This window comes from Actinomadura sp. NPDC000600 (genome assembly GCF_040492135.1).
Taxonomy (GTDB): domain Bacteria; phylum Actinomycetota; class Actinomycetes; order Streptosporangiales; family Streptosporangiaceae; genus Spirillospora.
In genome coordinates, this window is the sequence record NZ_JBEUPD010000018.1 from 57672 (window position 1) to 112787 (window position 55116).

At 71.3% G+C, this 55116-nt stretch carries 58 protein-coding genes and 2 tRNA genes (2 of these 60 running past the window's edge); 21 read left to right on the forward strand and 39 right to left on the reverse strand.

The genetic code is table 11. The features are described 5' to 3' along the window. The 3 genes from ABWI07_RS25025 to ABWI07_RS25035 all read right to left on the reverse strand — a co-directional run. Positions 1-441, reverse strand: the start of a protein-coding gene (locus ABWI07_RS25025; RefSeq protein ID WP_353819985.1) for a M64 family metallopeptidase. 1353 nt of this gene lie to the left of the window's left edge; 441 of the gene's 1794 nt are visible here — the first part of the coding sequence; it begins with the start codon at positions 439-441; the stop codon falls past the left edge of the window. A 123-nt stretch (positions 442-564) separates the two neighbouring features. Further along, positions 565-1356, reverse strand: coding sequence for an SDR family NAD(P)-dependent oxidoreductase (locus ABWI07_RS25030; protein WP_149262753.1), 792 nt, complete (start codon positions 1354-1356; stop codon positions 565-567). A 17-nt stretch (positions 1357-1373) separates the two neighbouring features. Next, on the reverse strand, positions 1374-1583 hold the full coding sequence (locus ABWI07_RS25035; protein ID WP_149262752.1) for a hypothetical protein: 210 nt from the start codon (positions 1581-1583) through the stop codon (positions 1374-1376). A gap of 218 nt (positions 1584-1801) precedes the next feature. Here ABWI07_RS25035 and ABWI07_RS25040 point away from each other — a divergent pair, with 218 nt between their 5' ends. Both ABWI07_RS25040 and ABWI07_RS25045 read left to right on the forward strand, forming a co-directional pair. Continuing rightward, entirely contained in the window at positions 1802-1921 is a 120-nt protein-coding gene (locus ABWI07_RS25040; protein ID WP_021592723.1) for a DLW-39 family protein, read from the forward strand. 22 nt (positions 1922-1943) lie between these two features. Next, the gene (locus ABWI07_RS25045; RefSeq protein ID WP_200842237.1) at positions 1944-2648 is read left to right on the forward strand and encodes an HAD family hydrolase; all 705 of its coding nucleotides are present in this window, start codon (positions 1944-1946) and stop codon (positions 2646-2648) included. Between the two features lie 15 nt (positions 2649-2663). Here ABWI07_RS25045 and ABWI07_RS25050 read toward each other — a convergent pair whose 3' ends face one another. Beyond that, positions 2664-3599 carry an LLM class flavin-dependent oxidoreductase gene (locus ABWI07_RS25050; protein WP_353819986.1) on the reverse strand — a complete coding sequence of 312 codons (936 nt, stop codon included), beginning with the start codon at positions 3597-3599 and terminating at the stop codon, positions 2664-2666. A 343-nt stretch (positions 3600-3942) separates the two neighbouring features. Between ABWI07_RS25050 and ABWI07_RS25055 the strand changes: the two genes are divergently transcribed. Beyond that, positions 3943-4018, forward strand: a tRNA-Ala gene (locus ABWI07_RS25055). Positions 4019-4074: 56 nt separating this feature from the next. On the opposite strand, the gene ABWI07_RS25060 is transcribed toward ABWI07_RS25055, so the two are convergent. Together ABWI07_RS25060 and ABWI07_RS25065 are read right to left on the reverse strand one after the other, a co-directional pair. Beyond that, entirely contained in the window at positions 4075-4422 is a 348-nt protein-coding gene (locus ABWI07_RS25060; RefSeq protein ID WP_353819987.1) for a tyrosine-type recombinase/integrase, read from the reverse strand. A gap of 102 nt (positions 4423-4524) precedes the next feature. Beyond that, positions 4525-5121, reverse strand: coding sequence for a hypothetical protein (locus ABWI07_RS25065; protein ID WP_353819988.1), 597 nt, complete (start codon positions 5119-5121; stop codon positions 4525-4527). Between the two features lie 191 nt (positions 5122-5312). On the opposite strand from ABWI07_RS25065, the gene ABWI07_RS25070 reads away from it, so the two are divergent. Together ABWI07_RS25070 and ABWI07_RS25075 are read left to right on the forward strand one after the other, a co-directional pair. Further along, entirely contained in the window at positions 5313-5681 is a 369-nt protein-coding gene (locus tag ABWI07_RS25070) for a hypothetical protein (protein WP_149262749.1), read from the forward strand. A 261-nt stretch (positions 5682-5942) separates the two neighbouring features. Then, positions 5943-6281, forward strand: coding sequence for a hypothetical protein (locus ABWI07_RS25075; RefSeq protein WP_353819989.1), 339 nt, complete (start codon positions 5943-5945; stop codon positions 6279-6281). Between the two features lie 540 nt (positions 6282-6821). On the opposite strand, the gene ABWI07_RS25080 is transcribed toward ABWI07_RS25075, so the two are convergent. Then, positions 6822-7244, reverse strand: coding sequence for a DUF6896 domain-containing protein (locus ABWI07_RS25080; protein ID WP_353819990.1), 423 nt, complete (start codon positions 7242-7244; stop codon positions 6822-6824). Positions 7245-7592: 348 nt separating this feature from the next. On the opposite strand from ABWI07_RS25080, the gene ABWI07_RS25085 reads away from it, so the two are divergent. Then, positions 7593-8222, forward strand: a complete 630-nt coding sequence (locus ABWI07_RS25085) for an RNA polymerase sigma factor (protein WP_353819991.1) — start codon at positions 7593-7595, stop codon at positions 8220-8222. 2 nt (positions 8223-8224) lie between these two features. Further along, complete coding sequence (locus ABWI07_RS25090; protein WP_353819992.1) at positions 8225-9463, forward strand: hypothetical protein; 1239 nt, start codon at positions 8225-8227, stop codon at positions 9461-9463. Positions 9464-10109: 646 nt separating this feature from the next. On the opposite strand, the gene ABWI07_RS25095 is transcribed toward ABWI07_RS25090, so the two are convergent. Next, positions 10110-10724 (reverse strand): TetR/AcrR family transcriptional regulator, encoded by a 615-nt coding sequence (locus ABWI07_RS25095; RefSeq protein WP_353819993.1) that lies wholly within the window; start codon positions 10722-10724, stop codon positions 10110-10112. 137 nt (positions 10725-10861) lie between these two features. Between ABWI07_RS25095 and ABWI07_RS25100 the strand changes: the two genes are divergently transcribed. After that, positions 10862-11164, forward strand: coding sequence for a hypothetical protein (locus tag ABWI07_RS25100; protein WP_149262742.1), 303 nt, complete (start codon positions 10862-10864; stop codon positions 11162-11164). A 43-nt stretch (positions 11165-11207) separates the two neighbouring features. On the opposite strand, the gene ABWI07_RS25105 is transcribed toward ABWI07_RS25100, so the two are convergent. Continuing rightward, the gene (locus ABWI07_RS25105) at positions 11208-11594 is read right to left on the reverse strand and encodes a VOC family protein (RefSeq protein WP_149262741.1); all 387 of its coding nucleotides are present in this window, start codon (positions 11592-11594) and stop codon (positions 11208-11210) included. 149 nt (positions 11595-11743) lie between these two features. Here ABWI07_RS25105 and ABWI07_RS25110 point away from each other — a divergent pair, with 149 nt between their 5' ends. Continuing rightward, positions 11744-12217, forward strand: coding sequence for a hypothetical protein (locus tag ABWI07_RS25110; RefSeq protein ID WP_149262740.1), 474 nt, complete (start codon positions 11744-11746; stop codon positions 12215-12217). Here the strand turns inward: ABWI07_RS25110 and ABWI07_RS25115 are convergent, their stop codons facing one another. Continuing rightward, positions 12218-13252, reverse strand: coding sequence for a glycoside hydrolase family 113 protein (locus ABWI07_RS25115; RefSeq protein WP_353819994.1), 1035 nt, complete (start codon positions 13250-13252; stop codon positions 12218-12220). A gap of 115 nt (positions 13253-13367) precedes the next feature. On the opposite strand from ABWI07_RS25115, the gene ABWI07_RS25120 reads away from it, so the two are divergent. Then, positions 13368-13982, forward strand: coding sequence for a TetR/AcrR family transcriptional regulator (locus ABWI07_RS25120; protein ID WP_149262738.1), 615 nt, complete (start codon positions 13368-13370; stop codon positions 13980-13982). On the opposite strand, the gene ABWI07_RS25125 is transcribed toward ABWI07_RS25120, so the two are convergent. Beyond that, the gene (locus tag ABWI07_RS25125) at positions 13963-14109 is read right to left on the reverse strand and encodes a hypothetical protein (protein WP_160161097.1); all 147 of its coding nucleotides are present in this window, start codon (positions 14107-14109) and stop codon (positions 13963-13965) included. The genes ABWI07_RS25120 and ABWI07_RS25125 overlap by 20 nt on opposite strands. A 21-nt stretch (positions 14110-14130) precedes the next feature. Continuing rightward, positions 14131-15171, reverse strand: coding sequence for a LacI family DNA-binding transcriptional regulator (locus ABWI07_RS25130; RefSeq protein ID WP_353819995.1), 1041 nt, complete (start codon positions 15169-15171; stop codon positions 14131-14133). A gap of 161 nt (positions 15172-15332) precedes the next feature. Between ABWI07_RS25130 and ABWI07_RS25135 the strand changes: the two genes are divergently transcribed. Then, positions 15333-16688 (forward strand): amidase, encoded by a 1356-nt coding sequence (locus ABWI07_RS25135; protein WP_235037192.1) that lies wholly within the window; start codon positions 15333-15335, stop codon positions 16686-16688. 152 nt (positions 16689-16840) lie between these two features. Here the strand turns inward: ABWI07_RS25135 and ABWI07_RS25140 are convergent, their stop codons facing one another. The 16 genes from ABWI07_RS25140 to ABWI07_RS25215 form a co-directional block, all read right to left on the reverse strand. Beyond that, a complete protein-coding gene (locus tag ABWI07_RS25140; RefSeq protein WP_160161096.1) occupies positions 16841-16999 on the reverse strand; it encodes a hypothetical protein in 159 nt (52 codons plus the stop codon). Positions 17000-17113: 114 nt separating this feature from the next. After that, complete coding sequence (gene cydC / locus ABWI07_RS25145; RefSeq protein WP_353819996.1) at positions 17114-18856, reverse strand: thiol reductant ABC exporter subunit CydC; 1743 nt, start codon at positions 18854-18856, stop codon at positions 17114-17116. 91 nt (positions 18857-18947) lie between these two features. Next, positions 18948-20603, reverse strand: coding sequence for a thiol reductant ABC exporter subunit CydD (gene cydD / locus ABWI07_RS25150; RefSeq protein ID WP_353819997.1), 1656 nt, complete (start codon positions 20601-20603; stop codon positions 18948-18950). After that, the gene (gene cydB, locus ABWI07_RS25155) at positions 20600-21607 is read right to left on the reverse strand and encodes a cytochrome d ubiquinol oxidase subunit II (RefSeq protein WP_353819998.1); all 1008 of its coding nucleotides are present in this window, start codon (positions 21605-21607) and stop codon (positions 20600-20602) included. The genes cydD and cydB overlap by 4 nt, the downstream gene beginning before the upstream one ends. Before the next feature lie 9 nt (positions 21608-21616). Beyond that, positions 21617-23035, reverse strand: a complete 1419-nt coding sequence (locus ABWI07_RS25160; protein WP_149262734.1) for a cytochrome ubiquinol oxidase subunit I — start codon at positions 23033-23035, stop codon at positions 21617-21619. A gap of 201 nt (positions 23036-23236) precedes the next feature. Next, positions 23237-24115 carry a S1 family peptidase gene (locus ABWI07_RS25165; protein WP_353819999.1) on the reverse strand — a complete coding sequence of 293 codons (879 nt, stop codon included), beginning with the start codon at positions 24113-24115 and terminating at the stop codon, positions 23237-23239. Positions 24116-24257: 142 nt separating this feature from the next. Further along, positions 24258-25541 (reverse strand): hypothetical protein, encoded by a 1284-nt coding sequence (locus ABWI07_RS25170; protein WP_353820000.1) that lies wholly within the window; start codon positions 25539-25541, stop codon positions 24258-24260. After that, positions 25541-26806 carry an ATP-grasp domain-containing protein gene (locus ABWI07_RS25175; RefSeq protein WP_353820001.1) on the reverse strand — a complete coding sequence of 422 codons (1266 nt, stop codon included), beginning with the start codon at positions 26804-26806 and terminating at the stop codon, positions 25541-25543. Before ABWI07_RS25175 ends, ABWI07_RS25170 begins: the two co-directional genes overlap by 1 nt. 92 nt (positions 26807-26898) lie before the next feature. Beyond that, positions 26899-28155, reverse strand: a complete 1257-nt coding sequence (locus ABWI07_RS25180) for an MFS transporter (protein ID WP_149262730.1) — start codon at positions 28153-28155, stop codon at positions 26899-26901. Further along, positions 28152-29420, reverse strand: coding sequence for an ATP-grasp domain-containing protein (locus tag ABWI07_RS25185; protein ID WP_353820002.1), 1269 nt, complete (start codon positions 29418-29420; stop codon positions 28152-28154). The genes ABWI07_RS25180 and ABWI07_RS25185 overlap by 4 nt, the downstream gene beginning before the upstream one ends. A 21-nt stretch (positions 29421-29441) precedes the next feature. Beyond that, positions 29442-30572, reverse strand: coding sequence for a hypothetical protein (locus ABWI07_RS25190; RefSeq protein WP_353820003.1), 1131 nt, complete (start codon positions 30570-30572; stop codon positions 29442-29444). Then, the gene (locus ABWI07_RS25195; RefSeq protein ID WP_353820004.1) at positions 30565-32067 is read right to left on the reverse strand and encodes an iron-containing redox enzyme family protein; all 1503 of its coding nucleotides are present in this window, start codon (positions 32065-32067) and stop codon (positions 30565-30567) included. The genes ABWI07_RS25190 and ABWI07_RS25195 overlap by 8 nt, the downstream gene beginning before the upstream one ends. Then, positions 32064-33149: a 50S ribosomal protein L11 methyltransferase gene (locus tag ABWI07_RS25200; RefSeq protein WP_353820005.1), complete on the reverse strand. Its 1086-nt coding sequence runs from the start codon at positions 33147-33149 to the stop codon at positions 32064-32066. The genes ABWI07_RS25195 and ABWI07_RS25200 overlap by 4 nt, the downstream gene beginning before the upstream one ends. Next, the gene (locus ABWI07_RS25205; RefSeq protein WP_160161095.1) at positions 33146-33508 is read right to left on the reverse strand and encodes a Rieske 2Fe-2S domain-containing protein; all 363 of its coding nucleotides are present in this window, start codon (positions 33506-33508) and stop codon (positions 33146-33148) included. The genes ABWI07_RS25200 and ABWI07_RS25205 overlap by 4 nt, the downstream gene beginning before the upstream one ends. 134 nt (positions 33509-33642) lie before the next feature. Next, complete coding sequence (locus ABWI07_RS25210) at positions 33643-35040, reverse strand: iron-containing redox enzyme family protein (protein WP_160161094.1); 1398 nt, start codon at positions 35038-35040, stop codon at positions 33643-33645. A gap of 667 nt (positions 35041-35707) precedes the next feature. Continuing rightward, positions 35708-36691, reverse strand: coding sequence for a helix-turn-helix domain-containing protein (locus tag ABWI07_RS25215; RefSeq protein ID WP_149262723.1), 984 nt, complete (start codon positions 36689-36691; stop codon positions 35708-35710). A 112-nt stretch (positions 36692-36803) separates the two neighbouring features. On the opposite strand from ABWI07_RS25215, the gene ABWI07_RS25220 reads away from it, so the two are divergent. Both ABWI07_RS25220 and ABWI07_RS25225 read left to right on the forward strand, forming a co-directional pair. Continuing rightward, a complete protein-coding gene (locus tag ABWI07_RS25220) occupies positions 36804-37283 on the forward strand; it encodes a rhodanese-like domain-containing protein (RefSeq protein ID WP_149262722.1) in 480 nt (159 codons plus the stop codon). A gap of 200 nt (positions 37284-37483) precedes the next feature. Beyond that, positions 37484-38938: a DEAD/DEAH box helicase gene (locus tag ABWI07_RS25225; protein ID WP_149262721.1), complete on the forward strand. Its 1455-nt coding sequence runs from the start codon at positions 37484-37486 to the stop codon at positions 38936-38938. Positions 38939-39013: 75 nt separating this feature from the next. On the opposite strand, the gene ABWI07_RS25230 is transcribed toward ABWI07_RS25225, so the two are convergent. Beyond that, a complete protein-coding gene (locus ABWI07_RS25230) occupies positions 39014-39823 on the reverse strand; it encodes an acyltransferase (RefSeq protein ID WP_149262720.1) in 810 nt (269 codons plus the stop codon). A gap of 90 nt (positions 39824-39913) precedes the next feature. Next, a complete protein-coding gene (locus ABWI07_RS25235) occupies positions 39914-40387 on the reverse strand; it encodes a hypothetical protein (RefSeq protein ID WP_353820007.1) in 474 nt (157 codons plus the stop codon). Positions 40388-40558: 171 nt separating this feature from the next. Here ABWI07_RS25235 and ABWI07_RS25240 point away from each other — a divergent pair, with 171 nt between their 5' ends. Beyond that, complete coding sequence (locus ABWI07_RS25240) at positions 40559-41083, forward strand: peptidylprolyl isomerase (RefSeq protein ID WP_149262718.1); 525 nt, start codon at positions 40559-40561, stop codon at positions 41081-41083. Positions 41084-41149: 66 nt separating this feature from the next. Then, the gene (locus ABWI07_RS25245; protein ID WP_149262717.1) at positions 41150-42046 is read left to right on the forward strand and encodes a rhomboid family intramembrane serine protease; all 897 of its coding nucleotides are present in this window, start codon (positions 41150-41152) and stop codon (positions 42044-42046) included. Between the two features lie 142 nt (positions 42047-42188). Here the strand turns inward: ABWI07_RS25245 and ABWI07_RS25250 are convergent, their stop codons facing one another. Beyond that, positions 42189-42446 (reverse strand): cell division protein CrgA, encoded by a 258-nt coding sequence (locus tag ABWI07_RS25250; protein WP_149262716.1) that lies wholly within the window; start codon positions 42444-42446, stop codon positions 42189-42191. An 81-nt stretch (positions 42447-42527) separates the two neighbouring features. Here ABWI07_RS25250 and ABWI07_RS25255 point away from each other — a divergent pair, with 81 nt between their 5' ends. The 4 genes from ABWI07_RS25255 to ABWI07_RS25270 are packed head-to-tail and all read left to right on the forward strand — an operon-like array spanning position 42528 to position 44757. Further along, the gene (locus ABWI07_RS25255; protein WP_149262715.1) at positions 42528-43283 is read left to right on the forward strand and encodes a DUF881 domain-containing protein; all 756 of its coding nucleotides are present in this window, start codon (positions 42528-42530) and stop codon (positions 43281-43283) included. Positions 43284-43306: 23 nt separating this feature from the next. Next, positions 43307-43951 (forward strand): class E sortase, encoded by a 645-nt coding sequence (locus tag ABWI07_RS25260; RefSeq protein ID WP_235037191.1) that lies wholly within the window; start codon positions 43307-43309, stop codon positions 43949-43951. A gap of 8 nt (positions 43952-43959) precedes the next feature. Continuing rightward, positions 43960-44148 (forward strand): hypothetical protein, encoded by a 189-nt coding sequence (locus ABWI07_RS25265; RefSeq protein WP_149262714.1) that lies wholly within the window; start codon positions 43960-43962, stop codon positions 44146-44148. A 6-nt stretch (positions 44149-44154) separates the two neighbouring features. After that, positions 44155-44757, forward strand: coding sequence for an anthranilate synthase component II (locus tag ABWI07_RS25270; protein WP_353820009.1), 603 nt, complete (start codon positions 44155-44157; stop codon positions 44755-44757). A gap of 223 nt (positions 44758-44980) precedes the next feature. Here ABWI07_RS25270 and pknB read toward each other — a convergent pair whose 3' ends face one another. From pknB to ABWI07_RS25305, 7 genes are read right to left on the reverse strand one after another with little or no spacing between them, the layout of a single operon-like run. Then, positions 44981-46798: a Stk1 family PASTA domain-containing Ser/Thr kinase gene (gene pknB / locus ABWI07_RS25275; RefSeq protein ID WP_149262712.1), complete on the reverse strand. Its 1818-nt coding sequence runs from the start codon at positions 46796-46798 to the stop codon at positions 44981-44983. A gap of 22 nt (positions 46799-46820) precedes the next feature. Continuing rightward, positions 46821-48266, reverse strand: a complete 1446-nt coding sequence (locus ABWI07_RS25280; RefSeq protein ID WP_353820010.1) for a serine/threonine-protein kinase — start codon at positions 48264-48266, stop codon at positions 46821-46823. Further along, positions 48263-49738 (reverse strand): peptidoglycan D,D-transpeptidase FtsI family protein, encoded by a 1476-nt coding sequence (locus ABWI07_RS25285; RefSeq protein WP_235037190.1) that lies wholly within the window; start codon positions 49736-49738, stop codon positions 48263-48265. Before ABWI07_RS25285 ends, ABWI07_RS25280 begins: the two co-directional genes overlap by 4 nt. Positions 49739-49754: 16 nt before the next feature. After that, positions 49755-51341, reverse strand: coding sequence for an FtsW/RodA/SpoVE family cell cycle protein (locus ABWI07_RS25290; protein WP_353820011.1), 1587 nt, complete (start codon positions 51339-51341; stop codon positions 49755-49757). Further along, positions 51342-52928, reverse strand: a complete 1587-nt coding sequence (locus tag ABWI07_RS25295; protein WP_149262708.1) for a Stp1/IreP family PP2C-type Ser/Thr phosphatase — start codon at positions 52926-52928, stop codon at positions 51342-51344. It abuts the gene before it with no gap. Then, positions 52925-53422 (reverse strand): FHA domain-containing protein FhaB/FipA, encoded by a 498-nt coding sequence (locus ABWI07_RS25300; protein WP_149262707.1) that lies wholly within the window; start codon positions 53420-53422, stop codon positions 52925-52927. The genes ABWI07_RS25295 and ABWI07_RS25300 overlap by 4 nt, the downstream gene beginning before the upstream one ends. Positions 53423-53433: 11 nt before the next feature. Beyond that, entirely contained in the window at positions 53434-54189 is a 756-nt protein-coding gene (locus ABWI07_RS25305) for an FHA domain-containing protein (protein ID WP_067627928.1), read from the reverse strand. A 128-nt stretch (positions 54190-54317) separates the two neighbouring features. Here ABWI07_RS25305 and ABWI07_RS25310 point away from each other — a divergent pair. Together ABWI07_RS25310 and ABWI07_RS25315 are read left to right on the forward strand one after the other, a co-directional pair. Beyond that, a tRNA-Leu gene (locus tag ABWI07_RS25310) sits at positions 54318-54400 on the forward strand. A 201-nt stretch (positions 54401-54601) separates the two neighbouring features. Next, complete coding sequence (locus ABWI07_RS25315) at positions 54602-54919, forward strand: hypothetical protein (RefSeq protein ID WP_502912851.1); 318 nt, start codon at positions 54602-54604, stop codon at positions 54917-54919. A gap of 59 nt (positions 54920-54978) precedes the next feature. Here the strand turns inward: ABWI07_RS25315 and ABWI07_RS25320 are convergent, their stop codons facing one another. Continuing rightward, positions 54979-55116, reverse strand: the 3' end of a protein-coding gene (locus ABWI07_RS25320; protein ID WP_353820012.1) for a hypothetical protein. 579 nt of this gene lie beyond the right edge of the window; the window shows 138 of its 717 coding nt (coding positions 580-717); the start codon falls outside the window, past its right edge; its stop codon occupies positions 54979-54981.

The following is a 55116-nucleotide window of genomic DNA, read 5'->3' on the forward strand; positions in this document are numbered from 1 at the left end:
GAGATCCGCGTACGTCTTGGCGGCCGCGGAGTCCATGACGAGAAGGCGCTGAATGCCGTCATCCCGGCAGCCGCTCCAGAAGGCCATGCTCAACGGCGTCTTGCGGCGCGGTGAGGACAGCGCCGGGTCGCAGCTCACACCGGATTCGCCGGACGGAATCTCCACCGCGTACACGTTGATGTAGCTGCGGTACGACTTGAACGGCTCGATCGTCCACAGGTCGTTGAGGTGCTCGGCGAGGTGGGCGCGGAACTTCGGCATGTCCGCCGCCGTGTAGCCGTCGCCCATCACGACCAGGTTGAAGCGCTTCGCGGGGTCCCCGGTGACCTGCACCGGCACCACGGTCGCGTCCGCGGGTTCCGCCGCCCGCGCGGGCACCGCCACCAGCGACAGGACGGTCGCGGCCGCCGTCCCGATCACGATCTTCCTGCCCGTCCGCATGCGCAGACCTCCTCGCGCGGGGGCGCGTGCGGCAGGGCGGGGTACGGCCCGGGCGCTGCGCCGGCTCTTCCCGCTGATCAAGCGGGCCCGCCCGGATTATCGCCGGAAGATGCTGATTTGTCGCTAGCGCTTGTCGCGCTGGCCGTCCGCGAGGCCCTGCGAGATCCGGTGCCCGCCCGCGCGCCGCTGCACCGCCGCCGACAGGACGGGCGCGACCCCGCCGATCAGCGCCCCGATCCGCAGCCCCAGCGGCGCCACGTCGATCTCCGCGAGGTCGCGCTCGACGGCCCGGACGGTCGCGCGCGCCACGTCCCGCGGCGACCGCGTCCCGACCCCTCGGGGCAGCGACACTCCGGCCTCGGCGAACATGCCCGCGTCGCGGATGAAGCCGGGGAAGACGGTCGAGACGCCGACGCCATGCGGGCGCAGGTCCTCGCGCAGCGCCAGGGCGAATCCCCGCATACCGAACTTCGTCGCGTTGTAGAGGGACGCGTGCCCGGACGCCGCCTTGCCCGACAGCGACGACACGAAGACCAGGTGCCCCCGGCCACGATCGGCCATCTGCGCGGCGGCGAGCTTCGCCATCACGATCGGCGCCCGAAGGTTCACGTCCAGCGCCCGGTCGATCTGCGCGATCGAGTACTCCGAGAGCAGCCCGGACGCCGGCAGCGCCGCGTTCGCCACCAGCACGTCCACCCGGCCCGCCTCGTCCAGAAGCCCCTCGGCCGTCGCGCGATCGGCCAGGTCGGCGACGATGGCCCGGCAGCCGAGCCGCTCGGCCAGCGGTTCCAGGACCTCCGCCCGGCGCCCCGTCAGCACCAGCCGGGCGCCCCGATCGGCCAGCGCCTTCGCCAGCGCCTGGCCGATCCCGCCGGTCGCGCCGGTCACCAGGACGTTCGCTCCGCGCAGATCCATGCCGAGATGATGGCGGATCACATCCCGATGCGCCACAGCAGCAGGATGATCGACGAGAGCACCAGCCCGGCGGTGCCGAGCGGCACGTCGCCTAACGCGATCACGGCGGCGCACGCTGTGGCGGTCAGCCCTGCGACCAGCACCAGCCCGCGGCCCCCGGACGGCCGCTCGTCCTGCGCGTCCGACTCCAACTCGCGCTCCCAGCGCCCGAAGTCGTCCTCTGCCATCGGCACTCCCGAAGGTCGTCCACCCGGATTATGCGGCCGTTCCGGCGTTCGGACGAGAGGCGGAATGCGGGCCTTCGTCAAAGACTGCGTCCGGTGAGGGGGCTTCGGTGCTGATCGCGTGGCAACGGTTGCTAGGCTGCGGAGAGCCTGGGGGAAGCAGACACTGATGAGCCGTTCCCGGGCTCTGACTTGATAGTCGAAGGTGAAGGGGTCCCACCGTGAAGAAGCTGCTCGTCCTCGCCGTCGTCGCACTCGGTGGCTTCGCCGTCTGGCGCAAGCTCCAGCAGGACCGCGCCGAGCTGGACCTGTGGACCGAGGCCACGTCGTCCGACAACTGATCCACCGGCGACAGGCCCCGGCGTGAGCGAAGCAGAGCCGATCACACTCGCCTGCCTCGATCTCGCCGGGACCACCGTCGCGGACGGCGACACCGTCGAGGCCGCCTTCGCCGAGGCGATCGCCACTCTGGGGATCGTCTCCGGCACGGCGTCCTACGGCCGTGCCCTCGCCCGCTTCCGCGACACGCGCGGCGGGTCGAAGATCGGCGTTTTCCGCTCGCTCTTCGACGAACCCCGCGCCCAGGCCGCGCACCTGGCGTTCGAGCACTCCTACCAGCAGCTCATCGACCGGCGCGGCCTCACACCCGTCCCCGGCGCCGACGACGCCCTCGCCCGGCTGCGCGGCGCCGGCGTCCGCGTGTGCCTGCTCACCGGCTTCGGCCGCGGCACGCAGGCCCGCATCCTCGACGCCCTCGGCTGGTGGGACCGCGCCGACCTGACCCTCTGCCCCGAGGACGTCCCGCGCGACCGCCCGTGGCCCGACCTCGTCCTGACCGCGGCCCTCCGCCTCGGCGTGGACGACGTCCGCCACATCGCCGTCTGCGGCGACACCGCCGCCGACATGCTCTCCGGCCGCCGCTCCGGCGCCTCCATCGTCGCCGGCGTCCTCACCGGCGCCCACGACCACGACCGCCTCCTCGCCGCGGGCGCCACCCACGTCCTCCCCTCCATCACCACCCTCCCAGACCTGGTCCTCCACACCCCGGCCACCGTCGATCACGGATAGCCGCCCGGGAGGGCCTCAGCTCAGCGCCGGACGCACGGTTTTGGCGAGCAGTTCCATCTGGACGAGCTGGGAGTCGAGGGACGGCGCCGCGATGCGGCAGACGAGTTGGCTCGCGCCTGCCGCGGTGTAGCGGGAAAGCGTGGCGGCCACGCGCTCAACTGGGCCGGCGACCACCGCCTGGATGGTCCGCACCGTCTCGTAAGGCAGGCCGTACGTTGATCGGCAGTACGAGTCGAGCCGCCGTTCCACGCCGTCCACATCCTCCGTGATCAGCACCGTCACGAACAACGCCGGACTGATCGCGTCATCGGGGCGCCCCGCCGATGCCGCCGCTCGCCGAACCGCCGCGAGGCCCGCCCGGTAGTCCGCGGGATCGGGCGGATAGGGCAGCCACCCGTCATAGAGCCGTCCGGTACGGTCCAGCGCCGACGGACTTGCACCACCCAGCCAGATCGGCGGGCCGCCCGGCCGGTAGGAGGGTGTGGATTCAGGCAGGTCGTCGAAGCGCAGCACCTTGCCGTGAAAGGCACGCTCACCCGACCACAGCGCCCGCCACAACGCCACCGTGTCGTCCAACCGCCCGAACCGGCGCTCCCACGGCACCTCGGACACCGCATACTCGATCTCCGACCGGCCCGGAAAGCCCGCCCCCACCGTGACGATCAGGCGCCCGCCGGACAGGTGATCGATAGAGGCGATCTCCTGAGCCGCCATGACCGGACGACGGAACGCGGGCAGCAGCGCGGCCGTCCCCAGCGTGACGCGCTCGGTCGCCGACGAGAGGGCGGCGAGCATCGCCAGCGGCTCGATCCGCGGCCCGAGCAGAGTGTCGTTGGCCCACACCGAGTCGAAACCGAACCGCTCGGCCTGGACGCCGAAGTCGACCAACCGCCGAGCGTCGTCCCACTGATCCTGACCGGTGGGAAGCAAGATCCCAAGTCCCGTGTTCATGGGGAAGGATCGTCGCCCCCATCAGGAATGACGACAACTCCCTAAAAGGAATGAACCGGCCGAGTGTGAAGCCGCAGACCGACCTCCCACGACACACAGGTGCGACGCAGCCCCACCTCACTCCCATGGACGACGGTCACAAGCCTCCAACCGCGCCCGAGTTCATCCCCGCCGACGCAGCCCGGCATCGCTGCCGGCGAGCCGCCCCACGACCCCGCCAGCAAGATTGAGATGCCGAGCCCCGTCGGCCACCGGCCCGGACAGCCCATGTTCCTCCCACGGTGTACGATCGTCACCGGTCGCGCCCGTGCGGCGTCACCGCAGGTCAACCAACAGGAAACCAGGGGCCTTAGCTCAGTTGGTAGAGCACCGGCTTTGCAAGCCGGGTGTCAGGGGTTCGAATCCCCTAGGCTCCACCAGCCAAAACGCCCCCGCCCAGACCACGGGCGGGGGCGTTCGGGCCATTGGCGGGCCATTAGGCCACCGGAACGAGCGTCCCGGCCTCACCGTCGTCGTCCTGGCCCTCGTCCGACGCGCGAGCAGCCGTGATCCTGTCGTTGAGCGCATCGGCGATCGCCATGCCGGCCTCAGAGGTCGCGTGCTGATAGATCATCGCCGCCCGCACGCTGTCATGTCCCATCCGGTCCATGAGGTCACGCAGACTCGCTCCGCTCTGCGCCGCAAGGGCGTTGCCCGTGTGCCGCAGGTCATGAAAGTGCAGGCCCGGAGCACCGATAGCCGCCACCGCATCGGCCCACCGCGACGCCCGCCGGAAGTTGCCCCGTCGCAGGACACCACCCTTCGTCGCCCCAGTGAAGACCAAGGCCGCCGGGTCGGAGGCGGTGCGCTGGCCTGACCGTTACCGGGTGACGGCGCGCAAGTAAAGCCGGCGGCTCTCAGATCCGGCACATGGCCGCGATGTTGGTTACACGAAGTCGCTCCAGAAGGGGACGAGAGGCGGCGGCTCCCAGTCCTCACTGATATTCCAGCTGCCGAATTCCTGATCGATGTAGTCGGCGAGGTCCGTGCCGTAGAAGATGATGTCGGTCTGGTGGACTGATAGGACAGGATGCCCATAGGTGCCGTGACCTGCAGGAAGAAAGCGATGTCCTCGAATCGGTACGAGCTTCGGCGCCTGTTCGAAGTAGGGCCGGGCCATCTCGACAGCGCACTTGGGGTCGGTCGGGCGCTTGCCCCAGACAGGACGCCAGACGCCGTTCATTTCGATGTCGAAGAGTGCGTCCTCGATCGGCCGGGCGAGTTGCTCGCGCAGATCATTTGGATCACCATTGCGCCAGTCAGGCCAAAGATTTTTCCGTGCTTGCCCCGAATCTGGCGGCGCATTGAGTGGAAGTCCGGCGGCGAGGAATGCGCGATGATCGTCGGCGAACTCGAACCCGTAGGTCTGCTCGATGCGATCGAACTCGGCATCGGTCAATCCCGCAGAGATCGCGACGCGTCCCAACCGAGCGAGACGGCGGGCGGCCTCATGGCCGAGTTGGGAGGCCTCTGTGCTGATCACTGCGGGAGCCTACCGCCTACGGGGTCACTACGCGTTGGCCGACGGCCACCCTTAATGAGACCGGTCCGCCGCTGAGAACAGGTCCCGTTGGGGCCGGGGAAAGAGCAGCGGCTCTGCCGCACGACCAGGGGATTCTGCTGCGAACCAATCCCCTTCGCGTCCCTGCGTTCGATATCTGGCAGAGTCCGGCCATGCGAGCACACTGGTACTTCTGGCACCGCGCCGACCCTGAGATAGACCGCGACCTTGTTCAGGAAATGCTCGGTGAGCATGACGGCTGGGAGAACTGCCTCCTACCGGATCCCTCCGTGATCGACCTGCGGCAGGCTGTTCTGGCTCGCTGGCCGGACCTTGCCGACGAGGTGTACCCCCTGAACCCGGGGGACTTTCCGGCCGGTTTCGAGCCGGATCCTGACGCGCCACCGGACCTCCTGGAGAGAGTCGTCGAGGTGGTCCTCTTCGACAACCGTATGGAGCGCGAGGGTGAACTCGTCCAAATGGCCAAGAGTCGCGGCCTCTCCTGCTTCGAGCAGAACACAGGGCGCACTGTGGTGCCGTAGCCAGGCAGGGCCCTCCGGAGCTGCGCAACCGGTATCCACACCGTGGCACTACGGCTGGTCGCCAAGGGGGCGACAGCGGTCGCCTTTGAGTTCGGTCTTGGCCATCGCGTTCAAGGGCAGTGTCGCGCCGCTGCTCAGCCGTGCAACGGCCAGCCTCTGACAAACGGCGAATGCGGTCACGGGTTTGCGCCGCAGTGCAGCGTCGCGCTGATTTCTGCCGGTCCCGTTAGGCGCGACGAGGTCAAGGAGTACCGTCCGCATATGACCTCAGCGGCGCCGCGTCTGGTGACCGTCATGCGGGGCTTGGCCGCCGACCTCGTCGAGATGCTCCGTTCCGACCGTGCGGGCGGAGCCGTCATCGAGCAACTCGGGACGCTGCCGTGCACGGGGCGATGCCCGTACAGTCCTGAGTGCCGGAATATCCTCACAGCACCCCTCGGCTCGCCGGCCGGCTACCTCGTGACGCTGGAGCGTCGAGGAGATCCCGCCGTGTGGCTCTCCTTCGACTCGCCTCCCTCCGTCGGAAACCTCACCAGCGTCGAAGTTCTGGACGATTCCCTCTTGAGCGCGGCGGCCCGTCGAGAAGTCAATGCTGTATGAGGATCGTCCGCAGCAGCCCGTACGCCTTTGCGGGCACGCTCGCCGAAACACTGGATACGAGGGGCGGTCGCCTGGTCGCGCTGCGCCACCCTGTCATTGATCGAAGGAACTGTCGCGCTTCACGCCCGCCTTATGGAGCGCGGCCTGGGCACGAAACCGTATGCGATCGCACTGACGCCGCTCCTCATCGGAAGCGGTATCAGTGCACACGCAGCGAGTGCCCAACAACTCCAGGTCCTCCGGACTCAACCACAGGGCGACCCGACCCCGGTTCGCCTCATATTCGGGATCAGTCGGCTCTGGCGGTCTCGGCATGCCGCGAGCCTAGAACACCCTGACGCACAGAAGCGCCTTCGTCGGGAGCACCCAGGTTCCGGGAAGGGGGCGTGTCCATGATGGTTGCCGAGGGAGAAGTACGGGATCAGGCGGGATGGTGAGCTTGCGCGCAGGCGTGGACGCGGAAGGCCAGCGGTGGGGGCCGTGCGATTGGGCCACCGGGTCAAGCGTGCCGGCCGCCGCGCCTGTTCTTTCTGGCCGTGGTCAGTGGGCCCGCACCGCCGTGTACCAGGCGTCGTGCGTGGTCGGGAGGGACGCGACCGCACCTTCGTCGGCCAGTTGTTCCAGTGCCGCGGCCAGTTCCCGTTCGGTCACCGAGTTCTCGCCGGTCGACTCGGCGAACCGCCGGACGCGCCAGGCGTTGAACTGCAGCGTCGGCGGTTCCGGCCCCAGGTCGACATCGATTTGAGTTCCGTCTGGAGCCGTGATCAGGCAGCCCGCACCGTGCACGGAATAGCGCAGCCCATCAGGGAGCTCACGTTCGCGAGGAACGCGCCGCTGGTTCGCAGCCGTGACCAACGACCAGATGTCATCCCCACCCGTGTCATCTCTGGTTGCCCGGGTCACGGCAGCCGTCAGCTCCGCCATATTTCGGACGAACGCCAGCACTATGTCCCGCGAAGCCATAGCGACATGCTCCCCAAAGCTGCCACTTCAGAGCAACGCATTTGCTTCCCGCCCGGTGAGGCGATCCGTCTTCGGTCTCTGCCTTGCACGGCAGTGCGGAACGCGGACGGCGGATGTGCCACGGGGGCATGCGGTCGGTGCACGGCTGGTCGGTGGCGGTTCGGTGAAACGCGGTGGGTGAGAAGGGGTGGGGCGGGTTTGGGCGAGAGAGGGTATGACGAACGTTCATCGCTGGACGAGGGCGGTCGCGGGTGGCGGTCCTCCGGGCAGTAGTTCGCGTCAGTCGGCCGGTCCTCGGCCCGCGCCATCATCTGCCGTTCGAGGGCGGGTACGAGAGCGGAGCGGCCGGTGACAGATGGAGTGAGCGCCGCCGAAGCCGTTCCGGAGGTGCGCGAGGACGCGGACGCGGAGGTCATCGCTGCGTCCCAGCGCGAGCCGGATCGGTTCACCGAGATCTTCGACCGCTACTACCCCGAGATCCACCGCTATGTGGACCGGCGGCTGGGTGCGGACGCCGCCGACGACATCGCGTCCGAGACCTTCCTGGTCGCCTTCCGCAAGCGGGCCCGTTACGACTCCGGGCAGGGGCCGGCGCGGGCGTGGTTGTACGGCATCGCCACGCGGTTGGTGAGCCGGCACCGCCGGGGTGAGGTCCGGCGGTACCGCGCACTGGCCCGCGCCGCCGACCGCGGTGCGGGTGCCGCGACGCACGAAAGCCACGAGGAGCGGGTGGCCTCCCAGGCGACGGCGGCCGGAGTCGGCGGCCGGCTGGGGGCGGCGCTGGCCTCGCTCTCCCCCGGTGACCGTGACGTGCTGCTGCTGGTGGCGCTGGCAGACCTCACCTACCCGGAGGTCGCCCAGGCCTTGGGGGTCAAGTACGGCACCGTCTGCTCGCGGCTCAGCAGGGCCCGCAAGAAGGTGAGCGCCGCCCTGGGCGGCGCCGATCCCACCCGGCACACCGACCGCGAAGGAGCATGACCATGGACATCGTGAATGGCCCCGTTCCGGGCGGGCGGGCGCCGGTGGACGAGTTGACGGCCGTCCAGGAGTTCCTGGCCGAGGAGCGGCCGGCCGCGGCGAGCACCGTGACGGAGGCCAGGCGGCGCCTGGAGCGGGAGGCCGCCGCGAAGCGCGGGTTCGGTTCGCGGCTGCGGCCGGACGCCGTGAGGCCGGGCAGGCGGCGGATCGTCATGGCGGTGCTCGGCGCGGCGACCGCGGTCTCGGTCGCCGCGGGCGGCTACCACGCCTGGGTGACGCGCCCGCTCTATCACCCCGAGCCGCTGGCCGCGCAGAGCGGTCCCGCCTCCGACTTCCTGCTCGCCGCCGCGGACGCCAAGGCCAGGCACATCACCGACGGGCGGATCTGGTACGTGCGGAAGGTCCGGGGCCTCGCCATGACGATCTCTTCCATCAAGAAGCCCGGTACCGCCTACCAGATCGTGGTCACGCGCAACGACTACAGCGTCGTGTCGAAGGACGGCAAGGTCGACGACGGCTGGAACGAGGAAGGCCAGAACGACCTCGACGACGGCCTGGACCCCCACCGGGTCAAGTCCGACGACGTCAGGCCGGCCGGGCCCCGCGACAGGGCCGCCTGGGAGCGGGACGGCCGGCCCGACCAGCAGGATCTGGTCTTCGCAGAGAAGATCAAGGGCGACGAGCTGGTGATCCCGCGGCGAGGTCCCGAGGGGAGGGAGGGCGGTGAGCTGGACTTCGGTCCGGAGGAAGCCCGCGCCCTGCCGGCCGACCCCGAGGAGTTGCGCGCGGAACTGCTGAACTACGCGACCAGGTTCGACCACAGGCGCCTTCGGAACCCCGACCTCTATCTCTTCGTCCACGCGCCGCAGTTGCTGATCGACGATCCGGTCAGCGACCGAGTCCGGATCGCGACCTACCGGATCCTGGCCGCGCTGAAAGGCGTTCGCGTCGTCACCGCGACCGACCCGGCCGGCCGCACCGGACGCGCGGTCGCCATGCGGGAGACCACCCGCGAGCACGGCGTCATCGAGTGGCAGCTGTTCATCGACCCCGCGACCGGGCGGCTGACCGCCAGCCAGGGCATCGTCATCAGCCCGGGCACGGCCAACGCGGCGCTGCGGCCGGGCACCGCCGAGTTCTCCGAGATCGTCGAGCAGGCGGAGTGGACGGACAAGCCCGCCGACCAGCTGCGGCCGAAGTGGTGGAACGACACCCCTCGTCAGGCACCGAACCGGGACTGAACGTCCCACGGCCCCCGGCGCCCACCTCACCGTGGGCGCCGTCGGCGTCCGGGCCGGGGGCCGCCAGACGCCAGCGTGCCGAACTCGGGGGTCACCTCGGCCTTCGCGTCGAGTGCCGCGGTCGGCCCTTCAAGGTTCTGGCTGCCTGGCCGATTCGACGAGTGCGCCGTCCCGTTCGGGTGCGCGGGCTTGCGGAGGCGTTGGGCCTTGCGGTCAGACGCTCGCAACAGCGGATTTGCCCAGGGGCAGTGTGAATGCTGGGCCGGGAGACGTGGGATTCCAGCCGCGGGCCAATCCCGTGCGGATCGCCTCGGCCACCGTCCGAGGAAGGACTGCGCCCGACGGGAGAGCCACCCAGTTGCTCGGATGTGCGCAGGGCATCTCGACGACCAGCAGTGCGCGGGGTGACTCCGTGGTCTCCGCGACGAAGGTCAGTGGGGACCAGCCCAGCCCCTGGCAGTACGTGGGACGACCGCGCACTTTCCAGCGATACTCGACCCCGTCCACCACGATGCGCCGGGAGCCTTTCCGTGCCAGAGTCACGGGACCTCCACTCGTTTCGTGTTCGCTCTGATCAACTTACGCCGCCAAAGGTTGCATCGAGGTGGATAGAGGTGCTCTCAGTCCGGGGAGGCGGCTTGGTCGCTCAGGTCAGTAGGGTGCGCTCGGCGGTGGTGGTGAGGGTTGTCGCCGTCTCCTCGACGGAGAGGGCGCGGCCGGTGTGCAGCAGGTCGAAGCTGTCGAAGCCGGTCAGTAGCCACAGGACGTCGGTGGCCCGGTCCGTGTCGACGTCCGGGCGGAGCAGCTTTTGATCGGCCAGGTGCCGGGCGAGTTCGGCCATGCCGCCGGCGCGGCCTTGTTCCATTCGCTGGATCGCACCGCCGACCGCGTTGGCGTCGAGCATGGCCATTGATTGCAGGACGCGCAGCACGTCGCGGTGGGCCGCGTACATCTCGACCACTCCCCGGATGCTGCCGCGCAGCGCTTCCCGCGCGTCGGGGTGGGCGGAGGCCTGGAGCATGCGGCCGAATCCGCCGCGCTGGAGCAGGTCGGCGCCGACGGCGTCGAACAGCCCGGCGCGCGAGCCGAAGACCAGGTACACGGTCGGACGCGCCACGCGTGCCATGCGGGCGATGCGGTCGATGCTGATCGGCTCCGAAGGCGCCTCGCGCAGCCGCTGGTAGACCGCGTCGAGGATGCGGCGCCGGGTCTCCTGCGCCGCCTCCGCGCGCACGCGCTGCTCGTACTTGCGGGTGGCCATGGCCCCTCACCCTAGCAATTGGCTTGACGGCCTGTATTTTGGAATACATGCTGTCGTCTGAACTTGAGTGCGGGAGTCCCCGCCGCCGTCCGGGGCGGTGGGACGGCGGCCGCTGACGCCCAGGTGAGGAGGCGGCGATGCAGGTGATGATCCGCTGGAAGATCAAGCCGGAGCAGGTGGAGCGCGAACTGGAACTGCTGCGGGAGGTGTACGCGGAACTTCGGGCGGTCCGCCCGGACGGCCTCCGCTACGCGACCTTTCGGCTCGACGACGAGGTGACTTTCATGGACATCGTCGAACTGGACGACGGTCCCGAGGTCCTGCGGCGAATCGAGGCGTTCCAGCGGTATCGCTCGACCCTCGATGAGCGGTGCGACGAGGCCCCGGCGATGACGGCGCTGCACCAGGTGGACTGCTACGGATTCAACGCTGGGTCGTAGCCGTCCTGCCCTTCCCAAACGAGTACCGACGGCAGAGTATCCGTCAGGCTGAACCGGACGGTGCCCGGCTCAGGTCCACGATGCAGAAGGGGTTGCCGTCCGGGTCGGCGAGGACGACGAAGTCGGGGTTCGGGGGGTAGAGATCCCAATCGAGCCTGCTCGCGCCGAGGCCGATCAGCCTCTCGACCTCGGCCTCCTGCTCGGCGGTGGTGTCCACCAGCAGGTCGAGATGGAGACGGGGATGGGGCTCGACGGGCGATTCGCTGCGCATCAGACCCAGGGCCCGGCCCGATCCGTCCGCGTGATTCAGCGTCTTCCAGTTCGGGCCTTCCCATTCCGGGGAGGCGACCAGGTCTAGCGCGGAGGTCCAGAACGTCACGGCACGGGGAACGTCGGTTACACCGATCACAGGGAATCCGAGTCTCAGCACGTGACCGAGCTTAGAAGGCACCGAGAGGACACCACGGCCAGACCGTGCCGTGGCCGGCGCTCCCTCAAACGGCGGACGTTCGGCGGGGCAGCGCGCTCGGCCACGGCAAGGAACCGATTTTCGGTGTGGGTCGTCTCAGCGGGGTGAGTGTGGCGACGACGGTTCTGCCGCTGGCCGGGGTGGCTCTCGGGTCCGCTGGGACGCTGATCGGGCAGTACCTCTCGACGCGGGTCGAGGCGCGGCGGGCGCGGTTCGAGCAGGCGAGCGCGGAACGGTCGGAGCGCAAGGAAGCGCTCATGGAGTTCCTGTCAGCGGCGCAGCAGGTGGAACTGTTCCTGGATCGGCTCTCCATGGGAGAGCGAGTCGAGGAGTCCGAGAAGTGGCAGTACCTGCACTCGCTCTGGCTCGCCAAGAAGGTCTTCGAACTCGTGTGCTCGCCCTCGGTCGCGCAAGCGGCCCACGACTACACCCTGGCCCTTCATGCGCTGCTCCGGGGACAGGACGCGGGTGCGCAGTCCAAGCGTGAGCTCCGTTTCGCGTTCATGGAGGCCGCGCGCCGGGAGCTCGGAACGGCGGACGAGCCGCTGAGGCGGGATCCGCGGCCGCCCGCGCCCGGCGATTAGCTACTCAGGGCGAATGCGGTTGCGGCCGTATTCCGCGAGGGCGTGGAAGGCGGCCTTGGGTTCCCAGGGCAGGCCCGGGTGGGAGGTGCTCGTGCGGCCTTCCGGGAGGACCTTCACGACGCCGAAGGACGCCTTGTCGAAGTCGCGGTCGTCGCTTTCCGCGTGGGGCAGGTCGTAGCGGGCGAAGGTGTAGGCGAAGGCCGCGTCGATTCCGGAGTCCTCGAAGATGTCGAGGAGTTCGCGCAGGTAGTCGGCCTGTTCCTGCTCGTCGCGGACGACCGGGCGGGTGAACCGGGCGGGCCGGGCCCGGTCGTTCCATTCGATGACCTCGTCGCCGCGGCTCGCGATGGCGGCACCCCCGCGGTAGGGGGCGCAGCCGAACTCGGTGACCGCCGCGGGCTTGCCGTGCGCTTTCAGGGCCTGGAGCCCGGCCGGGAGCTGGTCGGCGTTCTGTGCGTCGCGGTAGCCGGCGTCGGTGGCGACCACGTCGAACTCCGTCCAGTCGACGCCTTCGAAGGGCAGTGAGGCGTAGCCGATCCGGCCGCCGAACTCGGCCCGCACGGCCGCGACGGCCTTGCCGAGGAAGGCGTTGACCGCGGCGGGCAGAGTGGCGAGCGCGGAGCGCACCCGCCGCGGGTCGGACAGGACGGCGGCCCTTTCGAGGAGCGTGTCGCCGGGGAGGAAGCCCGCGGTGCAGATGGAGATCTCCGAACCGGTGAGGAAGACCACCTCGGCGCCGTCGCGGCGCAGACGCTCCGCGCGGGCCGCGCCGTCGGTCAGGAAGTCGAGGAGTTCGTCCTGGGTGAGGTCGTTGGTGAACGGGCAGTACCAGACCTCCAGCCCGGCCTCGGCCGCGAGGCGTGCGGCCGTCTCCAGCCGGTCGCGGTGGCCGCCGGTGATTCGGACGGCGTCGCAGCGCAGCTCGTCGCGGATGACGGCCATCTCGCGGCGGACGGTGTCCGGGTCGAAGGGCTCGCGGGTGGTGGTCCCGGCGCTGGTGAACCCCGTGTCGTAGTTGATGCCGAAGACGCGCATGGTCGTTCCTCCCGAAGATTTAGGGTACGCAACGTACCCTATAGCCTCCGCGGTAGAGAAGGGCATGCGGCTTTCTTGGCGTACGCTTCGTACCCAAGGAGCTGAAGGGGAAGGCATGGCCGGGAGCGGAGGGTCGCGGCGGCGCGGGGCGGCGCTGGAGGAGGCGATCCTGGAGGCGGCGGCCGAGGTGCTGCGGGAGTCCGGTGCGGCGGGCCTGACCATGGACGAGGTGGCCCGGCGGGCCGGCACGAACAAGAACGCGATCTACCGCCGCTGGCCGAACCGCGTCGCGCTCGGGGTCGCCGCGTACCGCCGGCTGGCCGACGCGGAGACCACGGTGCCGGACACCGGTTCGCTCCGCGACGACGCGCTCGACCTGCTGCGACGAGCCAACAGCACCTGGTCGTCGCCGTACGGGGAGATCCTGCGCGGACTGATCGCGGCGGCCGGGGGCGCGCCGGAGATGCTCGCCGAACTGCGGGAGGGCGGCGGTGGCGGCGCTTACGAGGCGGCGTGGCTGACCGTGCTCGGGCGGGCGGTGGCGCGGGGCGAGGCCGCGCCCGAGGCGCTGCATCCGCGGGTCGCGTCCACGCCCGTGGCGCTGCTGCGCAACGAGTACATGGCGCGGGGCGTCCCGGCCGTGCCGGACGGCGTGCTCGTCGAGATCGTGGAGGAGGTCTTCCTGCCGCTGGTCCGGGGGCGCGGCGCCGTCAGCGGATCAGGTTCTTGACGCCGCGGGCCGCCAGGTAGGCGGGGTCCTCGGCACGGCTCTGCAGGACGATGGCCGAACGCTCTCCCCGGTCGACGAATTTCATGAGCGGGTCGAAGAGCCGGGCGAAGCCGGCCAGCGTCTTCATGCTTTTCGCAGCGGCCTGCCGTCAGGACTCCTCGACCGTCCCCGGTGCGGTGGAGGCCCGGACGGCGAGGCGGGGGCGCAGGCGCTCGGACGGGGCCGTCCGCCCCGCGAGCAGCTCGGCGAGCAGGTCGAGAGCCCGCGCGCCCATCTCCCGCATGGGCGAGACGACGCTCGTGAGCGGGATGGGCAGTTCCGCCGCGAGGGGCGTGTCGTTGTAGCCGGCGACCGCGACGTCCTGGCCGGGACGCAGGCCGTGGTCGCGCAGGGCGCCGAGCGCGCCGATGGCCGCGAAGTCGTTGACCGCGAAGACGGCCGTGGGCGGCGGGCCGTGGCGCAGGAGGCGTTCGGCGGCGTCGCGCCCGCCGGCCGCGTCGAACCCGCAGTGGACGACGTGGGAGTCCGGCACGGGGAAGCCCGCCTCCCGGTAGCGGTCCACGAAGCCGGCGGTGCGGTCGGCGCCGGTGCTGGCGAAGGGCTCGCCCGCGATGACGCCCACCCGCCGGTGGCCGAGGGCGAGGAAGTGGTCGGCGACCAGACGGCCGCCGAGGCGGTCGTCGCAGGTGACGGACGGGTGCCGGCCGGCGTGCCGGCTGACCAGGACGAACGGGACGCGCCGCTCGGCGAACTCGTCGAGGAAGGCGGCGCCCGTGTGCGCGTCACCGAAGACCAGGCCGTCGACGTGGCGGGACAGCGCCAGTTCGGTGCGCGCCCGCTGCTGCTCCGGCCGGTCGTGGCTGTTCATGACGAAGGTGGTGAGGCCGTGCCGCGCGGCGGCGTCCTCGATGCCCTCGTAGACCGTGGCGAGCACCAGGTCCGACAGCCGGGGGACGAGGACGCCGACGAGGTTGCTGCGCCGGGTGCGCAGGCTGGTGGCGTGCGGGTTGGGGCGGTAGTCCAGCCGGGCGGCCCAGCGCCGGATCTCCTCGGCGGTCTCGCGGGACGCGGCGCGCTGGGCGTCCTCGGCGGAGCCGTTGAGCACCCGGGACACCGTGGAGACGTCGACGCCCGCCGCCTGCGCGATGGTCCGCAGCGTCGCGGGCCGCCGCCTGTCGCTCCGGGCCACTCGTCCGCCCTCCCCGTCACCGCGCCCTTGACAGGGCCGCCGTCCGGTGTCTTTTATACAACCCAAACGTTTGACCCAATCGTTTGGGTCACCAAATGATCCACCCGGTCGAGGGGAAAGAGGCGAGCCGTGGCACGAAGGGGCGACGCGGGGAGGCCGGCGTGATCGGCCTGCCGCCGGGGGCGGGCTGGTTCGCCCGGCATACGGTCGCGGGACTGGCCGGCGCCCTGCGGGACGGGCGGACGTCCCCGGGCGAACTGGTGGAGCGGGCACTGGCCGAAGCGACCCGGCTCGAAGCGCTCAACGCGTTCGTCACGCTCGACGGGCCCGGGGCGCGCGCGGCGGCGGAGCGCGCCGGACGGGAACTGGCCGCGGGCCTGGACCGGGGCCCCCTCCACGGCATCCCCGTGGCGGTCAAGGACGTCATCGACACCGCCGGGCTGCGCACCACGATGGGTTCGCGCCACCACGCGGACCGGGTGCCCGAGCACGACGCCGAGTGCGTGCGCCGGCTGCGCGCGGCCGGCGCGGTCATCGTCGGGAAGACCGCGACGCACGAGTTCGCCTTCGGTCCGACCGGCGATCGTTCGCTGAACGGGGCGACCCGCAATCCGTACGGGGACGGGCGGCTCGCGGGCGGGTCCAGCAGCGGGTCGGCCGCGGCCGTGGCCGCCGGCATCGTGCCGCTCGCGGTGGGCACGGACACCGGCGGATCGGTGCGCATCCCCGCCGCGTGCTGCGGGATCGTCGCGCTCAAGCCCACCCTGGGCGCGGTGCCGACCGGCGGCGTCTTCCCCGTCTCGGCCTCTCTGGACACGGTCGGCCCGATGGCGCGGACCGCCGATGACTGCCTGCTGCTGTGGAACGCACTGGTCGGACGCGACGCGCCGGCCCCGGACATATCCGGCGCCCGCGTCGGCTGGTTGGTGCCGGACGCCGTCCACCCGGTGGATCCGCGCGTGAGCGCGGCTGCCCGCGCCGTGGTGGAACCCCTGCTCGTGCGGGACGTCACGGTCCCTGACATCGCGCGGTTGCGCTGGGCCTACACCGCGATCCAGGGCGGCGAGGTCCACCGGCTCCACGCGGAACGGATGGCCGCCGCGCCGGAACTCTACGACGAGGAGGTCCTGGCCCGCCTGCGGGCCGCCGGGCGGTTCACCGCCGAGGACACCGCCGCGGCCCGCGAACTCCGGGAGCGGGTCCGGGGCGCGGTGACGGACCTCTTCGGACGCTTCGAGTTCCTCGCCATGCCCACCGTTCCGGTCGTCCCCCCACCGCTCGGCGCCCGGAGCCTGGCGCTGAACGGGACGCCCGTCGACGTCCGGGCCGCGCTGCTGGCGTTCACCAGCCCGTGGAGCGTGCTCGGACTCCCCGCCGTCAGCCTGCCCGCCGCCCTCATCGACGGGCTGCCTGCCGGTGTCCAACTGATCGCCAGGCCGGGCGCCGAGCGCCTGCTGCTCGCCGCCGCCCGTCACCTCGCCAAGACGGCGTCCTCCGCCCCGGCCGTAATGGAGTAGCCCACGCCGCCGTCAGCCCGGGTCACCGCAGCGAGAAAGGACCTGCTTTTGGGGTACCGCCAGCTCAACCGTGACGGCACCGTGCTCGCCGACGGGTCACCTCGCCCACGCCTCCGCTCCCCGGCTGCTGGCAGAGCAGATCCGGGACGCGGTCAATGCGTACTGAGAACGTCCGCGTGCTCGCTGTTCGCGCCGCTTCCGGCTGGTGGCGGGGCGGGAGCGGCGGCTCGGGCGGCGTCCAGGGCGCCGATCGTGGTGGCCAGGGCGAGGAGCACCATCGCGATCCGGAGTGCGATGCGCAAGATCTTCATCTGTGGGATCCCCCGATCCGTCGACTGGATCCTGTACTCCGTGTGATGCGGACGGACCGGGACGTGTTCTCCGAACTCCTCAGAAAAGGAGCAACGGGCGGTTCGGTGGACGGGTCACGTGAGTTGGGGAGCCGGTGCGGTGGCCTGCTCGCGCCGCCAGAGCGAGCGGTAGGGGCCGGGGCGGTCCAGGAGGTCGGCGTGGGTGCCCCGGTCGGCGACGCGGCCCCCGTCCAGCACGATGATCTCGTCGACGGCCTCCAGGCCGGCGAGCCGGTGGGTGACCAGGAGCGTCGTCCGGCCCTCGGTGGCGGTGAGGAGGTCGGCGGTCAGCTCGTCGGCGGTCGCGATGTCGAGGTGCTCGGCGGGCTCGTCGAGGAGCAGGATCGGGAAGTCGGCGAGGAGCGCGCGGGCCAGGGCGATGCGCTGGCGCTGGCCGCCGGAGACCTGGGCGCCGTGCTCGCCGACGCGGGTTTCGAGGCCGTCCGGGAGGGACTCGACCCAGTCGAGGAGCCGGGCGCGGCGCAGCGCGTCGCGGATCTCCTCATCGGTGGCGCCCGGGCGGGCCAGGCGGATGTTCTCGCCGACGGTCGAGTCGAACAGGTGCGCGTCCTGGGCGCAGAGGCCGATGACCCGCCGGACGTCGTCGCCGGAGAGCGCGCGCAGGTCCACGCCGTTGAGGGACGTCCGGCCGCCGGAAGGTTCCAGGAAGCGGAGCAGGACGGAGGCCAGGGTGGTCTTGCCTGATCCGCTCGGGCCGACGATCGCGCAACGGCGGCCGGGCGCCAGGTCCAGGGAGACGCCGTCGAGGGCGTAGGGCGCGTCGGGCGTCCACCGGGCTCGGAGGTCCTCGACCGCGAGCGTGTAGGGCGCCGCGGGCAGCGGGGCCGGGGCGTCCGGCTCCCGCACCGGGGGCGGGGCGTCCAGGACGGCGAAGATGCGCGCGGCCGAACGGCGGACACGTTCCAGGTACTGCGCGGCCATGGGCAGTCCGGCGACGACCTCGAACGCGGCCAGCGGGAGGAGGACGACGACCGCGAGCAGGACGCCGTCGAGTGCTCCCGAGCGGACGGCCGGTACGCCGACGGCGAGACTGCCCCACACGGCCAGACCACCGGCAAGGGCGGAGATGGCGGCGCCTGCCCCCGCGGTCGTGGCGGAACGGGCCGTGGCGCGCGTGAAGTCGCGATCGAGTTGCGCGGCCTTGGCGAGCTGCTCAGGCGCGGCGCCGTAGGCGATGAGCTCCGGTGCGCCCTGCAAGGTGTCGACGACGTGCGAGGTGAGTTCGCCGCGCAGGTCGGTCGTGCGGCGTTCGGCGCGGCGGGAGAGGACGGACGACAGCCAGGGGGCGGCGAGCCCGGCGAGCAGCAAGGCCAGCAGGAGGACGACGCCCGCCGAGGGAAGCAGAAGCCAGGCGAGTCCGACGGAGGCCCCGCCGACGACCGCCGCCACGGTGCAGGGCAGCAGCACCCGCAGGAAGAGGTCCTGGACGGCGTCGACGTCGGCGACGAGCCGGTTCAGCAGATCGCCGCCGCGGAAGGCGGGGAGGCCGGAGGGCGCGAGCCGCTCCAGCCGCTCGTACACGCGGGCCCGCAGGTCGGCGAGGATCCGGAACGTCGCGTCGTGCCCGGCGAGGCGCTCGACGTACCGGAACACGCCCCGGCCGAGTCCGAACGCGCGGACCGCCACGATCGCGACCATCAGCATGAGCACCGGCGGGTGCTGCGCCGCGCGCGAGATCAGCCACGCCGACGTCGCCATGAGCCCGACCCCGCTGCCGAGCGCCAGCACCCCGAACAGCACCGCCAGGGCGAGCCGCCCCCGCGCCGGCCGGGCGAACCGGAGAAGCCGGAAGATCATGCCCTCACCCCCGCCTCGTCCGCGAAGCCGTTGCCACGGGCCGAGCCCTCCGTCACAGGGAGCCCGCAGGTTTCACGTGAATCATTCGCGCTCATGTCGTCACCAGGGCCGGGGTGAGCGGGACCGTGCGGTCGGCCATCGCGGCCAGCGCCGGGCGGTGGGCCACGAGGATCACCGTGCGGGACGCCGTCAGGCGGCGCACGGCGTCGAGGACGGCGGCCTCGCTCTCGGCGTCCAGGTTGGACGTCGGCTCGTCCAGCAGGAGGAGCGGGGCGTCGCGGAGGAAGGCGCGGGCCAGGGCGATGCGCTGCCGCTGGCCCGCGGACAGGCCCGCGCCGCGGTCGCCCAGAGGCGTGTCGAAGCCCGATGGCAAGGCCTCGACGAACGCGAGGGCGTTGGCGGCGCGGGCGGCTTCGCGGACCTCGGCGTCGGAGGCGTCCGGGCGGCCGAGGCGGATGTTCGCGGCGACGGAGCCGGCGAACAGGTGCGGGCGCTGCGGCACCCAGGCGATCCGCTCCCGCCAGGCGTCGGGCGAGAGGTCGGTGAGGTCGTCCCAGTCGACCAGGACGCGGCCCGAGTCCGGCCGGACGAAGCCGAGCAGGACCGAGAGCACGGTCGACTTGCCCGCACCGCTCGGACCGACGAGCGCGACCGTCTCGCCCGGGTGGACGGTGAGCGAGAAGTCGTCGAGGGCGGGGACGTCGCGGCCGGGGTACGTCACCGTCACGCCGTCCAGGCGGAGCGTCGCGCGGTTCGGGTCGGGGACGTCCCGCCGCGTCCCGGCGGGCGGCGGCGGCGTCTCGAGGACCTCGAAGATCCGCGCGGCGGCGGTGAGGCCCTCGACGCTCGCGTGGTACTGCGCGCCGACCTGGCGGAGGGGGAGGTAGGCCTCCGGTGCGAGGATCAGGACGAGCAGCGCGGTCTCCAGCCCGAGGCCGCCCTCCACCAGCCGGAGCCCGATCGACACGGCGACCAGCGCGACGGACAGGGTGGACAGCAGTTCGAGGACGAGGGCGGACAGGAACGCGATCCGCAGGGTGGACATCGTCGCGCGGCGGTGCCGGTCGGTGATCTCGCGGATCCGGTCCGCCTGCGCGCGGGCCCGGCCGAAGATCTTCAGCGTGGGCAGCCCGGCGACGACGTCCAGGAAGTGGGCGGCGAGCAGGGAGAGCGTCCGCCACTGCCGGTCCATCCTGCGCTGGGTGGTGAGCCCGACCAGGATCGCGAAGACGGGGATGAGCGGCAGCGTCGCCGCGATCGTCACGGCGGACAGCCAGTCGCCCAGCAGGATCCGCGCGCCGACCGCCACCGGGACGATCACCGCGAGGACGAGTTGCGGCAGGTAGCGGGAGAAGTAGTCGTCCAGCGCGTCGATCCCCCGGGTGGCGAGGGTGGCGAGCTCGCCGCTGCGCTCGCCGGACAGCCAGCGCGGCCCGAGGGCCAGGGCGCGGGCGAGCAGCCGGCCGCGCAGCTGCGACTTCACCGCGGCGGACGAGCGGTGCGCGGCGACCTCCTGGAGCCACGCGACGAGCGTCCGCCCGAGGACGACGGCGAGGAGCAGCAGCAGCGGGGTGCGCAGGTCGCCGAGCGAGGCGCCGCCCAGGAAGGCACGGGTGAGCATGTCGGCGAGGAGCGTCGCCTGCGCGATGATCAGCCCGGCGGTGGCCGTGCCGAGCAGCACGGACGCCGCCAGGAAGGGGCGCGTCGTGCGGGCGTGGCGCAGCAGCCGCGGGTCGAGGGGTTTCATGCGACCGGCTGCTTCACGGGGATGTGGGACGTGCCGATCCGCTTGCGGAAGACCCAGTACGTCCAGCCCTGGTAGATCATCACGATCGGGGTGAACACCACGGCCACCCAGGTCATGATCTTCAGCGTGTAGCCGGAGGAGGCGGCGTTCGCGGTGGTCAGGCCGCCGGTGCCGAGCGTGGACGGCAGGACGTCCGGGAACAGCGCCAGGAACAGGGTCGCGACGGCGAGCACGATGGCGGCGCCGGTCCCGATGAACGCCCAGCCCTCGCGGCCGCGCCGGTTGGCCGCCGCGGCGGCGAGCAGGCCGGCGGCGGCGCCCGCGGCGGTGAGCCAGGTGACGGGCTTGCCGTACTGGAGCTGGGTGATCAGCAGGAACCCGCCCCCGGTGACGACCGCGGCGACCACGGCGAACCCCGCGATCCGGCGGGCCCGCGCCCGGACGCCCCCGGACGTCTTGAGCGCGAGGAACACCGCGCCGTGCAGCAGGAACAGCGTCACGGTGGTGAGCCCGCCGAGCAGCGCGTACGGGCTGAGGAGGTCGGCGAGCGATCCGGCGTACTCGTGGTCGGCGGCCAGCGGCACGCCCCGCACCATGTTGGCGAACGCGACGCCCCACACGAACGCGGGCACGAGGCTGCCCCAGAAGATCGCCTTGTCCCAGCGGGACCGCCAGCGGGCGTCGTCGCGCTTGCCGCGGTACTCGAACGCGACGCCGCGGACGATCAGCGCGAGCAGGATCGCGAGGAGCGGCAGGTAGAAGCCGCTGAACAGGGTGGCGTACCACTCGGGGAACGCGGCGAAGGTGGCGGCGCCGGCGACGATGAACCACACCTCGTTGCCGTCCCAGACGGGGCCGATGGTGTTGATGACGACGCGCCGCTCGACGTCGTCGCGGCCGAGCACGGGCAGCAGCATCCCGACGCCGAAGTCGAACCCCTCCAGGAAGAAGTAGCTCGTCCACAGGAAGGCGATGATGATGAACCAGGCGGTGGTGAGTTCCATGACGGGGCCTCAGTAGGCGAACGCGAGCGAGCGCTCGGAGTCGGAGTCGGATCCGGGGCCGTCGGACGGCGGCGGCAGCACCTCGTCCTCGGACGGCGGCCCGGCCTTGGCGTACTTGAGCATCAGCCCGGTCTCGATGACCAGGAGGACGCCGTAGAGCACGGTCAGCGACACGACCGAGATGAGCATCGACGTGGCCGTCACGCCGGGGGAGACGCTCGACGCCGTCTTCAGCACGCCGAACACCGACCAGGGCTGCCGCCCCATCTCGGTGAAGATCCATCCGGCGGAGTTGCCGATGAAGGGCAGGGTCAGCGACAGGATGCCGATCCGGTAGACCCAGGGGTTGGAGGGGAGCCGGCCGCGCCGCAGCAGCCACAGCCCGGCCAGCGAGACCAGCGCCATGACCATCCCGGCGCCGACCATGACGCGGAAGTTCCAGTAGATGACCGGGATCATCGGCCGGTAGTCGCCGGCGCCGTAGCGCGCCTCCTCGGCGGCCTGGACGTCGTTGATGCCCTTGACCTCGCCGTCGAGGGTGCCGGTGGCGAGGAAGGACAGCACCCGCGGCACCTTGATCCCGAAGACCTCCTCGTCGCCGTTCAGCGTCCCCACGGTGAAGATCGAGAAGGACGCGGGCTGCTCGGTCTCGTAGAGGGCCTCCGCCGCGGCCATCTTCATCGGCTGCTGCTCGGTCATGACCTTGCCCTGCAGGTCGCCGGTGATCGCGACGCCGATGGACGCGATCGCGGTGACGGCGAGGGCGAGCTTCAGGGACGGCCGGAACACCTCGACGTTCCTGCGGCGGGCCAGGTGCCAGGCGCTGACGCCGGCCATGAACATGCCGCCGGTGGCGAACGCCGCCGTCATCGTGTGGGGGAACGCGACGAGCTGGGTCGAGTTGGTCAGGACGGCCCAGAAGTCGGTGAGGACGGCGCGTCCGGACTCGTGGTCGATCCGGTAGCCGACGGGGTGCTGCATCCAGGAGTTCGCGGCGAGGATGAAGTAGGCGGACAGCAGCGTCCCGACGTGCACGATCCAGATGCAGGCGAGGTGCAGGCGCTTCGGCAGCCGGTCCCAGCCGAAGATCCACAGGCCGAGGAAGGTCGACTCCACGAAGAAGGCGAGCAGGCCCTCGATGGCGAGCGGCGCCCCGAAGATGTCCCCGACGAACCGGGAGTAGTCACTCCAGTTCATGCCGAACTGGAACTCCTGCACGATGCCGGTGACGATCCCCATCGCGAAGTTGATCAGGAAGAGCTTGCCCCAGAACTTGGTGGCGCGCAGGTACGCCGTCTTCCCCGTCCGCAGCCAGGCCGTCTGGAGCACCGCGACCAGTGCGGACAGCCCGATCGTGAGCGGGACGAAGAGGAAGTGGTACACGGTGGTGATCCCGAACTGCCACCGGGCTATGTCGACGGTGTCCATGGGCGCAGGCCTCTCCCGCTCAAGTACTACAAGCTGTAGTACTACATCCTGTCAGAAATACTACGAGCTGTAGTACTACGAGCGGTCGTTATTTGGGTCACTCGCCCCGGACACGGCCGGACGGGGCGGCGCGAGGGGTGCGCCGCCCCGTCCAGGGCAGGTGTGCGTTCGGTGTCGCGGCCGCGCGAGCGCGGCGGCGGGTCAGCCAGTGGGGCGCGGGACCAGGCAGCCCGGGCGGTTGAAGTCGAGGACGCTGCCGGGGCCGATGCAGGCGGCCAGGATGTAGGTCTCCTGGGCGTAGCCGATGTGCGGGTGCACCGTGATGTTGCCGGACTCGTCGACCTCGCACGGGTTGTTCAGCGTGCAGCGGCCGCCGTCCTCGTTGATGGTGTTGTTCGCGCCGACGACCTTGCCGGTCGAGGCGTCGACGAGCGGGGAGCCCGACGTGCCGCCGATGACGTCGCATTCGGGGGTGTAGCGGATCGAGTCCTTCCACGTCCACTCCCCTTCGCGGACGCGGTAGGCGAACCCGTCGATGGCGCAGGAGTAGATCTTGCGCCAGTAGCCGGAGACCACGCGCACGTCGGCACCGGCGGTGGGGTGGTCGAGCGAGAGCTGGAGCGCCGGCGTCCGGTAGGACTGCTGGATGCTCGCGTAGCTCCGGTTGAGCTTGTACAGGGTCACGTCGGTGTCGGTCATCGTGGAGTACAGCACCGTTGTGGCGCGCAGGGTGCCGAGCGTGCCCGACCCGCTGGAGTTGAGCAGCTTGAACGTGCGGCTGGACGGGCGGTTCGTGATCACCTGGCCGGCGCTCGGCATCCCGCCCTCGTAGCAGTGGCCGTTGGTGAGCACGAGCGCCGGGTCGCTGTCGGCGGCGGTCGGGGTGCGGACCAGCGAGCCGGAGCAGTTGCTGAGGGCGACGATCCCGGTGAAGTCGACGGCCTTGACCGGGGCCGGGCGCGCGGGAGCGGCGGCGGCGACGGAGACGGTGGCGGCCGCGGAGGCGGTGGAGGCGCCGGCGGTCAGGGCCGCGGCGCCGACGGCGGCCGCGGCGAGCACTCCGAGAATGCGTCTGTGCATGGCGGGGGTCCTCTCCGGTGAGGGTGGCAGCGTGATGCTAACCAGGCCTCCGCCGCCCAGAAATAGCGAAAATGGACAAAAAGGAGAGCGCCGCGAATCTGGCACGCATTGCAAAGCCGGACCCGCGGCGCTCCCCCGGGGATCAGTAGTGGAACGCCGAGGTCATCCTCGCGCCCTTGGTGCCGAGGTTGACGACGGACGCCCCGCCGGAGGGGACGGTCCGGCAGAACGCGCCGCCGTAGCCGTCCGGAAAGACGAAGAGGCCCCAGACGGCGATCCAGTCCTCGACCGCGCCGGTCTCCGCGTTGAGCATCGGCTCGCTCACGGGGACGACGCGGCGCTGGACGATGTAGTCCTCCTTCAGGCAGTCGGCGACCGTCTCGGCCCACTCGCGGTCGGTCTGGTCCCAGCCCGCGCGGACGCCCCGTCCCGAAAGGCCCGCGACCGGCTTGAGGATCAGCTCCTCCCGCTCGGCGCGGACCTGGTCGGCGAGGTCAGGGGTGAGGGTGCGCGTCCACGGCAGGATCCGGTCGATCAGGGCGTTCTCGTCCGGCGACAGGTCCGCGCGCATGGCCGGATCGGAGACGAGAGGCAGGCAGCTCTTGTAGCTGAACATGGACGCCGTCAGGGGGGTCCACAGGACGACCCTGCCCTCCTCGTAGGCGCGCATGATGGTCTCGACGGGCTCGTCGTTGCGCGGGTCCCTCGCCATCTGGTGGGCGGAGAAGTACCGCAGGACGAGGTCGATCGGGCGGTCGTGCAGGTACAGCCGGCCGTCCCTCTCCTGCACCTGGTGCACTTCGCCGATGAGCAGCTCGATGCCGCACCGCTTCATCGACTCCTGGAAGGAGCGGTGCAGCCCCTCGTACGCCGCCATCCCGTCGACGGCCTCAAGCGTGGCGACGACGGGCGCCTCCTTCTGCGTGGCCTCGACGAAATGCCGCGCTATGGCCGCCGGAGTGTCGACGCTCGAGAGGCCGTGCTCGTCGGCGAACGCGGCGAACTCCTTGTGGCCGAGCAGGGTGCGGTTGACCTCGCTCATGTCGACGCCGCCGAGTTCGCTGCCGATGTTGAACTCCAGCAGCCGGAACTGCGAGCCGTCGTCGTAGAGATCGGCCCGACCCCACAGGACGGGCTCCGCATCGAACCGGGTCATGAGGTCGGTGCGGCGCGCGTCCGCGCCGATCGCGGCGCAGAACTTGCGGCGGTCGCCGTCGAACAGCCGGTCCGGCAGGGACGCCATCAGCCGGAACAGCCCGGCCAGGTCGTCCGCGGCCTGGCGCGTCCGCGCCTCCGACGACAGCAGCGGCCGCGTCCCCAGGTACTTGCCCCACGCCTGGCCGAACACGGGCGGGAACTCGACCTCCGACATGACGTCGCGCAGGGGCCCGTCGGCGGCCGCCGCCATGTACTTCGCGGTGACCATCAGGCGGTCTCCTCCACGTCCACGACCAGGTCCTTTTCGATCTTGCGGATGACCTCGCGGTCGGCGTAGATCTGCTCGGCGTCCTCGTGGGCGAGGATGATGTAGCCCATCGTCATGCTCGCGAACAGGTCCGTGCTGGCGTCGACGCGGTCGCCGGTGCTCACCAGGTGCACCGGCGAGTGGTAGCTGGGCAGGTCGCGCGCCTGGTCGTAGATCTCGGCGTTGCGCACGATCCCGGTGGAGTGCGACATGAGGAACACGGCCATGACGTTGCGGCGGAGCGTGTAGCCGGGCGGCATCTGCGGGCCGAGGCCGCGGCACACGTCCACGATCCTCGTGACCTGGCTCTCCCCGGTGGCGATCTCGGTCACCGCGGGGTTGCCCGCGCCGGCCAGCCGCGCGTTGACCTCCAGCAGGCGCGGCCCGTCCGGGGTCATCATGATCTCGGTGTGCGCCGCCCAGTTGCGCAGCCCCACCGCGTCCAGCGCGGCGAGCCCGTAGTCGATCAGCTCGCCGTAGGCGTCGGTGTCGTAGGGGAGCCACTCGACGAAGTCGTACACCGCGATGCCCTCGCCGAACGGGACCCGCCGGTACCGGATGATGTCGGTGATCGAGTGCCGGCCGTCGTGGCTGACGGTGTCGATGGCGTACTCGGTGCCGGTCATCATCTCCTGGACGAGGACCTCCTCGGCCAGCACGTCGAGCTTGTCTCGGGTGCCGAGCATGGCCGTGAACTGCTCGCGCCACCCCTGCCCGCCGGGCGCGCGGCTGACCCCGACGGTTCCGGCGCTCGTCGGCGGCTTGACGACGAGGTCCTTTCCGGCGAGGCCCTCCCGCTCGATCCAGGCGGCGACCTCGTCGGGGTCGGTCGTGGAGATCTGCCGGGGGACGGGCAGCCCCGCCTCGGCCAGGGCCTGGTGCATGAGGTACTTGTGCCGCCGGGCGTCGACCAGCTCCGGGACGTTGGAGAAATCCGGCGCGAGGGCGTCCGAGCACTCCTGCGCGAGCCGCAGCGCCGCCTCGACGCCGGGGATGACGGCGATCGGCTTCAGCGCGCCGAGCCGGGCGATCGTCTCGGCCATGTCGCCGTGGTGGTTGATGACCGCGTCGTAGTTGCCCGGGTCGTGCGAGGAGTGCAGCGGCGCGAGCGCGGGTCCCGTGTAGTCCATCACGGCCACCGGGCTGAACCCCGCCTCCCGGAGCGCGGGAGCGACCATCGCCGCGGAGGTGAAGGGCCGCACGATTGCGACGACTGGCTTGTCCATGGTGGTCACCTTCTGTTTCGGTCGTTCCGTTCGTTGCGCGGGGGTCGTCCTCGCGGGCGCCGCCGCCGTCGTCCGTGCCGTGTCGTCCCGCCTCAATCGCCGGCCTCGGCCGCGGCGGCCGGCTCCAGGGCCGGGCCGGGCTCCTCGGCCGGGCGCCGCCGCCCCAGCCCGGCGCCCGCGGCCACCGCCGCGGCGCCCACGAGCCCGAACGCCCCGGTCAGCACCCAGACGCCCGAGCCCCACGCGTGCCACGCCGCGACACCGATCATGGGTCCGACGGCGTAGCCGACCTGCTGCGGGATGGTCGCCGCCGCGATGTAGCGGGCGCGCAGCGCGGTCGGCGCGACGAGGCCGGGGTAGGCCATCATGGACGGCGCCGCGATGATCTCCCCGAACGTCCACACGACCGTCGCGAGGAGGAGCAGCGCCACCGGCGTGGGGCCGGTGTAGACCAGATGTCCGGCGCCGAGCATCGCCATGCCGAGCGTCATCGGCACCCCGATCGGCAGGCGCTGCAGCCACTTGGACAGCAGCACCTCGAAGGCGATGACGATGCCGCCGTTGACGGTCAGCAGCATCGCGAACACCCGCTCGTCGTGGCCCGAGCCCGTCACGAACAGCGGCAGGGCGGCCGACGACTGGATGTAGGTCATCGCGGTGAGGAAGAGGCCGAGCACGACGAGCATGAACCGCCGGTCGGCCAGCACCTGCCCGTAGCCGGCGCGGTCCTTGCCGGACCCGCCGCCGGCGGCCTCGGGCTCGGCGTCCGACCGCAGCGCCAGGTAGGCGACCACGCCGAACGCCAGCGACGTCGCCGCGTCCACGTAGAAGAGCGCGCCGTAGGACGCGTAGGTCAGCAGCAGCGCGGCGCCCATCGGGCCGACCGTCGAGCCGACGTTGAAGGTCAGCCGCAGCACCGAGAAGACCATCACGTGCCGGTCCTTCGGCGTCAGCTCGACCACCCACGCCATCGCCGCCGGGCGGTACGCCGTCGCGGTCAGCCCCGCTCCCCCGGCGACGAGGGCGCCGACCCACATGTTCGGCACGTGCACGAGGGCCGCGGTGAGCACCGCCGTGCCCGCCATGGAGCCGACGATGACCCACCGGTACCCGACGCGGTCCGCGGCGGCGCCGCCCACCGCCGACCCGGAGATCCGGCCGATCATGAGCGCGGTCAGCACGACGCCGCTCTCCCACGCGCTGAAGCCCTCGCTGGTCAGGAACAGCACGAGGAACGCGTTGAGGAACGCCGCCAGATTGCTGATCAGGTTCCCGAGGACCAGGATCCGGACCGTCCCGCTCATCTCGCGCAGCGTCGCGAGGATCGTCGGGTGCTCCGCGGACGTCATGGCGCCTGCTCCAGCGGGGTGCCCTCGAACGTGAAGTACCGCCCGGCGTCCGGGATCGCGGCGCGGGTCCGCTCCAGCGTCTCCGCGACCGCGATCACGTAGCCGCAGCGGGCCAGCCCGTTCGGCGGCAGCCGCACCTGCCAGCCCGGCTGCACGGCGAGCTCCACCTCGGCGACCGGCGGGCGCATCGGCTCCCTGTCCACGGTCGCCGAGGTGATCTCCATGTCGTACGGGGGATAGGCGAACCGGATGGACGCCGCCTTGGGCGGCTTCGGGAACGCCACGTCCGGCCGGCGGCCCGCCACCACGTCGGCCGCGGCCAGCGGCCCGTCGACACCGGACGTCAGCAGCCCGAGGTAGGGGATCATCCCCCCGCCGAGCCGGACGTTGATCTCGATGACGTGCTTCGCGCCGTCCGGGGTCAGCTTGAACTCGATGTGCGTGTACCCGTCGGTGAACCCGACCGCCGCGTGGACGCGGGCGAGCATGTCGCGGAAACCGGCGTCGGACAGCAGCGGGTCGTTGGCGTCGACGTCATGGCCGATCTCCTCGAACGCCAGGGTGCCGCTGCCGCCGAGGACCTTGCGCGCCACGATCAGCGGCGTGCACTCCCCCCGGAACAGGACGCACTCGACGGAGATCTCCGGGCCCTCGAGGAACTCCTCGACGACCACGTAGTCGTCGAACTGGCGGATGCCGCCGAGCCGCGTCCCGTCGGTGAGCGCGAACGCGGCCTCCAGCTCCTCGGGCTTCTCGACCTTGCTGAGGCCGAGGCTGCCGCCGAGGTTGCGCGGCTTGACGATGACCGGGTAGCCGATCTCGCCGGCGAACGCGCGCGCCTCCTCCAGCGACGACACGGCGCGGGACGCGGGCTGCGGGAACCCGGCGTCCCGCAGCGCCTCCCGCGTGGCGGACTTGTCCCGGCAGCGCGCTACCGCGACGGGGTCGAGGACGGGGAACCCGAGCGCAGCGCTGAGGTGCGCGGACGCCTCGATGTAGACCTCGTCGTAGCAGAACACGCCGGCGACCTCGTGGTCGCGGGCCACATCGCGCGCCGCCGCCGTCAGCTTGTCCAGGTCGAGGCAGTCGACGACGGTGTGCCCGGCGATGTAGGGCTCCTCCCAGCTCGCCGGAGTCGGGTTGAGCAGCCACAGCCGGTACCGCTGCGACACCGACTTCAGGATGTACTCGCGGTAGACCCAGTAGCTGCTCGCGACCAGGAGAAGGAGCGGACGCTCATCGCCCGCGGGCGGGTCATAGGACATGCGGACCTCGATCGCAGGTTGTCAGGAGAAGTAGTCCTCGGGCCCGCCACGGCGGCGGACGTCGAGGGTGGCGCAGTGGAAGCCGCCGCCGAAGGTGTTGACCGTGCGGAACGGGACGGGGATGGGAGTGAACCCCTCCTTCTCCAGAACCCGCATCAGCTCGGTCTCCTGCGCCTCGACGAAGATCCGCTCCTGGTCGAGCATCAGGGTGTTCATCGCGATCCACCGGCTGCAGAAGTACATCGTCTGGTCGGCGGGGATGGCGGGCTCGGGGCAGACCACCGTGTCCCAGCCGGCGAACATCTCCGGCAGCTCGGGCACCCGCTCGGGGTTGATCAGCACCCGGCCGGGGCGCAGCGGGACGAACGTGGCGTTCATGTGCATCGGGTGGTCGTCGGCGAACGCGACCTCGTGCACCCGGAACTCGCCGCCGAGCAGCCGCCGCACCCACTCGATGCCGAACCGGTTGGTGACGTGGCTGCGCTGGACGAGGATGTCGCGGCCGAACCGCATGAAGTCGCCCGCGTCCACGATCGGCTCGAACTCCGTGACGACGGAGGTTGCGTCGGGGAACGGGTCGTCCAGGGACATGGTCTCCGGCTTGGCCGCGGCGTAGTCGGGGTTGAAGGACGCGTCGGTGAGCTGCGGCTTCGGCGCCGCGACCCACCGGGCGCCGTGCCGGAAGTAGTCCTTGAAGATCGTCCGGAAGGGGTGGGTGGCGAAGTAGTACGACCGCCAGCCCATCGTCGCCTCGACGATCTGGTCGCCGGCGACGAGCGCGATGTCGCGGGGGAAGGTGTGCGACGAGCCGCCGGTGGACGTCCAGTCGGCGGTCCCGAACGGGCGGGACTGGTCGACCGGGTCGGGGCGCCGGACCGTCACGCCCTCGCCCTCCAGGATCGCCACGAACCCTTCGAGCTCCTCCCGGGCCGCCTCGACCTGCTCCTGCGGGAAGCCGCCGCCGCCGTTGCGGCGGTAGAACTCCCACGCCTCGGGCGGGACGGTCGCCTCGATCGCCGGATGCCACGGCGGGACGGCGGCGCCGTCGATCACGCCGACGATCACCTCCTCCAGCGGGTCCCACTCGTTGTAGGAGCCGACCGGCGAGGACGATCCGGCCGACGGCGCGGCCTGCGGTGCGGTCTCAGTCATCGAGGGACGTCCTTTCGACGGAACGAACGGTGACCCGGGCCTCGGGCGAGGCGGCCTTCAGGCCGTGCAGGCGGCCGCGCGGCACCAGCAGCACGTCGCCCGCGCCGAGCCGGTGCGGGTGGTCGGTCGCCCACGCGTACACGTCCACCTCGCCGCCCGTGACCTCCACGAGCCGGTCGGAGTCGTACACGCCGGTACAGAAAGGGCTGTCCGGACGGAGCGTGCTCGTCTCGGCGTCGTCCATCGCGGAGGACGCCAGCGCGGCGCCCGCCTCGGTGTGCCGGTCGAGGTTGTCGGCCCACGCGATCTGCGCGCGGAAGTCGGCGTCGCCCAGGCGCAGCAGGAGCTTGGTGTCCTCGATGCCGCGCACCAGCTCGGGGATGACCAGCTCGCCATGGGCGCGGGCCAGGCCGAGCAGCAGGTTCTCGTAGGTCATCCGCCCGTGGTGGACGTCGATGTGCGCGTGCTCGTCGCAGTACTTGGCGTCCACGCGGTCGCCGTAGACGGCGCGGAGCATGCCGCCGGTGTCGGCGAACCCCTGCGCGAACAGCCACTCCAGGTAGGTCACCGCGGCCATGTAGCGGAACATGCCGCGGTGGTCCTCGGTGAGCCAGTTGAAGTAGTTCACCCCGACCAGGGAGCTGGTCAGGTAGAAGTTCCAGTAGGCGTGCAGGTCGGTGCGCAGCCCGACGCTGGCCAGCATCTCCTTGAAGATGGTGCTGTGCTTGGCGCCGTAGACCCCGTAGCCGAACTCGTCGTTGAAGATCTTGAAGAGCTCGGACTGCTCGACGCCGTAGGAGCCGCCGAGGTTGCGCGCCATCGCCGACGCCTCGGTCAGCGCGTCCAGCGCGAGCTGGATGAGGTGCAGCGCCGCGGCCTCCTCCGGCCGCCGGCACTCGGTGATCAGCCGCATGGTGCCGGTCACCTCGGCCGCCGCGTCCACCGCCGGGTTGTTCCCGGTCATGTCGGCGGGCGCCCCGGCCCCGCTCACCTCGGTGAGGAAGTACGCCTGCAGCTCGTCCAGCGTCCGCACCGGCGGGGCGGTGACGGCGTCGTCCAGGAAGGAGTACGCGTACCGCTCCAGGCCCGGCCGGACGGCGTCGCGCAGCGCCCGCACCTCGTCGCCGTAGAAGATCTCGAAGTCGTCCTTCGCGGAGGCCAGCCCAGCTGGCGGCAGCAGGATCATGTCGCTCTCGTAGGCGTTGCACAGCACGCGGCCCGCGATGAGCTGCCCGCTGCCGAGGAACTGCGCCTCCGTCGCCGGGACGGAGAAGTCCCGGTCGCCGGCGCCCGGCGGGCCGATCGGCCGCCGGAACGGGTTGCCCTCGATGTAGACCTCGGGACCCGGCCGGAAGATCGGCTGCGAGCAGTACGCGGCGAGGGCGCTCGCCGCGGCGGCCGTCGGCGCCGTGCCCGTCGTCACCATGCGGGCCGCCGGCGCGCGCACGGCCGCCGCGCCCGCCGCCGGGCCCGTCGCCTCCATGGCGGCGGTCACGCGACCACCTCCTCGGACTCCACCTCGAAGCGGACGCATTCGCCGTCGTGCGCCGCGACCAGCGACACCGGCAGGTCCGGCTGGACGTGCAGCGGGAGGGGCAGGCATTGGATCGCCTGCTTCCAGTGCGAGTCGTGCTCGGGCGCGTTGTCGACCACGATCCCCGGCAGCAGCTCCATCTCGAACCAGAACGCGACCGCGTGCATCGTGCCCGCCGCCGTGGGCCGGACCGTCAGCTCGGTGCGCTGCGGCCGCGCGTCCGCGGTGTAGAAGTCGAACTCGAACACCGTCATCGGCTCCGACAGCGTCCGGTGCTCGTGCTTGGAGAGCCGGGAGTCGAAGTACTCCAGCGTGGACAGCCGGTTGAAGGGCGCGAGGTCGAACCCGTACAGCTTGCCGACGTGGTTCTTGCGGTGCAGCGGCTCGCTCTCGATCAGCTGCGCGATGATCCGGCCCCGCGACGGCATGATCGTCGCGTCCGGGGCGAGGAGGTGCTCGCGGGCGTGCGCGATCGTGCCGAGGATGCCCTCGCCGAGCAGCCCGCAGTCGACGATCTCGGTGACCAGCAGGTCGGCGCGCCTCGGCAGGTCACCGGGCACCGTCATGCGGGTGGACATCTTCGACACGACGCGGACCGCGTCGTCGTACCCGGCCACCCGGACCACCCGCGCCGCGGTCTCGGCGACGGACGGCTGGCCCTCGCAGGCCACCACGTCCCGCGCCCCGGCCCGCGCCGCCATCATCGCGAGCAGGCCCGAACCGGCGCCGATGTCGAGGACCATCGCACCCGGGGCGGCCGCCACCGCCTGCCGGATCGCCCGGTCGTACAGTTCGGCGCGCTCCTCGTCGTGCAGCATCTCCCAGTGCCAGCGGGGGACCGAGCGCCGGACGGCCCGGTTGCGGCCGATCAGGGCCTCCTGGTTGTCGGCGTCCATGCCGAGGATCAGCTCGAAGGCCCTGGCGGCGTCCTCGTAGCGGCCCTGGTGGTGCAGCTCGCGCCCCCACCTGAGGAACTCGCCGAGCTCCAGTCCGTCGCGGATCTCGGTGACCGCGCCCTGCGTCTGCGGCTGTGCGCTGTTCATCGGCTCTCGGCCCCTTCGTCGTGGGTCGGGTCGGGCGGCAGGTTGGCGAGGATCTCCTTGTGGACGACCGAAACGGGGGCGTCGTCTTCCGGAAGGACGACGACGGCCTCGTCCCCGCTGCGCACCATCGGCAGGCAGGAGCGCTTCACGGCGGAGACGCCGACCTTGGTGCCGTGCCACGGGCAGCTGAGCCGCCGCCCGTCCGGGGTGCGGCGGGCCAGGCTGAGCGGGCCGCCGCGGTGCGGGCAGTGGTCGCGGACGAGCAGCGACCGGTCGCCCTCGTGCAGGACGAAGTAGCGGTCATGGCCGACCATCACGGTGTTGTGCCGGCTCAGATCCATCACGATGACGCGGGCCATCGGCTCCTCTTGTCTTTCGGGCGCGCTCCGGTGACGGGCGGGGTCGGCACTGGGCATGGCGCAGTCAGGCGGGGCAAGAGAGACGGGAGTCTCGGTGGGAGCGTCGAGAGCGGAGAGCGGGAGAGGGGGAGGCGTCAGGCGGGGGTCGTGGCGGGGGTCACCGCGTGGAGCAGGCAGGCGGTCTCCGGCGTGGCCGACCGGATCCCGTAGAGGCGTCCGGCGGGGATCAGCACGGAGTCGCCGCGCGCCAGCCGCTCCGGCGGTCCGGTGGGGGTCGTGACGAGGTCGGCCTCGCCGCGCTCCACCTCCAGGACGATGTCGCCGTCGTGGGTGCGCGTGCCGAACGGGCTCTCGGGAGTCAGCGCGACGCGCTCGGGCGGCTCGGACCCGGTCCGCGCCGAACCGGCGAGCTCCCGGTGCCGGGGGAGGTCGTCCGACCAGCGGATCTGCGCCGCGGTGTCGTCCTCGAACCAGCCGCCGACCAGCCGCGCCTCCGCGATGCCGCGCAGCAGCTCGGGGACGACGCGCGGGCCGTGCCGCTTGGCCAGCGCGAGCAGCACCTGGTCCCTGGTGATGCGGCCGTGGTGCTCGTCGATATGCGCGTGCTCGTCGCAGTAATGCAGATCGACGGCGTCGCCGAATATGCCGCGGAAGACCTTGACCATTTCCACGAAGGCGGGCGCGAAAACGGCCTCCGCATAGGTGACGGCACCCGCGTAACGGAAGAACTTCGCATGGTCGCGGGACAGGTAGTAATAGTAGTTGTTCGTCGCCAGCGGACCGGTCAGGTAGAAGTTCCAGTACGCGTGCACATGGGTCGCCATGGCGCGGCTGCGCAGCATTTTGGCGAAGATCGTGGTGTGCTTGGCGTCGTAGACCCCGTAGCCGAATTCGTCGATGAAGATCTTGAATAGGGCGGACTGCTCGGGGCCGTAGGCGCCGGCGAGGTTGCGCGACATCGCGGAGGCCTCGGTGAGGCCGTCCAGCGCGAGCTGCACCAGGTACAGGTCGGCGGCGCTCTCCTTGTCGCGGGCGCCGGCGATGGCGGTCAGCGCGGGCGACGGCCCGGCGGCGGCCTCGTCCACGACGTGCTGGAAGTAGGCCTCCAGCACCTCGGGAGTGGCCGCGCCGCTGACGTCCACCGCGTCGTCCAGGCAGCCGAACGCGAAACGTTCCAGCGCCGAGACCGAGGTTTCCCGGAGTTCCTTCAGTTGCGGGCCGTAGAAGAGATCGAAATCTTCGTACAGCCCGTCGAGCCCTTGTTCGGGGAGCAGCACCGTCTCGGCTTCGTAGAAGGTGCCGAGGAGCCGGTGTGCGGCGAGCGATCGATGGGCCGACCAGTCGGCGGGCCCGGGCGGGAGGTCGAAGTCGGACTCGGCCAGCGAGCCGGGCACGAGCATGCGGCGGTAGGGGTTGCGGTCGTGGACGACATGGGCGTCACCGCGGAACAGCGGGTGGCCGGCGAATGCCAGGATCCGCTTTCCGAGGGTGCCGCCGGTGCGGGGCGCGGCGGGAGCCGCCTGTGGTTGCACTGTCATTAATTTGTACCGTTCACCTGACTACTTCAAGGGTCGGGTGTAGCTGGAGGCTTGCGCGGCCGATTGTGTCGGCCAGGGTCACCTAGAACGGCTTTCATTTGTTGGCGGGATGAACAAACGTGGCGGAGTGGATTTGGTCTCTCACGATCAGTAAGAGGCCGCTTCCGTTGACTGCCGGGGCAGATTAACAAAGGCCCGGGCCACCGATCAACGATTGATCTGGAACTTTGTGCCAAGGGCCGGCTTTCCCGGCGCGGGGTCCGAAGTTTCGGTCCCGTCCGAAATGATCTTGCGGGCGTCCGCCCGGATCGGCCCCCCGTCCGCCCTGGACGCCTCCGGGGCCCGCTGACCTCGCCGCCCCGCCGGCGGCCCGCCCGTGCCCGAGCGCCGTGGTCGCGGCGCAACCAGCTCCTGACATCGGTGACTTCTGCTGGTCAGGGAACTCCGGGGGCACTCCCCGGTTGATGGCCGTAACCGGACGGTTACCTTGGCCGAAGCCCCGCGGGGCCCCGCCTCCCGCCTCCCTCGCCCCTCGGCGGCCTTGCTCAGATCGACCGCCAGGCTCCGCTCCCGCACAGCGCCTGAGGCGCTCGGGCGGCCGGCCGCCGGCCCGGACGTCGGATCCTCTGGGCCGGGCCGTCCGGGGCGCGTCCGCCGGCGGTCAGGTGCCCGCGGTTGCCCGGAACGTGCGCCGGTAGGCGGACGGCGAGGTCCGCATCGTCCGGGCGAAGTGGTGCCGGAACGTGGCCGGGCTCTCGAAGCCGACCGCCGCGCCGACCTCCTCGATCGGCGCGCCGCCCTCCTCCAGCAGCGGCAGCGCCGCCAGGACCCGCTGGCCGACCACCCAGCGCAGCGGGCTCGTCCCCGTCCGCAGCTGGAAGCGCCGCAGGAACGTGCGTGGCGCCAGGCACGCCTCGCGTGCCATCCGGGACACGGTGATCGGCTCGGCGAGATGGTCGAGCGCCCACGCCATGGCCCGCGCGACCGGGTCGTCCTCCTCCGGCGGAAGCACCGCCGCCTCCACGAACTGCGCCTGCCCGCCGTCCCGGTGCGGCGGGACGACCAGCCGCCGCGCCACCGCGTTGGCGACCCGGGCGCCGTGGTCCTTGCGGACGAGGTGCAGGCACATGTCGAGCCCCGCCGCGCTGCCCGCCCCGGTGAGCACGTCGTCGCCGTCCACGTAGAGGACGTCGGGCGTCACCTGGACGAGCGGGTAGCGGCGGCGCAGCAGGTCGGCATACCGCCAGTGCGTCGTGGCCGCCCGTCCGTCCAGGAGCCCCGCGGCGGCCAGGGCGAAGGCGCCGGAGCAGATGGACACCACGCGGGCGCCCCGCGCGTGCGCCTCGCGGAGCGCCGCGACGACCTCGGGCGGCGGGTCCGCGCGGACGTCGGGGACGGCGACGACGAGCACCGTGTCCGCCGACGCGAACGCGTCCAGCCCGTGCTCGGCCGTCATCGTGAAACCGCCCACCGCCCGCATCGGTCCGCGTTCCAGCGAGCAGACCCGCAGGTCGTACCAGGGGACGTCCAGCTCTGGCCGGGGCAGCCCGAACACCTCGACGACCGTGCCGAGCTCGAACGGCGCCATGCCGTCGAACACCAGCACCGACACCGTGTGCCGGCGGGAGGGGGAAGCGAGACGCATGGCGAAATCTTAGCGATAGGCGGCATTCACGCCACTTCCGGACGGGCGGCCGCGAACCCGAGGATCGAGATGGCCACGAGAGAGAGTTCTCACGTTCCTAAGGAGCTCGCAGATGAACACAGCCACCCCGGCGCCCGCGGCGACGCAGGCGCCCGCCGCCACCGCCGACGAGGCGCTCCGGCACTTCGCCGCCCGCCTGGCGTTCGAGACGGACGTGTCGGACGTGGCCGCCCAACTCGCCGAAGGGACGCCCGGCCTCGTGGTCGTCGACACCCGCAGCGCCGAGAGCTGGGCGCAGGGCCACGTCCAGGGCGCCGTCCACCTGCCCACCGCAGAGATCGCCGATCGCGCAGCCGCGCTCGTCCCGGAGGGCGCGACCGTGGTGGTCTACTGCTGGGGGCCGGGCTGCAACGGCGCCCAGAAGGCGGCGCTGGAGTTCGCGAAGCTCGGCCGCCCGGTGAAGGAGATGCTCGGCGGATTCGAGTACTGGGCGCGGGAGGGCTGCCCGGTGGAGACCGGTGGCGGCGCCGTCACCCGGCGTTCCCCGGACCCGCTCACGGCCCCCGTCGACGGCGTTTCGTGTGCATGCTGAGTATGAAGTGACGAATGTTCCTTCCGGGATGGGGCATAAGGTCGTTCCCCGACGACGTTAGACTCTAGGAATCAATCTTCGGCGCCGCCGCTGGCGCCAGGCTCGTCCTTGCAGGCCACGCCCACTGAGGTGCCTCCCGAGACGTGCCCCCTCTCGGAAGGTAATGCGTGACCACAGCTGCTGCTGCACAGAACCCGACCATGCCCGCCATCGCGGACGAGGAGACGGTTCCCACCTTCGCCGAGCTCGGCCTCCCGCCGGTGCTGGTGAGCGCTCTGGCCCGCCAGGGCATCGAAGCCCCGTTCCCGATCCAGGCCGCCGCGATCCCCGATGTCATGTCGGGCCGCGACGTCCTCGGGCGCGGCAAGACCGGGTCCGGCAAGACCCTGGCGTTCGGGCTCCCGCTGCTCGCCCGCCTCTCCGGCCGGAAGGCCGCCCCCAAGCGCCCCCTCGCGCTGATCCTCGTCCCGACCCGCGAGCTGGCCCAGCAGGTCCAGACGAACCTGGAGCCGCTCGGCCGCGGGCTCGGCCTGCGCTTCAAGACCGTCATCGGCCAGACCTCGATGTTCAAGCAGATCGACGCGCTGCGCCGCGGCGTCGAGGTGCTCGTGGCCACCCCGGGCCGGCTCAAGGACCTGATGCGGCAGGGCGCCTGCGACCTGTCCGACGTCGAGATCGCCGTGCTCGACGAGGCCGACCACATGGCCGACATGGGCTTCCTGCCCGACGTCACCGACATCCTGGACGCCGCCCAGCCCGGCGGGCAGCGGCTGCTGTTCTCCGCCACCCTCGACAAGGACGTCGACGTCCTGGTCAGGCGGTACCTGAACGAGCCGGTCACGCACGCGATCGGCCCGGTGGACGAGTCCGTCGACACCATGGACCACCACCTGCTGCTCGTGGCGCCCAAGGAGAAGGGCGCCATCACCGCCGAGATCGCCAACCGCGAGGGCCGGACGATCCTGTTCGCCCGCACCAAGCACGGCGTCGACCGGCTCGCCAAGCAGCTCACCCAGGCCGGCGTCCGCGCGGCGGGCCTGCACGGCGGCAAGAGCCAGGGCCTGCGCACCCGCACCCTCGCCGAGTTCCGCGAGGGCTCCATCAGCGTGCTGGTCGCCACCGACGTCGCCGCCCGCGGCATCCACGTCGACGACGTGACGCTCGTCATGCACGTCGACCCGCCCGCCGACCACAAGGACTACATGCACCGCGCCGGGCGCACCGCCCGCGCCGGCGAGCGCGGCACCGTCGTCACGCTCGTCCTGCCGCACCAGGTGCGCTCCACGTCCGCGATGACGCGCCGCGCCGGCATCAACGCCCCCCGGACCCGGGTGACCACCGGCGACGCCGAGCTGGTCAAGCTGACCGGGGCCCGGCAGCCGTCCGGCATCCCGATCGAGGAGCCGCTCATCCCCGAGCGCCCCGCGCGCCGCGAGGGCGGCCGGGGCCGGCCGGGCGCGCGCCGGGGCCGCGGCCCCCGCACGTTCGACCGCGAGGGCGGCAACCGCCGCCGCGACGGCGAGGGCGGGCGAGGCGAGCACCGCTCCTTCTCCTCCGGCGAGCGCCGCGGCGGTCCCCGGACCGGCGGCGGCTCCCACGGCAACCGCCGCGGCGCCTCCTTCGGGGGCGACCGCCGGACCGCCCGCACCAGCTGACCGACCACGGAAGAGCCCCGCACGCGAGTGCGGGGCTCTTTCGCATGTCCTGTCCGCCCGGCGGGGGCGGAACGGTCAGCCGGCCTCCTCGCTCAGGACGTCGCCGTCCCGGGCGGCGGACTCGGCCCGCAGACGGTCCTGGAGGATCTGGAGGCCTTCCAGGCCGTTGACCGAGAGGGCCGCGAGCTCGTCCAGCGACATGAGGGAGTCGGTGCGCAGGGGCGGCTGCCAGCCGTTCTCCTTGTCGTGGCTGCGCAGGATCTTGGCGGGCACGCCGCCGATGACCGAGTGGTCGGGGAACTCGCCGCGGACGACGGCGCCCCCGGCGACCGCGACGTTGCGGCCGAGGCGGGTGCCGGGCAGGATGATCGCCCCGGTGCCGATCCAGCAGCCGTCCCCGATCACGACCGGGTTGTTCTCCGGCCACTGCCGCCCGATCGGGGTGTGCAGGTCGCCGTAGGTGTGGTTCTGGTCGGTGATGTAGACGTTCGGGCCGGTGAAGACGTCGTCGCCGATGTCGATGGACTGGTGGCCGACGATGTGGGTGCCGCGGCCGAGCGAGCAGCTCGCGCCGATCCGGACGATGACGTCCGGGCCGAGGTCGAGGCCGGGCACGAAGCCGGCGGAGATGGTGACGTGCGTGCCGACCAGCGTGTGGTCGCCGATCGAGATCCAGGGCTCGCCGTAGATGCTGCCGGTCGGGAAGCCGATGCAGGCGCCCTCGCCCAGGTAGGCGAACTGGCGGCGGCCCGGCGTGTGCGGGGTGATCTCCCCGTGCCGCTGGATCCATTCCCAGGCGCGGTGCACTGCCGTGTGCACGCCCTGGCGGGCCCGCTGCCTCGCGCGGTCCGCCAGTACCTGCCGCAGGGGGCGTTTCGGCGACATGGCGTTCACCGTACCGGGTGGTAGCCATCGGAGGCCGCACGGGGACGGAGAAGGGCCCGGCCGTGCGGCCGGGCCCCTCCTCCTGCGTGCTCAGTGCGGCGAATGCACCTGGCCGTCGACGTCGGCGCCGCTGACCGTCATGGAGTCGGCCGAGGTGGCGCTGTGCGCCTGCTCGCCCGACCCCTTGGCCATGTCGCGGATGGCGCCGCGCCGCGTCGCCACCGCGCCGACAACGCCGACGGCGGCGACCACGCCCATCATCGCCATGAGGGCGCCGCGACCGGGCTTGGTCCGCTTCGGCGGCTCCACCCGTCCGGCGACGTCACTCAGGAACGTGCTCACCCGCGGGGCGAGCCCGGTCTCCACATACCGGGCCGCCTGCCGGAGCCTCGGTGCGCTCCATCCGCGGACGACCAACACGCGCTCGTTCGCGATGGGGCCGATCCGCTCGGCCGCGACGGAGGCGCCCTGGCGCCACCTGTCGGCGCCCTGGCGGGCCACCTCCTGGACGCGGCCGAGCCGGTTCACGACCTCGTCCTGCGGCTTCCGGCGGATACTGATCATTAGGGACACGCTAACCTCCCTGTTTGCGAGGTCCTGTCAGGCAGCCTTCCCTGCGACCGAAAGGTAAACACGGCGAGCGTGACGAACTTTTCACGCAGGGTGACGATTTCCGGCATGGCCGAGACCCCGCATCAGACGTCACAGAACCCATCTCACGAGGAGGCGGCCAGCGTGGCCAACGAGATCTTCGCGACGCTCAACACGTCGCTCGGCAAGATCGTGATCCAGCTGTACCCGGAGCACGCGCCCGAGACGGTGGCGAACTTCGTCGAGCTGGCGGAGGGCACCCGCACCTGGACCGACCCGAACACCGGGCAGAAGACGGACCGGCCGCTCTACAACGGGACGATCTTCCACCGGGTCATCGACCAGTTCATGCTCCAGGGCGGCGACCCGCTCGGCACCGGCACCGGCGGCCCGGGCTACCAGTTCAAGGACGAGTTCCACCCGGACCTGAAGTTCAACCGCCCGTACCTGCTGGCGATGGCGAACGCCGGGCCCGGCACCAACGGCTCCCAGTTCTTCATCACGCTGAGCGTCGCGCACACCCAGCACCTGACCGGCCGGCACACCATCTTCGGCAAGGTCATCGAGGGGACGGACGTCGTCGACCGGATCGGCAAGGTCCCGACCGGCCGGATGGACCGTCCGAAGGAGGACGTCGTCATCGAATCGGTGACGATCGAGCGCCGTTAGTCGTTGGTCCAGGTGAGACCCCGTGACGGGTAAGAGCCGAACCATACCGGCCCCACGGAGCCGCTGATGAGCACAGACCAGAGTCCCGCCCCCGAGACCTCGGTGCCGACCTGCTACCGGCATCCGGGGCGCGAGACGTATGTCCGCTGCACCCGGTGCGACCGCTTCATCTGTCCCGACTGCATGCGGGACGCGGCGGTCGGGCACCAGTGCGTGGAGTGCGTCGCCGAGGGCAACCGGGGGGTCCGCAAGGCGGTTCCCCGGACGGTGCTCGGCGCGCGGGGCTCGGCGTCCGCCGTGCCGGTCGTCACCTACACGCTGATCGGCCTGTGCGTCGCGGCTTACCTCGCCGAGCTGGCGTCCTGGCGCGTGGTCTGGGAGTTCATGATGCTCGGCCAGGCCGTCCTGCCGGACGGCCGGGTCGGCGGGGTCGCCGAGGGCGAGTGGTACCGGCTGTTCACCACGATGTTCCTGCACCAGCGCGGCGGATCGTTCGGCATCACCCACATCCTGTTCAACATGTGGGCGCTGTGGGCCGTCGGTCCCGCGCTGGAGCAGGTGCTCGGACGGTGGCGCTACCTCGCCCTGTACCTGCTGTCGGGGCTCGGCGGTTCGGTGCTGCTGTACCTGGTCGGCTCCCCGCACGACTCGGCGGTCGGCGCGTCCGGGGCCATCTTCGGCCTCTTCGGGGCGTACTTCGTGATCGGCCGCAGGCTCGGCGGGCCGGTCGGCCCCATCGTGGTGCTGCTGGTGATCAACCTGGTGATCACATTCTCGGTGCCGGGGATCTCCTGGCAGGGCCACGTCGGCGGCCTCGCGGTGGGGGCGGCGCTGGCCGCGGCCTACGCCTACACGCCGGACGCGCGGCGCAGGCTGGTCCACCTCGCGGCGCCGCTGGTCGTGCTGGCGCTGCTCGCGGCGCTCGTGATCCTCAGAACGGCCGAGCTGAGCCCCGCGGTGTAGCCGCGGGCGCGGACGCCGCGCACGCGCACGGCCACCAGGCCCGCGCGCGGCGGCGTCCGCGCTCCGGCGCCTGTGGACACTCCCTGTGGAAAACTTGGGGAAAGGCGCGGTGAGCGACCCTCAACCTGTGGATAACTCGCGATCAGCGCCAGCGGGTCGAAAGGATCACACCGAGGATGATCGCGGTGAAGCCGATCCCCAGGTTCCAGTTGTGCAGGTCGGTCATGTACGGCACGTCCGTACCGGTGCTGGCCGTCACATAGAAGACGGCGATCCAGATCAGACCGAAGAGCCACAGCGCGACCATGGTCGGCACGAGCCAGCGCGGGCTGACCTCGGGCGCCTTGGACTTCTGCGGGGGCGTGTAGACGGCCTTCTTGCGCACTTTGGACTTGGCCACGGTGGGATCGATCTCCTCGGGCGTCCGGCGGCCGGAGCGCCGGGCCGCGCATGGGTGGTTTGTCGGTTAGCGTAGTCGCTGGTGAGCAGCGTACGGCGTCCAGCGTGGGGAAGCATCATCCCAGTTCTCACGCTCCTTGCGGGAACCCTGTTCGCGGCGAGCGCGAGCACGGCCCGCGGTACGAGCCTGCGTGAGCAGGGCCGGACCAGGATCACCGAGCTCATCACCGCGGAGCAGCGCCGGGCCCGGCAGGATCGCGCCGAGTACCGGCGGTTGCGCCGCCAAGTCGACGGTATCTCCCGGGAGGCCGGACGTCACGACGCCAGGGTGAAAAACGCTCAGGCGGAGGCCGACCGGCTGGCCGCCGAGGCCGGGTTCACCCCCGCCGCCGGACGGGCCGTCCGGGTCACGCTCGACGACGCGCCGCTGCCGAAGTCGGGCGACCTGCCCCGCGGCGTCAGCCCGGACGACCTCGTCGTGCACCAGAGCGACGTCCAGTCCGTCGTCAACGCGCTGTGGGCGGGCGGCGCCCGCGCCATGCAGATCATGGACCAGCGGGTGATCTCGACCAGCGCGGTGCGCTGCGTGGGCAATACGCTGATCCTCCAGGGCGTCGTGTACTCCCCGCCGTTCCGGATCACCGCCGTCGGCGACCCGGACCGGCTGCGCGCGGCGCTCGGCGCGTCCCGCGAGATCGCGGTCTACCGCAAGTACGTCCGCGCCTACGGGCTCGGCTACGCGGTGCGGACCGTGGGGCGCGCCACGTTGCCGCCCTACACCGGCAACGTGACCATGAAGCACGCTACGGTTCCGGCGGAACCGCCCAAAGGCGACTGAACCCCCCGGCAGAGGAGGACGCGGTGCGCACGGTGATCCGTGGCATGGGCGAGCTGTGCATCACCGCCGGACTGATCGTCATGCTGTTCGTGACGTACGAGCTGTGGGGCACCGGCCAGTACACCAAGGGCGCGCAGGACCGGCTCGGCGACGAGATGCTGAAGAACTGGCGGGCCACCAAGGTCACCACCGAGAAGGTCGAGCTCGGCAGGGGACTCGCCGTGATCCGCATCCCCAGGTTCGGCGAGCACTACCGCTTCGTGGTGATCGAGGGCGTCGACCGCGCCGACCTGCGCAAGGGTCCCGGCCACTACCCGGGCAGCGCGCTGCCCGGCCAGGTCGGCAACTTCGTGGTCTCCGGGCACCGGACGACCTACTCCGCGCCGTTCAACCGGCTCGGCGAGCTCGACCGCGGCGACGAGATCCTCATCGACACCCGGGACGAGCAGTACGTCTACAAGGTCACCGACCGGCGGATCGTGCGGCCGTCGGCGGTGGAGGTGACCGCGCCCGTCCCGTTCCACCCGAAGCGGCGGCCGACCGAGCGGCTCATCACGCTCACCACCTGCCACCCGAAGTACTCCGCCGCGCAACGAATGATCATCTTCGGCGAGCTGACCGAGGCGCTGCCGCGCGCGGCAGCGGCCCGGCAGGCCGCCGGGACGTAGGAGGCCCCGTGTACGCCTGGATCTGGCGCCGGCTGCCCGGCGCCTGGCAGACCAAGACCGCGACCGCCCTCGGCCTGCTCGTCGCGATCGCCGCCATCCTCTGGTACGTGGTGTTCCCCTGGGTCGAGCCCAAGGTCCAGTTCGACCACGGGGTCGTCCAAGACCCGGTGCCGTCCGGCTCCGCCACCCCGGGCTGACCGGCGATGCGCGTCCTCGTCGTCGACAACCACGACAGCTTCGTCTACAACATCGTCCAGTACCTGCTGGAACTCGGCGCCGAGTGCGTCGTCAAGGACCGGTCGGACGTCGCCGTCCAGGACGCCGAACAGGCCGACGGCGTCCTGCTGAGCCCCGGGCCCGGCCACCCGGCGGACGCCGGGGTGTGCCTCGACCTCGTCCGGGACGCCGAACGCCGCGGCGCCCCGCTGCTCGGCGTCTGCCTCGGCCACCAGGTGATCGCCCACGTGCACGGCGCGACGGTCGCCCGGGCGCCCGAGATCGTCCACGGCTCCACGAGCGAGATCCACCATGACGGCGCCGGCGTCTTCCGCGGCCTGCCGGACCCGTTCGCCGCGACCCGCTACCACTCGCTGGCCGTCGTGCCCGGGACCGTCCCGCCGGACGTCCTGGAGGTGACGGCCCGCACCCGCGACGGCGTCGTCATGGGGCTGCGCCATCGGAGCCGCCCCGTGGAGGGCGTCCAGTTCCATCCCGAGTCGATCCTGTCCACCGCCGGACACCGGCTGCTGCGGAACTGGCTGGCCACCTGCGATGACCTGCGCCTTCACCGGACGGGCCGGGACTAGGCGGGATCTTCTCCTCCAACTCAGAAAATTTCGGTTGAAATCCGTAACGTCCCATGGGGTCGCGACGAAGACCATAGCGAAGGGCTTCCGCCATTGCCCCCGAGTGGCGGAGGCCCTTCTCTCATGCCCGGGCATGTCCGAACCCGTTCGGGCCCCGCGGCCCGTCCGCGAACGCCGAGGGCCCCGCCTCCTTCCGGAGGCGGGGCCCTCGTTCCTACCTGGGTCAGCCCTGGCCGTCCCCGTTGCCCGGGAAGCCGGGGAAGCCCGGCGTCGGCGTGCCCTGCCCGGGCGGCGGCGACTGCTGCTGCTTCTCCGCAACGAAGATCGTCACCGTGTCGCCCGGCGCGACCGTCGCGCCCTCACCCGGCTGCTGGTCGTAGACGAAGCCCGGGGCCACCTGCTTGTCGGGCGGCGGCGCGCCCTTCTGCACCTGGCACTTCAGGCCGAGGCCCTCCAGCTTGCCGCACGCGGCGCGCTGGCTGTTGTTGAACAGGCTCGGCACCTTCAGGCTCGACGGGCCGGTCGACACCGTCAGGGTGACGTTCGATCCCTTCTTCGCCTTCGAGCCGCCGGGCGGGTCGGTCGAGATCGCGTTGCCCCGCGGCACGGTGTCGCTCGACTCGACCCTCTTGTCGACCTCGAACCCGCGGCCCTCCAGTATCTTCTTCGCCGTCGCGTACGGCTTGCCGGTGACGTCCGGGACCTCGATCTCCGTGGGCGGCTTCGGGCCCTTGGAGACCAGCAGAGTCACCGTGGCGCCCTTGGCGGCGTTCGTGCCGGGCTCCGGATCGGAGCTGATCACGTAGCCGCTCTTGACGTCGTCGCTGTAGTCGGTCTTCGGCTGGCCGACCGTGAAGCCGAGCTTGGTGAGCTGGGCCGTCGCGTCGCTCTGCTTGACGTTGACGATGCTCTGCGGGATCGCGACCTGGTCGGCCGCCTTGTCCCCGCCGCTCATCAGCCAGCCGATGAGCGCGGCGCCGCCGATGAACAGCACCGCGAGCCCCACCCACAGCGCGGCCTTCCGTCCGGAGCCGTCGCGTTCGGCGCCGTCGTCGTAGTGGACGGGCGGCAGGCCGTAGCCGTCGTCCTGCGGCCGCCGCACCTGCGTGCGCGCCGGGCCGCCGCCGTACGCGCCCATCATCTGGGTGCCCTGCGGCTGGCCGCTCATCAGCATCGTGGACGCCGCCGTCGACGAGACGGGCTGGCCCTGCAGGACGCGCTGGATCTCCTGCCGGAACTCCGTCGCGTTCTGGTAGCGGTGGTCGGCGTCCTTCGCCATCGCCTTCAGCACGATCGCGTCCGCCCACTGCGGGATCTGCGGGTCCACCTGCGACGGCGGGACCGGCTCCTCCCGGACGTGCTGGTAGGCGATCGCGACCGGGGAGTCGCCGGTGAACGGCGGCTTGCCGGTGAGCAGCTCGTACAGCACGCAGCCGGTCGAGTAGATGTCGCTGCGGGCGTCCACCCGCTCGCCGCGCGCCTGCTCGGGCGACAGGTACTGCGCGGTGCCGATCACCTGGGCGGTCTGCGTCATCGTGGACGCCGTGTCGGCCATGGCCCGGGCGATGCCGAAGTCCATGACCTTGACCTCGTGCTGCCGGGTGAGCATCACGTTGGCCGGCTTGATGTCGCGGTGCACGATGCCGCCGCGGTGGCTGTAGTCCAGCGCCCGCAGGATCCCGTCGGTGATCTCCAGGGCCTTGTCCGGCAGCAGCGCGCGGTTCTCCCTCAGCAGGTCGCGCAGCGTGCTCCCGTCCACGTACTCCATCACGATGTACGGGATGGGGGTGTCGCCGATCATGTCCTCGCCGGTGTCGTACACGGCGATGACCGAGGGGTGGTTCAGCGACGCGGCCGACTGGGCCTCGCGCCGGAACCGGGCCTGGAACGTGGGGTCACGGGCCAGGTCGGACCGCAGCGTCTTGACCGCGACGACGCGATCGAGGCGGCGGTCCCGGGCACGGTAGACCTCGGCCATGCCGCCGCGCCCGATGACCGTTTCGAGCTCGTAGCGGCCGCCGAGCAGCCGAGGTTGACTCATATGTGCACTTTCCCTCGTACGTCTACACCTTGTCTCCAGAACCTAGCTTCCCCTCCTGGGTCGGCGGGGGATCCGGGCTCGGAGTTGACGGAGTCGTGGTGCTCCCCGTCGGTGCGGGTGTGGGCTCAGGGGCGGTGGGAGTCGCCCGGGGCGGATTCCTTGATGGCTTATGTGAAAGGGACGCCTTGGGGGTCGCCTGCGTTGACGGACGGATCCTATGCGTCCGGTGCCGCGGCGGAACAGCCGGCATGGGGGTGGTCCTGGCGGTGTGCCGCGGCGGAGTGGCGGGGGCGGTGGACGCCGGGTCGCCGACGCTGCCGTCCCCGACCGGCCGGGTGGCGGGGGGCGCGGGTGGATCCCGCTCGTCCTCGCCCGGCCCGGCGAACGCCAGCCCCTTCCACAGGGAGCCGACGACGATGACGCAGACCAGTACCACGGCGGCCGCGACGGACGCGTACGCCAGTGCCGGGCGCCGTTGCCCGGGCACCGGCCCGCTGGTGAGGTTATCCGCCCTCTCGCCAGCGTCAAATCCCGACAAAGTTGATGATTTTACGACAAGGCGATCGTTGCTGGTGGCGCCGGGGGCTCGCCGAGCGCCGTCCCGGCCCGCGTCCGGCCGGACGCTCCGACGGGCCGCGCCGCCCGCGGCCGTGCTGAGCGACGCGCGGATGCCGAGCGCCCGGGCGGCCACCGTGTCGGCGTCCGGGGGACGCTCCCGCGGCTCCTTCGCCAGCATCTCCATGATCAGCTCGCGGGCCGCCTCGGGCACCCGCGCCGGCAGCTCCGCGGGCGCGTCCCGGACGTGCTTGAGCGCCACCTCCACCGGCGTCCGCCCGTCGAACGGCGGCGCGCCCGTCAGGCACTCGTAGGCGACCACGCCCAGGGAGTACAGGTCCGCCGAGGGGGAGAGCTTCAGGCCCTGCGCCTGCTCCGGCGAGATGTAGTGCGCCGTCCCCATGACCATCCCGGTCTGGGTCTGCGACGCCGCGGCCAGCCGGCGGGCGATCCCGAAGTCGGTGATCTTCAGGGTGCCGTCCGGGGCCACCATCAGGTTGGCCGGCTTGACGTCGCGGTGCACGATCCCCGCCGCGTGCGCGACCGAGAGCGCCCGCGCCGCCTGCACGATCAGGTCGAGCACGGCCTCCAGCGGCAGTCCGCCGTCGCGCGCGAGGATCTCGTCCAGCGGCTCGCCGGGCACCAGCTCCATCACCAGGAACGTCCGGCCGGCCTGCTCGCCGTAGTCGAACGCCCGCGCGATCCCCGGGTGCCGCAGCTCCGCGGCGAACCGCGCCTCCGACTCGAACCGGCCCCGCGCCCGCACGTCCGAACCGAGCTCCAGGCGCAGCAGCTTCACCGCCACCGGCCGCCCGGACAGCGCGTCGGACGCGCGCCAGACCTCGCCCATCCCGCCGATCGCCAGCCGCTCCAGCAGCCGGTACCGGTCGTTCAGGACGAGGCCCGTACTCACTTCTGCAGCACCTTCGCCATGATCGCCGCCGCGACGGGGCCCGCGTTGGCGGCGCCCGAGCCCGGGGTCTCGACCATCACGGCGAACGCGTAGCGCGGGTTCTCGGTCGGGCTGAACCCGACGAACCAGTTGGCGTTCGGGTTGCCGGGGCCCTGCTCGGCGGTACCGGTCTTGCCGGCGATCCGCTTGCCCGCCAGGTTCTTCGCGGTGCCCTCGGAGACCACCGCGCGCATCATGTCCTCCAGCTGGCCGGCCTGGTCGCCGGACATCGCCTTCCCGAACTCCTTCGGCGAGGCGTTGTAGAGCTCGCTCTGGTCCTTGGCGCGGACCCGCTGCACCACGTACGGGTTCATGATCTTGCCGCCGTTGGCGACCGCGCAGGCGACCATCGCCATCTGCAGCGGGGTGGCCCGCACGTTCTCCTGGCCGATGCCGGAACGGGCCGTGCCGTCCTTGCCGGTCTGGATCGTGTTGCCCTTGGCGTCCTTGATCGAGACCGGGATGTCGCTCTCCGCGGCGTACATGTCGGGCTCCAGCTGCACGTGCTTGCCGAACCCGAAGGACTCGGCGCCGTCGTGCAGCTCCTGGATGCCCATGTCGAGCGCCATCTTCGCGAACGAGGTGTTGCAGGACTCGGCGAACGCGCCGCGCAGCGGGGCGGACCCGGCGCAGCTGCCGCTGTCGTGCGAGTTCGGCAGCGGGCGGCCCGACTCAGGCAGGATCAGCTGCCCGGTGTTCACCGTCGACGAGCTGTTCAGGCCGAGCTTCTGCATCCCGACCGCCGACACCACCGTCTTGAACGACGAGCCGGGCGGGAACGTCTGGCTGAGCGCGTTGTCGACCAGGGGCTTGATGACGCCCTCGCCCTTGTCGAGCTGCTCCAGCCGCTTGCCGCCCTTCTCACCCGTCTGCGGCGCGACCTCGTTCGGGTCGAACGACGGCCACGACGCCGCCACCTTGACCGCGCCCGTCTTCACGTCGATCACCACGGCGCCGCCGCGGCGGCCGTTCGACGTCCCGGCCTTCAGCTGCTCGTAGGCGGTGCGCTGCGCCTGCGGGTCGATGGTCAGCTCGACGTTCGCGCCCTCGGCCTTCTTGCCGATGAACGTGTCGAACCAGCGCTGCTGCGTGATCCGCTTGTCCTTGCCGCCGAGCAGCGAGTTGTAGGCCCGCTCGACCTGCGTGGCGTTGCCGTTGAAGTAGCCGGTGATCGGCGCGAAGATCGGCCCGTCCTTGTAGGTCCGGCCGTACTTCGGGTTGTCCTTGCCGGTCTCCTTCGAGACCACCAGCACCTCGCCGCCCGCCGAGATCTGGCCGCGCGGCGAGTTGAACACGTCCGCGTACTGGCGGCTGTTGCGCGCGTCGGTGCGCAGGTCCTCGGCCTGGCTGCCCTGGACGTAGTTGACCTGGGCCATCAGGCCGAAGAACAGCAGCAATGCGAAGATCGCCACCCGCCGAACCGGCTTGTCCATGTTCATAGGGGGGAAGTCACCTCGTGCTCACGATCTGGGTCATGCCCTCGTCCTGGATCGCCTGGGGGGCCGGCTTGCGCGCGTCGTGGCTCATCCGCACCAGGATCGCGATCAGGATCCAGTTGGCCATCAGCGACGAGCCGCCCTGGGACAGGAAGGGCGTCGTCAGACCGGTGAGCGGGATGAGCCGCGTGACGCCCCCGACGATCACGAAGACCTGCAGGGCCAGCACGAACGACACGCCGCCCGCGAACAGCTTCAGGAACGGGTCCCGCGCCGCCACGGCCGTCTTCATCCCGCGTTGCACGATCAACGCGTATATCAGCAGCAGCACCATCAGACCGGTGAGCCCGAGCTCCTCGCCCAGCGAGTCGAAGATGAAGTCGCTGAACGACAGGGGCGTCCGCCACGGCTCGCCCTGGCCGAGCCCGGTGCCGAGGACGCCGCCCTGGCCGAGCGCGAACAGGCCCTTCATGAGCTGCGCGCTGTCGGAGTACTCCCCGCCGAGCTCGGCGCAGGCCGAGAAGCCCGGCGAGCCGTCGCCCTGCGCCTTGAACCTCTTGTAGATCTCGGTGTCGGGGTTGACCGGGACGACCCTGCCGCTCTCCAGCAGGCAGCCGCCGTCGAAGTAGGGCTTCGGGTTCTGCCAGATGTCGATGCGCTGGTTCACGTGGCCCATGAACGGCAGCAGCGTCGCGATGAAGACGCCGACCGACAGCAGCCCGATGCCGATCAGCACCCACGACACCCGCTGGGTCGCGATGTACAGCATCGACACGAACAGGCCGAAGAACAGCAGCGCCGTACCGAGGTCCTTCTGCATGAACAGCACGCCCAGGCAGAAGAACCAGATCACCATGATCGGGCCGAGGTCGCGGGCCCGCGGCAGGCTGATCGGGCCGAACTTCTTGCCGATCAGCGACATCGCCTGCCGCTTGTTCACCAGGTAGCCGGCGAAGAACACGACCAGCAGCAGCTTCGCGAACTCGCCCGGCTGCACCGAGAACGGACCCAGATGGATCCACACCCGGGCGCCGTTGATCTCCGCGCCGATGCCGGGGACGATCGGCAGCAGCAGCAGAATGACCGCGCTGAGCCCGATCAGGTACGTGTAGCGCTGGGCGGTCTTCGGCGTGAACGACAGGGGCGCGTCCGGCTTGTCGGTGTCGCGCATGATCAGCACGGCGGCGACGAACAGGCCGATCCCGACGAACGTCCACATCAGCTGGCCGGGCGCGTCGGCGGCGTCGGGGAGCAGCTTCTTGCCAGCGGCCGCCGCGACCTTGCGGTCATGGCTGGTGTCGAGGTCCAGCCGGTAGATCATCGCCAGCCCGATGCCGTTCAGCGCCACGGCGAGCGGCAGCAGCAGCGGGTCGGCGTAGGGGGTGAACTTGGCCTGGATGAGGTAGGCGGCGAGGGCCAGCACGACCAGCCCGCCGCCGTAGATGAACAGGCCGCCGGGGATGTTCCCGTCACGCGCGAGGCCGACCTCCGCGAACGCCGACAGCGTCAGGACCATCGCGAAGACGAGAAGCGCCAGCGACGCCGCGTTGCGCCGCTGGTACGGGAGGTGGGCCCTGATCTGGTCGCCGATCGATTGCATCTACGAGCTCCCCCCGCTCGAGGGGCAGTCCTTGATGGACGGGCTGCGCTTCTTGCACTCTTCCCGGCGCGCGCCGAGCTGGTCGAGCCTGGTCTGCGCCGCCTTCTGCCCGATGAACACGAGGGTGCCCTTCTGGACCGCGGAGACGTCCGAGGCGGGCAGCTCGTCGATCCGGACGCCGCTCTTCTTGACGTCGGTCTGCCGGCAGTTCTGCTGCTCCCGGCCCTTCACCATGACGACCTCGCCGTCCTTCTCGACCAGCGAGTACTTGCAGACGGCGGTCTCCAGCTGCTTCAGCGCGTTCGGGCCGTCGACGGTGTAGGTGTCCTTGACCTGCTGCTGGAGGTCCTGCGGGAGGTCGGCGACCAGGATCGGCTGCTTCGGCTGGTCCTTCTTGGCCGCCTCGCGGGACAGGCTGAGGCCCGGCACCTTCTGCGTCGTCCCGCGGTAGAGGACGACCTCGCCGGCCTTGTTCGCGCCGATGTAGTAGCCGTTCCGGACGTTCTGCAGCAGCACGAACCCGCCCGCGACGACGCCCACGACGACCACGCCCGCGACCACGACCAGCCACGTCCAGCGGCGCGTGCCGCTTCGCCTCGCCTGCATCTGCTGCGCCTGCGGCATCGCGCCCGGCGCCGGTGGGGGGCCCATCGGGTCGCCCATCGGCATCGGGGCCTGCGGCGGCGGCATCTCGTCGACCGCCACCGGCGGCTGCGGCCGGGTGTCGCGCAGCTGCGCGGCCCGCCCGGCCGGGGTGTCGGCGACGGTCGTGTTAGGGCCCGTCCCGCCGCCCGGCGGCTCCGGCGGCGCCGCGTTCGCCGCCGCGCCCACCGCGTGGCCGGGGCCGCCCGTCGGGGGCTGGCGCTCCAGGTCCACGACGTCGGCGACGACGCAGGTGATGTTGTCGGGGCCGCCGCCCCGGTTCGCCAGGTCGATCAGCTGCCGGACGGCCTGCTCGGGGTCGTCCACGTCCGTGAGCACCTGGAAGATCGTCTCCGCCGTGACGACGCCCGACAGGCCGTCCGAGCACAGCAGGTACCGGTCGCCGACCTTCGCCTCGCGCAGCGACAGGTCGGGGTCGACCTCGCCGCGGCCGTCCAGCGCCCGCAGCAGCAGCGACCGCTGCGGATGCGAGGCCGCCTCGTCCGGGCTGATCCGGCCCTCGTCGACCAGCGACTGCACCAGCGTGTGGTCGTGCGTGATCTGGAACAGGCTGCCGTCGCGCAGCAGGTAGGCGCGCGAGTCGCCGATGTGCACCAGCGCGACCTGGTTGCCCGCCCACAGCATCGCCGTCAGCGTCGTCCCCATGCCCTGCAGGGCCGGGTCGGACTCCACAATGCGGTGCAGGTTGTCGTTCGCCGTCTTGACCGTGTGCTCCAGCGCGGCGAGCAGCTCGGTGGCGGGGAGGTCCTTGTCGAGCGCCCGGAGGGCCTCTATCGCGGCGGCGCTCGCGATCTCGCCGCCGACGTGCCCGCCCATCCCGTCGGCCACCGCGAGCAGGTGCGCGCCCGCGTACGCCGAGTCCTCGTTGCCCTCGCGCAGCATGCCCACGTCGGAGCGCGCGGCGTAGCGGATTCCCAGAGTCATTTGCGCAGCTCGATCACGGTCTTGCCGATACGGACCGGGACGCCCGGCGGGACCGGCATCGGCCGGCTCACCTTCGTGCGTCCGAGATACGTCCCGTTGGTCGAGCCGAGATCTTCCACGATCCACTGACCGTCCTGCGCGAAAATTCGGGCATGGCGGCTCGAAGCGTAGTCGTCGGTCACGACGAGCGTGGCGTCATTGGCACGGCCGATGGTGATGGGCACCCCCGTGAGGTCGATGACGGTGCCGGCCCGCTCGCCCTGGACGACCACCAGCTTCGTCGGGGCGCCGTTCTGGGCGCTGCGCTGCGGGCGCGGCGGCTTCGGCTGCCTCGCCGCCTTGGGGGGACGGGGCTGGGACGCGCGTGTGGCCGCCTTCGTCGCGGCCTTGGAGCCGAACAGGTCGGCCCTGATCACGCCGACGGCCGCGATGACGAACAGCCACAGCACCGCCAGGAACGCCAGCTTGATCAGCGTGAGGGTGAATGGGGACATCGGAGTCGGGGTTACTCCCTATCGCGGCGGAACACAAGGGTCGTGCGGCCCATCGTGACCCGGGAGCCGTCGACCAGCGTGACCCGCCGGATCGGCTGCCCGTTCACGAACGAGCCGTTGGTCGACCCTAGATCCACGAGAGCGATTTCGGGACCTTCTACGCGGATCTCGGCATGGTGCCGGGACACGCCAGGGTCGACGAGGCGCAGGTCGCAGTCGGTGCCGCGACCCAGCAGGGTCACTGGGGTGTTGATCTCATAGGTGCGCTGAGTCGTGTCCGATCCCTCCACCGCCGTGGTCACCAGCAGGCGCGGATGCCCCCCGAACACCCCGCCCCGGCCGCCCTGCGGCACGTCGCTCACCGGCCGGCGGATCTCCCCGCCCTCGACCGTCGAGCCCCGGATCACCCCCGACCTGATGCGGAACATGCCCGTGGCGAGATCGCCCGCGTTCTCGAACCGCACGCGCACCGGACCGACGAAGGAGTACCCCTGCTCCTTCGCGTACTCGCGCGCCAGATTCGCCAGCTCCTGGCTCAGGCTGTCGGCGTACACCTGGAGCCGCTGCCCGTCCTGCTGAGAGATCTCGACGACGAAGTCGTTCGGAACGAGCGTGCGGCCCTGTGCCACGATCGCCGCCCGATCGTCCATCTCGCGCTGCACAGCACTGGCCACTTCGACCGGCTGCAGCTCAGACTTGAAGGCACGGGCGAAGGCCCCTTCGACCATGCCCTCGAGCCGTCGCTCGAAGCGCTGAATGACGCCCACGGGCACCTCCCTTCCCCACTGGTAGACGATCGTATCGGTGCGAAGGTTCGCTCGGCGTATCTGGATACCTAACCACTCCCGACCCCGTGCTAGCCTTTTCAGGCACCCGGAAACGGGACGGCGCCCACGGGCGGGTGGCGGAACGGCAGACGCGCACGGTTCAGGTCCGTGTGTCCGAAAGGATGTGAGGGTTCAAATCCCTCCTCGCCCACACAGGGGTACAGACGAAAGTCGTAGCCCCACAGTGACGGAACAGACCCCGGAGCAGCAAGCTCCGGGGTCTTCGTCGTTACGGAGGCCAGTCTTCTGTGACCGCAGCGACCGAAACGGCACGCGCGCAGGAGGACGCCTCGGCCCTTGGGTCCGGTTTGTGGTGGTGTGCCGGCCGCTGGCGCCGCGCATGGCCGGGCGCTTGGTCGATGCGGTCAAGACCGCCCTGGACGCCCAGAGCGTCGTGGTTCCCGGCACCGCCGCGGCCGCGGCCGTCCGGCCCCACCTGGCCCGGTCCCTGCGATCTGTCCACGACCAGCGCGAACAGGTCGCGGCCCAGGTGGAGGAGATCCTTGATGCCCACCCTCTCGCCAAGGTCCTGATCTCGATGCCCGGCATCGGGATCAGGACCCGCGCACGCATCTGCCCGGCCCGCCGCCGCAGCGACGCCATCTACGCCATGCTTGGCGACAAACAGCCCTACCAGCCGACACGCAAACCCGCTGCACGAGCAGCTTGACGAATCCCATAGGGACACCCCCCCGTGAACCACTCCGCCCCGGGCGGACGGGGCGCCGCTCAGCGGGGTGCCAGGACGTCCGCCGGGCGCAGCGCCAGCCACACCCCCACCACCGTGTAGGTGCCCAGCAGCCATGCCGCGCTGACCAGGGTGGCCGCGCTCCCGCCGGCGGCCTGCCCCGCCATCGACACCGGCAG

Excerpts from the sequence above, each read along its gene's own strand:
- ABWI07_RS25030 (WP_149262753.1), bottom strand. The coding sequence starts at position 1,356 with ATGGATCTGCGCGGAGCGAACGTCCTGGTGACCGGCGCGACCGGCGGG.
- ABWI07_RS25035 (WP_149262752.1), bottom strand. The coding sequence starts at position 1,583 with ATGGCAGAGGACGACTTCGGGCGCTGGGAGCGCGAGTTGGAGTCGGAC.
- ABWI07_RS25050 (WP_353819986.1), bottom strand. The coding sequence starts at position 3,599 with ATGAACACGGGACTTGGGATCTTGCTTCCCACCGGTCAGGATCAGTGG.
- ABWI07_RS25070 (WP_149262749.1), top strand. The coding sequence starts at position 5,313 with ATGCGAGCACACTGGTACTTCTGGCACCGCGCCGACCCTGAGATAGAC.
- ABWI07_RS25075 (WP_353819989.1), top strand. The coding sequence starts at position 5,943 with ATGACCTCAGCGGCGCCGCGTCTGGTGACCGTCATGCGGGGCTTGGCC.
- ABWI07_RS25080 (WP_353819990.1), bottom strand. The coding sequence starts at position 7,244 with ATGGCTTCGCGGGACATAGTGCTGGCGTTCGTCCGAAATATGGCGGAG.
- ABWI07_RS25090 (WP_353819992.1), top strand. The coding sequence starts at position 8,225 with ATGGACATCGTGAATGGCCCCGTTCCGGGCGGGCGGGCGCCGGTGGAC.
- ABWI07_RS25095 (WP_353819993.1), bottom strand. The coding sequence starts at position 10,724 with ATGGCCACCCGCAAGTACGAGCAGCGCGTGCGCGCGGAGGCGGCGCAG.
- ABWI07_RS25100 (WP_149262742.1), top strand. The coding sequence starts at position 10,862 with ATGCAGGTGATGATCCGCTGGAAGATCAAGCCGGAGCAGGTGGAGCGC.
- ABWI07_RS25115 (WP_353819994.1), bottom strand. The coding sequence starts at position 13,252 with ATGCGCGTCTTCGGCATCAACTACGACACGGGGTTCACCAGCGCCGGG.
- ABWI07_RS25120 (WP_149262738.1), top strand. The coding sequence starts at position 13,368 with ATGGCCGGGAGCGGAGGGTCGCGGCGGCGCGGGGCGGCGCTGGAGGAG.
- ABWI07_RS25125 (WP_160161097.1), bottom strand. The coding sequence starts at position 14,109 with ATGAAGACGCTGGCCGGCTTCGCCCGGCTCTTCGACCCGCTCATGAAA.
- ABWI07_RS25140 (WP_160161096.1), bottom strand. The coding sequence starts at position 16,999 with ATGAAGATCTTGCGCATCGCACTCCGGATCGCGATGGTGCTCCTCGCC.
- cydC (WP_353819996.1), bottom strand. The coding sequence starts at position 18,856 with ATGATCTTCCGGCTTCTCCGGTTCGCCCGGCCGGCGCGGGGGCGGCTC.
- cydD (WP_353819997.1), bottom strand. The coding sequence starts at position 20,603 with ATGAAACCCCTCGACCCGCGGCTGCTGCGCCACGCCCGCACGACGCGC.
- cydB (WP_353819998.1), bottom strand. The coding sequence starts at position 21,607 with ATGGAACTCACCACCGCCTGGTTCATCATCATCGCCTTCCTGTGGACG.
- ABWI07_RS25160 (WP_149262734.1), bottom strand. The coding sequence starts at position 23,035 with ATGGACACCGTCGACATAGCCCGGTGGCAGTTCGGGATCACCACCGTG.
- ABWI07_RS25165 (WP_353819999.1), bottom strand. The coding sequence starts at position 24,115 with ATGCACAGACGCATTCTCGGAGTGCTCGCCGCGGCCGCCGTCGGCGCC.
- ABWI07_RS25170 (WP_353820000.1), bottom strand. The coding sequence starts at position 25,541 with ATGGTCACCGCGAAGTACATGGCGGCGGCCGCCGACGGGCCCCTGCGC.
- ABWI07_RS25175 (WP_353820001.1), bottom strand. The coding sequence starts at position 26,806 with ATGGACAAGCCAGTCGTCGCAATCGTGCGGCCCTTCACCTCCGCGGCG.
- ABWI07_RS25180 (WP_149262730.1), bottom strand. The coding sequence starts at position 28,155 with ATGACGTCCGCGGAGCACCCGACGATCCTCGCGACGCTGCGCGAGATG.
- ABWI07_RS25185 (WP_353820002.1), bottom strand. The coding sequence starts at position 29,420 with ATGTCCTATGACCCGCCCGCGGGCGATGAGCGTCCGCTCCTTCTCCTG.
- ABWI07_RS25190 (WP_353820003.1), bottom strand. The coding sequence starts at position 30,572 with ATGACTGAGACCGCACCGCAGGCCGCGCCGTCGGCCGGATCGTCCTCG.
- ABWI07_RS25200 (WP_353820005.1), bottom strand. The coding sequence starts at position 33,149 with ATGAACAGCGCACAGCCGCAGACGCAGGGCGCGGTCACCGAGATCCGC.
- ABWI07_RS25205 (WP_160161095.1), bottom strand. The coding sequence starts at position 33,508 with ATGGCCCGCGTCATCGTGATGGATCTGAGCCGGCACAACACCGTGATG.
- ABWI07_RS25215 (WP_149262723.1), bottom strand. The coding sequence starts at position 36,691 with ATGCGTCTCGCTTCCCCCTCCCGCCGGCACACGGTGTCGGTGCTGGTG.
- ABWI07_RS25220 (WP_149262722.1), top strand. The coding sequence starts at position 36,804 with ATGAACACAGCCACCCCGGCGCCCGCGGCGACGCAGGCGCCCGCCGCC.
- ABWI07_RS25225 (WP_149262721.1), top strand. The coding sequence starts at position 37,484 with ATGCCCGCCATCGCGGACGAGGAGACGGTTCCCACCTTCGCCGAGCTC.
- ABWI07_RS25230 (WP_149262720.1), bottom strand. The coding sequence starts at position 39,823 with ATGTCGCCGAAACGCCCCCTGCGGCAGGTACTGGCGGACCGCGCGAGG.
- ABWI07_RS25235 (WP_353820007.1), bottom strand. The coding sequence starts at position 40,387 with ATGATCAGTATCCGCCGGAAGCCGCAGGACGAGGTCGTGAACCGGCTC.
- ABWI07_RS25245 (WP_149262717.1), top strand. The coding sequence starts at position 41,150 with ATGAGCACAGACCAGAGTCCCGCCCCCGAGACCTCGGTGCCGACCTGC.
- ABWI07_RS25270 (WP_353820009.1), top strand. The coding sequence starts at position 44,155 with ATGCGCGTCCTCGTCGTCGACAACCACGACAGCTTCGTCTACAACATC.
- pknB (WP_149262712.1), bottom strand. The coding sequence starts at position 46,798 with ATGAGTCAACCTCGGCTGCTCGGCGGCCGCTACGAGCTCGAAACGGTC.
- ABWI07_RS25285 (WP_235037190.1), bottom strand. The coding sequence starts at position 49,738 with ATGGACAAGCCGGTTCGGCGGGTGGCGATCTTCGCATTGCTGCTGTTC.
- ABWI07_RS25290 (WP_353820011.1), bottom strand. The coding sequence starts at position 51,341 with ATGCAATCGATCGGCGACCAGATCAGGGCCCACCTCCCGTACCAGCGG.
- ABWI07_RS25295 (WP_149262708.1), bottom strand. The coding sequence starts at position 52,928 with ATGACTCTGGGAATCCGCTACGCCGCGCGCTCCGACGTGGGCATGCTG.
- ABWI07_RS25300 (WP_149262707.1), bottom strand. The coding sequence starts at position 53,422 with ATGTCCCCATTCACCCTCACGCTGATCAAGCTGGCGTTCCTGGCGGTG.